Here is a 56,297-nt window from a genome sequence, read left to right as displayed (position 1 = left end):
CGCGCGCGCCCCGTTATAGCGTTCGAGCACGGTCTTCGCGATCACGTCGTCGTCGAGAAAGGCGGGCTTGCGGTAGGTGATCTCGTGCTTGAGAGCGACCCAGGCCTTGCTCGCGACATCCTCTGCCGGGGCGAGCTTGTTCCAGTGCGCAAGCACCGCATCCTGCACCCAGTTGAGATAGCGGGCATTGTTGACATGCCCCATGAAATCGATGTCCTCGGGCTCGACCGTAATGGGATGGGAATGGGGCCGTGCTGACATGATTGTCAATTAACCCATCATGCTTTGCAATTCCATGACTAATTGCCAGGCGATCAACCTCCGTCTTGCACGCCTCGCCGCTTCGCCGCTAATCGCGAGGCACCGCAATCAGGAACATGACCATGGACGATACCGCCCGCGCGACGCCGCGCACGCTCTACGACAAGATCTGGGACGCGCATCTCGTCGAAAGCCGCGAGGACGGGACCGACATTCTCTACATCGACCGCCACCTGGTCCACGAGGTGACGAGCCCGCAGGCCTTCGAGGCCCTGCGCAAGGCGGGCCGCCCGGTTCGGCGCCCGGAACTGACGCTGGCGGTGCCCGATCACAACCTGCCGACCACCGCACGGCGCGATGCGAAGGGCGCGCGCGTACCGATCGCCGACCCGCAGAGCGCGGCGCAACTGGAAGCGCTGGAACGCAACGCGCCCGAATTCGGCATCCGCTATATTGGCGATGCCGATGCCGAACAGGGGATCGTCCATGTCGTCGGGCCGGAACAGGGCTTCTCGCTGCCGGGCGCGACGATCGTGTGCGGCGATTCGCACACTTCCAGCCATGGCGGCCTCGGCGCGCTCGCCTTCGGAATCGGGACGAGCGAGGTCGAACACGTTCTCGCGACCCAGACCCTCCAGCTCAAGCGGTCGAAATCGATGGAGGTGCGCGTCGATGGCGACCTTACCCCCGGCGTGACGGCAAAGGACGTGGTGCTGCACATCATCGGCCAAATCGGCGCTGCGGGCGGAACGGGCCACGTGATCGAATATCGCGGCGCGGTGTTCGAGGCGATGAGCGTCGAGCAGCGCCTCACCGTGTGCAACATGAGCATCGAGGCGGGCGCGCGTGCCGGCCTGATCGCGCCGGATGAAACCGTGTTCCGCTATCTCAAGGGCCGCCCCATGGCGCCCAAGGGCGCGGACTGGTACGCGGCGCTTGCTTACTGGCGCACGCTCAAGAGCGACGAGGGCGCGGTATTCGACAAGTCGGTCACCATCGATGCGGCCGACATCGCGCCGTCGGTGACCTGGGGCACCAGCCCCGAAGACGTCATCGCGATCACCGGCAGCGTCCCCTCGCCCGACAGTTTCGCCGATGCCGGAAAGCGCGAGGCGGCGAAGCGCAGCCTTGCCTATATGGGCATCGAACCGGGCACGCCGATGACGCAGATCCCGATCGAGAACGTCTTCATCGGCAGCTGCACCAACAGCCGGATCGAGGACCTGCGCGCCGCGGCGAAGGTGCTGGAAGGCCGCAAGAAGGCCGAAAATGTGCGCTGGGCGATCGTCGTGCCGGGATCGGGCCTCGTCAAGAAACAGGCCGAGGAGGAAGGGCTCGACCGGATCTTCACCGAAGCCGGTTTCGAATGGCGCGAGCCGGGCTGTTCGGCCTGCCTCGGCATGAACCCCGACAAGGTGCCCGCGGGCGAACGCTGCGCCTCGACCAGCAACCGCAATTTCGTCGGTCGGCAGGGACCGGGCGCGCGCACGCACCTGCTCTCCCCCGCCATGGCGGCGGCGGCGGCGGTCGCCGGACACCTTGCCGACGTGCGCGAATACACCTGACCGCAAAGCCGCGCCGCAGCGGTCGCAAGACCCTTGCAAGCGGGCTGTGCGGGGAGCATGAGACAAGCCATGACCAAGACACCGAAAGACGAGAAAAAGGACTCGAAGAAGTCCGGTGCGGGAGCGGCAACGATAGGCGCGGCCGCCATCGGCTCCGCCGCCATCGCGGCGGCCCTGCTCTATGCCGGGCGACGCTTTGCGAAGAAGTCGGGCGGCGAACCGACCGCCTCGGGCCAGAAGGACACCGTGCCTTCCGGCGAAAAGCCCGAAACCGACTGAGTCCCCCCCGCCCGCTGGAAAGGGCTGAAAAAGCGCGAGGAACGCCATGGAGAAACTTGTCCGGATCGAAGGCCGCGCGATCCCCTTCGGCGCGAAGAACGTCGACACCGACGTCATCATCCCGGCCAAATGGCTCAAGACGATCACCCGCGACGGGCTTGGCGAAGGGGCGTTCGAATCGATCCGGGCGGAACCCAGCAACATCTTCGACGATCCCGATTACGCGGGCGCGCCGATCCTGATTGCGGGCGACAATTTCGGCTGCGGGTCGAGCCGCGAACACGCCGCATGGGCGCTGCTGGACATGGGCGTCCGCGTCGTGATCGCGCCGAGTTATTCCGACATCTTTTCCGGCAATGCGGTCAAGAACGGTATCCTTCCCGTTGTCCTGCCGCAGGAAGCGGTCGACCGGCTGATGGACGTCGCGCGCGAAGGCGAGACGATCCATGTCGACCTCGAAAGCCAGACCGTCACCACGCCGTTCCAGGACCGCTTCACCTTCGAGATCGACCCTTTCCGCAAGCATTGCCTGATGGGCGGGCTCGACGAGGTGGCGCTCACGCTCGAATCGAGCGATGCCATCGCCGCCTATGAGAATGCGCGCGCTGGCCAGCAGGGCTGGCTCGCGCGCGGAACCGACACCTGAACCGAACAGACGGGAGAGAGACCCCATGAAAGCCATCCGCACCCACCAGGTCGGCGGACCCGAGACCCTCACGCTCGACGAGATCGACGCGCCCAGCCCCGGCAAGGGCGAGGTGCTGGTCGCGGTGAAGGCCTGCGCGATCAATTATCCCGACACGCTGATGATCCGCGACCTCTACCAGTTCAAGCCGGAGCGCCCCTATTCGCCCGGCGGCGAGATCGCCGGCACGATCCTGACGATCGGCGAAGGGGTCGAGGGTTTCAAGGTCGGCGACATGGTGATGGCCGGCATCGGCAATGGCGGCCTGGCTGAAAAGGTCGTGGTCCCGGCGAACCGGATGTTCCCCGTCCCCGATGGGGTCGCGCCCGAAAAGGCGGCGAGCCTGTTGATGACCTACGGCACGACGATCCACGGGCTGAAGGATCGCGGGCACATCAAGGAAGGCGACACGGTGCTTATCCTCGGCGCGGCGGGCGGCGTCGGCCTGTCGGCGGTCGAGCTTGCCAAGGCTTTCGGCGCGCGCGTGGTCGCTGCCGTTTCCTCGGAGGAGAAGGGCGAGGTCGCCCGGAAAGCGGGCGCTGATGCCGTCGTGATCTATCCCAAGGACGATATGGACAAGGCCGCCTCCAAGGAGCTCAGCCAGAAATTCAAGGAGGCCTGCGGCCCCGAAGGCGCGAACATGGTCTATGACATCGTCGGCGGGCAATATTCCGAACCGGCCCTGCGCGCCATAGCGTGGGAAGGTCGATTTCTCGTCGTCGGCTTCCCGGCGGGGATCGCGAAGATGCCGCTCAATCTCACCCTGCTCAAAAGCTGCGACATCTGCGGGGTGTTCTGGGGCGCCTTCACCGCGCGCGAACCGGTGAAATTCCGCCAGCAGGTGGAGGAATTGTTCGACATGCTCAAAGCCGGGAAGATCGACCCGCTGGTGTCGGAAACCTTCCCGCTCGAACGCGCAGGCGAGGCAATCGCCAAGCTGGAAAACCGCGAGGCGGTGGGCAAGCTCGTCGTCACCGTGTGATCGGGTGAAGATCGCCGGGATTGCCCGCTTGTCCCCGGCGGCAGCGGGCCTTATCTCTCACCGGCGACATCTTACGGGAAGGGACCCACAATGACCGATTTCAAGGACCGCCAGCGCGGCGAGGAAGCCAAGTTCGCGTTCGACCAGGAAACCGCCTTCAAGGTCGCGGCGCGGCGCAACCGGCTGCTCGGCGAATGGGCGGCGGGCCTCATGAACCTCACCGAAGAGGAAACCGACGCCTACAAGAAGGCCGTCGTGCAGGCCGATTTCGAAGAAGCAGGCGACGAGGACGTGATCCGCAAGCTGCTGGGCGATCTCACCGCCGCCGATGCCAACGTGACCGAAGCGGAAATCCGGGCCAAGCTGGACGAAATGGCGATCGAGGCGCGCCGCCAGATCGCCGGACAGTAAGACCAGAAAAGGGAGCGCTGCTCATGCCCATGCGAGGCGAGGACATAAAGGCCGCGATCGAACAGGAACTGCCCGGAGCGACGGTCGAACTGACCGACCTCGCCGGCGACGACAACCATTGGGCCGCGCGCGTCATCGCGCCGCAATTCGCCGGGAAAAGCCGGGTGCAGCAGCACAAGATGGTCTATGCCGCGTTCGGCGAGAAGATGGGCGGCGAACTGCACGCCTTGCAAGTGACGACCGTCGTTCCCAGTTAATTCGCCGGGACGTATCGACCAACCACTGCCAAATCGAGGGACAGCTTCACGCCATGGCTGACATCAATTCGCGCATCTCCACCATCGTCGGCGACAATGACGTCGTCCTCTTCATGAAGGGCACCCCGCTCTTCCCGCAATGCGGTTTCTCGAACCTCGCGGTGAACATTCTCGACCATTGCGGCGTCGCCTATGAAAGCGTCGACGTGCTGCAGGACATGGAAATCCGCCAGGGGATCAAGGCCTATTCCGACTGGCCGACCATCCCCCAGCTTTACGTCAAGGGCGAATTCGTCGGCGGTTCGGACATCATGAAGGAGATGTTCGAGGCGGGCGAACTCCAGACCATGCTCGCCGAGAACGGGGTCGCCAAGGCGTCTTGATCCTTCGCGCGTCATCCGGCGCGCGTTCTCGTCGGCCCGGACGGGGCCTGCGGGCGGCCAGTCGGCCTTTCGGCGCCTTCGGCATCGGTGAGCGCCGATGGTCCTGCAGACGCGATCATTGGAAATTGCAGGCCTGACGCGTCGCAAGCGCGCGCACGCACTGCCGTTCAAGTCGCAAACCAAGCGGGCCGGACCGCCCCCCACCCGGCATCCTCGGGCAGCCACAAAAAAACCGCCCCGCTAAGCACTGCGGGGCGGTTTCTTTATAACGGGGAGGCGAGACCCAGAGACCAGAAAAGGTCTCGCCTCATCGAAGACCACTCGGGCTGCCCTCCTCGATGCAGACAGCGTGCCAAAAATGGATTTCCACTTAATTACAGTGGTTTGTGGAGTTTCATCGGATTAACCAATGCGCAATCTGTAAACTCTCCCGACACTAGGCGCCGTGCCCTGGCCCTCCCCCTTGGCAAAGGCGCGCCTGCGGTCCAAGACTTGGCCCATGAGCAGTCCCGATACGTCCGGTGCCCCGCGCGAAGGCATCCCCGCCGCCACCATCATCATCTTCCGCAATTCCCCCTCTGGCGGCCCGCCGGAGGTGCTGATGACCGTCCGTTCGCGAAACATGACCTTCGCCGGCGGCATGGCGGTGTTTCCGGGCGGGCGGGTGGACCCTGCGGACTACGAACTTGGCGAAAAGGTCAGCCGCGCAGCACACGGTGCGATTGCCCCGGACGAGGCCGCGCACCAGATCGCAGCCGTGCGCGAAACGCTGGAGGAAACCGGCCTGGCGCTAGGCCTTGCGGGCGACATCACCGCGCAATCCGCAGCCGAGGCGCGCGCCATGCTGATGCGCGAGGGCGCCCTCGCCCCGGTGCTGGATGCCTTCGGCTGGAGCCTCGACCTCGACCAGATCACCCCTTTCGCGCGGTGGTTTCCGAAGAACGAGAAGATCGTGCGCGCTTACGACACGCGCTTCTACCTCGCCGATCTCGGCACCGGCGCTGTCGATGTTTCGATCGACCAGGCCGAAAACACGCACCTGTTCTGGACTTCGGCGCAGGGCGCGCTCGAAGCGGCGGAAGCTGGCGAGATCAAGATCATCTTCCCCACGAGGCGCAATCTCGAACGGCTGGCCCTGTTCGCCAGCTTTGCCGAAGCGCGCGCGCAGGCCGAGGCGATTCCCGTGCGCACGATCATGCCCAGGATCGAGCAGCGCGGCGGCCGGACGATGCTCACCATCCTCGAAGATGCGGGCTACCCGGTGACGGCCGAGGTTCTGGACGACGTCGCGCGGGGGTGACATCGCGCGCGGATGGCCCGAGCGAATGGCCCGAGGGAACGGCCTGAGCGAACGGGCCGAGCGAACCGAGCGCCGACCGCTTCGTCAGTCGAGGCTGTCGATGAACCGCTCGATCTCCTGCATCATGACGGAGAAGGCGGGTTCACCCGGATGCGGCAGGTGGTTGCGGGATGCCAGCGTCCTCAGTTCGGCATTGGGCATGGATGCGGCCAGTTCGGCCCCTACCCCGAACGCTATCCTCTCATCCCCCCGGCTGTGAAGGACGAGGGTCGGAATCTGGATCCCGCCCAGGCGCGCGCGCACGTCGATATTGCCGAAACAGTCGATGAACCGTGCCGCGTTTTCAGCCGACGTGGTCAGGCGCTGGAATTCGTTGAATTGCTCGATCGTCTCGCGGTCGACATCCGAAAAGAAGGTCTGGGAGAAGATCTGCCGGTAGGCTGACGTATTGGCGCCCCATCCATGGCGCACAAGGGTCATCTCGGCCTCGCGGCGGGCCTGGCTTCCGGGGGCCGGGTCGAACCTCCACCCGGCGGGATAGCCCCCGATGAGAACCAGTCCGCTGACCCTTTCGGGATGCCTCGCCGCGTATTCGATGCAGACGGGCGCGCCCTGGCTGATCCCGATCAGGGGAAACCGTTCAAGCGCGATAGTGTCGATCACGCATTCGAGATCGCTGACGAAAGCATCGAAGGAGAGGTCCTCGACGTCCCAGTCGCTCAGGCCGTTTCCGCGCTCATCATAGCGATAGAGGCAATATTTGCGTGCAAGCCGCAGGATCAGCCCTGACCATGCGGGGATATCCAGTTCCGCGTCGAGATGGGTGAGCCAGTTGGCCGCTCTCACCACCGGGCGTCCCTCGCCCATCGCTGCATAGGCGATGCGCGTGCCATCGGGGGCCGTGGCGTAGCGGATGGTCTGGCGCGGGGGGCGTTCTTCCCGATCGGCGTCCATGAGCGGGCCGTCGCCGAAGCCTGACGCGATTTCGCCGCGCAGGGCGACCAGCCAGGCGGCGTATTCGTCGTGATCGCCGGTCTCGGTCGCGATCAGGAGCAGGTCGCCCGCGCTGCGATCGACGGCGATCGCTTCGGCGGGGCAGGCCAGCTGCACGCAGGAGGAATCGGCGATCAGCCAGCCTTCATCCGGGCCGAGCAACCGGCGCAGGCGGGTCAGCGCCCAGCGCAGCCCCCCGCGAGGATCGGCCGCCCGATGCCAGAACATCTCGCTCAACCGGCTGCGATGCACCGCCTTTCGCGACAGCGCGAGGTAGGCGAGCAGCGCACGTGCCTTGCGCGATTTCGGCATCTGCAGACGCCGATCGCCGCGCGTTACCGCGATGTCCTCCCCGATCTCGATCCGCGTCATCAGCTTTTCCGATCCGATAGCGGCACCATGACAATACCATCATTGGCGACATCATTACCACGTTCTCCACCACGCGCGCGCCCACGGTCTTCCTCGATAACGCAGGTCATCGAACCAAGGAGAACAAGACAATGCCCGATCGCTGTTACGCCCCGCTCTTTGCAGCGTGGGCTTTTCTGATCGTGTTGTTCGCGGGGTCGCTTTTCGAAGCTCCCGCGAACCTCGCTGCAATCGCCTGATAGGCAGGAAAGGAAATTCCCATGTGCCTTGCTCATAGCCCCGTCATCGAAGCCTATGCCCGCGAAACCGGCCTGCCGCCCTTCGCGGCGGCGCTCATCGATACTCTCAACAAGGCGGCGAGCGCGATGTCGCTGTCGATCGGCCACCGGCTCGGCCTGTTCGACGCGATGCGCGGCGGCGCCGCGGAAACGCCGGGGGACCTGGCCGGAAGGCTCGGCCTCGAGGAACGCTACGTCGCCGAATGGCTCGGCGCGGTGACCACCGCCGGCATCACCCATATCGACGCACAAGGCCGTTACAGCCTGCCCGAGGAGCACGCCCTGTTTCTAGGTGAGGACGCGCCGCTCGGCAGCATGTCGGGCATGATGCAGTGGATCGGCGTGCTCGCCCCGGTCGAGGACGACATCATGCGCTGCTTTCGCGAAGGCGGAGGCGTTCCCTATTCCTCCTATCCCCGCTTCCACGAGGTGATGGAGCAGGAAGGCGCGCTCACCTTCGATCCGGACGCGACGCTGGGTCTGGTCGAAGGGCTTGTCCGGCGGCTCGAACGGGGCATCGACGTGCTCGATGTCGGGTGCGGCCGCGGACGCGCACTGCGGATTTTCTCCGAGCGTTTTCCCAACAGCCGTTTCACCGGTTACGACCTCGGTGCCGATGCGATCGCGACCGCGCGCGAGCAGGCGGGCGGGCTCGGCAATTTGCGCTTCGAAGTGCGCGATTGCATGCGGATGAAGGACGAGGCCGCGTTCGATCTCGTCTTCACCTTCGATGCGATCCACGACCAGCCGCATCCCGCCATCCTGCTTGCGAATATCCGCCGCGCGCTGCGCGAGGGCGGGGTCTATATCGCGCAGGACATCTGGGCGCGTACGAAGGTCGCCGACAACCGCGACCATCCGCTCGCCCCTTTCATGTACACGATCAGCCTGATGCACTGCATGACCGTAAGCCTTGCGCAGGGCGGGATCGGGCTCGGCGCGGCGTGGGGCGAGGAGAAGGCTTTCGAACTGTTCGCCGAGGCCGGCTTCGGCGAAGTCGCGATGGAGCGGCTGCCGCACGACATGCAGAACGCCTATTACGTCTGCCGGCCCTGAGCTGGCGTGGGGGCGGTGCTATTCGGCGGGCACCGCCTCTGCCGCGGGGCGGTCCTTCGCCGCCGGTCGGGGCTTGCGCCGATCCGCCACGAGCAACCCTGCAAGGGCAGCGCAGGCGAGCCCGAGCGCGGCCGATATCGGCAGGCCCGCATCCGAAAGAGCCGTCTGGGCGAACCTGAAATGGTATATCGCGAGCCCCGCCGCCAGGCCCGAGAGCGCGGCAGCCTGGCCCAAACGCCTGCCGGCCCGCGCCCCACTGGCCGCACAGGCTGCGCAGAGCCCCGCGAGCCCGAGCCAGAATAACGCCACAAGAACGCCCCCGCCCACGCCCAGCAGCGATGCGGCAAGGGTCACGGCAAGCATGGCCGGCGTTCCCCAGACGACACCCTGCCACGCGCCGGCGAGGCGGGGCGCGGGCCTGCCGTTCGCCTCCTTGCGCGCGAAATAGATCGTCATTCCCGAAGCGACGATGAGGCACAGCGCAAGCCCGAAGACGAGATAGGCGAGCTTTACCGGAAGGCCGCCCCAATTGCCGAAATGCACGTTGTAGACGGACCCCGTGACCTGCTGACCGATGGTGCCGTCGGATATGCCGACATTGCCGCGATAGGCGCCCGAGGCGTCGAATGTATAGTAGTCGCCGAAAATGAGGCGGTCGGGGTGCTCGGCCACGATCTCGCTGTGCTGCCCGGCGCTTGCGGGATCGTGCAGGATGAAGTGGGTCACCGCGAGATCGGGATATTCGCGCGCCATGAAGGCAAGCGGACCGTCGATGTCCGCCACCTCTGCGACGCCCTCGGCAGCTTCGGGCTCGGCACCGAAGACCGGGTCGAAGACCGCGTCCGTGTCGCCGCCGAACCCGGCGGCGGCGATACCCAGCGCAAGCACGCTTGCCAGGCCCAGGATCGCGCCTGTGAGGGCGTTCGAGAAATGGAACGGGATCGTCCACACGCCAAGCCTGTTGTGCAGGTCGATCATGGTCAGCCGGCCCGCCCCCCGGCGGAAACGGAAGGCGTCGCGGAATATCCGCGGATGGGCGAGAAGCCCCGAGATCGACAGCATGACGAGCAGCGCGCCGAGACTACCCACCACCGTGAGGCCGAGCGTCGAGTGCAGGTGGAGGTAATAATGCAGGTCGAGCAGGAACTGGGTCCAGGGAAAGGATTCCGGCCCTGCGACCGTGCCGTCCTGGCGGGCGAAAAAGGCCTGCGTGTCCGTCGTGATGACGGTGCGCGGCAGATCCTCCTGCGGCAGGTTGATGTAGAGATGGGTGCTGGGCATCGCCTCGCTTTCGAACACCGAAAGCGCGGCGCGCTCCGCCGCTTCGGGGGCGATGCGCGTCATCTCGGGCGCGCCGGGCTGTTCCCAGCGCTGCAATTCGTGGTTGAAGACCGACAGCGTGCCGGTGACGGCGAGCACGTAGATCAGCGCGCCGAAAATCACCGCGACGAGGCTGTGGGCGTTGAGCGCCCTCGCCGCCCGGATCGCCGAATTCTTCGCCTGCGGCCGGTTCATCTCAAACGCTTCCCATCGTCGCAGCGACCGCCACGGCCGAACCGAGGCCAAGCCCGGCAAGGCTCATTGCCTTGGTCCGGCCCCCCTCGGCATAGGCGACGAACGTCGTCAGCGCGGCAAGCAGGAGCGGGAAGGCGAACATGGTCATGGTAAGGTTCGCCGTGTGCTCCATGCCCGCAGAGCGGGCCAGCATGAACAGGGCGGTGCACATCCCGGCCGACACGAAGAGGGCAAGCACGATCATCGCCGCGATCCCCGCGCCCGCACGCCACCCTTGGCCGGACAGGGCGGGATCGGGCACCGAGGCGAGGCGCTGCGGCACCTGGCGGCGCGCCTTGACCGGAGCCGAAATCGCGCGCGCGCCAATCAGGCCAAGCGCGAGCAGCACCGCCGCGACCGTTCCCAGCGCGATCCCTCTTTCCGCGCTGCTGACCTGTGCCCAGCTCCACAGCGAGGCCGCGATGAGAGACCAGCCGCCAAGGACGAGCGGCCAGAACCGGGTCTTGCGCTTCCACGCCAGATAGAGCGTCGCAAGACCCGCGCCGGCAAGCACCACACCCCCTGTCTGCCACGCCATCGTCATCGCCAGCGCCTCCTTCAGAACCTGACGCCCGCGCGCACCTGGATGGTCCGCACCTCGCCCGGGAAGCAATCGCCGCGCGCAAGGCAGGTCCCGTAGAACTCGCTGTCGAACAGGTTGCGCGCGTTGAGAGTGATGGAATAGCGATCGAAATCATAGCCGATCAGGCCGTCGAAGACGGTGTAGCCATCGGTTTCCACCACCACCGCGCCGCCCTGGCTTTCATTGCCCCCGGCATAGCGCACGCCGCCGCCGAGGACGAAGCCGGCAAGCGCGCCGGAGGAAGGCCGCCACGATGCCCAGGCCGATCCCTGCACTTCGGGAACGCTGGGGAAGCGCAGGCCCGAGGCATCTTCGGTATCGAGCAGGCTGAAGGCGGCGTCGAGATAGAGATCGCCGATGGCGGTCTGGGCCTCGAGCTCGAACCCGTCGATCTTCGCTACCCCTTCCTGCTGCGAGGGTGCGTTGGGCAGGCCCGCCGGGTTCGGCAGGTTCGACTGCTCGATGTCGAAATAGGCGAGCGTGACATAGGTGCGCGTGCCGGGCGGCTGGAATTTGAGGCCGACCTCGATCTGTTCGCCTTCCTGCGGCAGGAGCGGCTCGTTCGTCACCTGGTCGTTGCCGACCACCGCCTGGAAGCTTTCGGCATAGCTGACATAGGGGTTGAGGCCGATCGGCGTCCTGTAGAGCGCGCCGAAGCTGACGCTGGTCGCGCTGTCGTCCTGGCTGGTCGTGCCATTGCCCGTCTCGAGATCGTCGAAGCGCACGCCCGCATTGAGGACGAGGTCGCCGATCTCCATCTGGTTGTTGATGTAATAGCCGATCGAATCGATTTCGTTCACGCTGCGCCCGCGCGCCGCATCGAAATCGGCCTGAGCGGGGATTTCGGAGCCGTCATAGACCGGCGCCAGAAGGTTGAACGCGGTCGGGCGCGACAGGAATGCCGCCTCCAGCAGCGTGTCGACCGTCTGGTAATTGATCCCGGCAAGGACTTCGTGCCGGATCGGACCGGTTTCGAACCGGGCGCGGAAACGGCCGTCGATCGCGAACTGATCCGAGCTTGCCGGCGCGTCATACCAGCTGCGCGCGATCGCCGTCCCGTCGGGGAGCACGCGCGGATTGCCCGCGCCCAGGAACGACACCCAGGTCTGGCGATAGTCGGCGCTGTTGTCGCGGTGACGCGCGGTCCCCTCGAAGCCGAGCACGTCGTTGAACCGGTGCTCGAGGAAACCGGTGAGCGAGAAGCTTTCGGTGTCGTAGCGATTGAACCCGGGCTCGCCGACGTAAAGCGACGGATCGACTTCCTGCGCGATGTTGCCCGCGCAAACGGCGGATTCGGAAATGGCGACCTCGTCGCTTGCGCAGCCGGTCACTGCGAGCGGCAGGAACTGGTGCGCGGTGTCGCTGTCGCGGTCGGTGTAATTGGCGAGCAGCGTCATCACCGTGCGGCCATCGTCATAGGTGATCGAGGGCGCGACGATGAAGGCGTCGTCATTGACGAAATCGACCTGCGTGCCCGCATCGCGGTAAAGCGTGACGAGACGCCCGGTGAGCGTTCCGTCGCCGGACAGATCGACCCCGATATCGGCGGAAACCTGCGCGCGGTCGAACGTGCCGTATTCGACATAGACCTCGCTGTCGGTCTTGTCGGGGCGGGCGCGCTTGCTGACCGTGTTGATGAGGCCGCCGGGCGAACCCTGGCCGTAAAGCACCGATGCCGGACCCTTGAGCACTTCGACCTGTTCGAGGGTGAAGATGTCGGAACGGGCGTTGTTGTAGAACCCAAAAAGGACCTGGATATTGTCGAGATATTCCGGGACATTGACGCCGCGCACGCGGGCGAAATCGCCGCGCGTGGAAAATCCGAACGTGTCGCCCACGACGCCCGCGGTGTAATTGAGCGTGTCGTCGAGCGTGAGAGCGCCGCGTTCGCGCCATTCGTCATTGGTGATGACCGACACCGACCGCGAGGTCTCGAGAATGGGTGTCTCCGACTTGGTCGCGCCAAAGGTGGAGACCTTGCCGGTGACGATGATGGGCGCATCGTCTTTTTCATCGACCCTGTCTTCGGCGTCCTGGGCATGGGCGGCGCAGGCCATGCAGCTGCTTGCGAGCATGGCGATCCTGAGCGTGGCGAAACGTGAATTGAACAAGGCAAACCTCTGGCTTGGGATGAAGCCCGCGCAGTGCCGATAATGATTATGCAAGTCAATCGCAAAAACCGCCGACCGAGGAAACCGCCCGCAACGATTCGCCCCCTTGGGCACCCGCCAGCCACCCGGCCCCTCAAGGGCCGGGCGTTTGGCGCGCCCGGCAGGACTCGAACCTGCTGCCTCAAGATTAGAAGTCTCGCGCTCTATCCAGATGAGCTACGGGCGCGCACCCGCTCTTGCGGGCAGGGTTCCAATAGCGCGCTTTGCGTGGACGGCAAACATGGCTAGGCTTCGCAACCGATGGAAAAGCCTTTCTCCGGCGCCCCGCTCGATCGCGCATCCGATCCCGGCGCAGCCTTCGACACCGATCCCGATGACGGCATCCGCGCGACCAGCCATGCGCCCGTGGCCTTTCGCTATTACGATCTCGTCATGGCGGGTTTCGTCACGATCCTGCTGCTGTCGAACCTCATCGGCGCCTCGAAACCCTCCTACATCACCCTGCCCGGCGGCGATCCGTGGATCTTCGGGGCGGGCGTTTTGTTCTTTCCGATCAGTTACATCATCGGCGACGTTCTGACCGAGGTTTACGGCTATGCCCGCGCACGCCGCGTGATCTGGACGGGTTTTGCCGCGCTCGCCTTCATGGCCTTCATGGCGTGGGTCGTCGTCAGCCTGCCGCCTGCCGACGGCTGGCCGTTCCAGTCCGATTACGAAAACGTCTTCGGCAATTCCTGGCGTATCGTCATCGCATCGATGGTAGCATTCTGGGCAGGCGAATTCGCCAATTCGATCGTCATGGCCAAGATGAAGGTCTGGACCGGGGGCAAGGCGCTGTGGACCCGCACGATCGGATCGACCGTGGTGGGACAGGGGCTCGATTCGCTAATCTTCTATCCGCTCGCCTTCTGGGGGCTCGCCGGATGGCCGCCCGAGACATTGTTCCAGGTCGTCATCTCGCAATGGCTCATCAAGGTAACGTGGGAAGCGCTGCTGACGCCGGTGACCTATCTGGTGGTCGGCAAGCTGAAAAAGGCCGAAGGCGTCGACCTGTTCGACACGGACACCGATTTCAACCCGTTCAGGGGCGAAAAGCGGGCCTAGCTCTCACCCGTCGTTCCTGAGCGCATCGTCCGCGACGATATCGACCCGCCAGTCGAGCCCCTTGGCATTGGCGAGCAGCTTCATGTCCTTCTCGTTCGGCACGCCGAACAGGTCCGCATGGCTTTCCGCAAGACGCAGGACCAGCACATCCTTGTCGACAAGCAGGCGGCTGACCTGGAGCGAACGCCGTGAGCGCGCGCCCAGCCGCCGGGCGAGACGGATCGCAAAGCCCCATACCTGCGCCTCGACGATCGCCTCATCGCTCACGAGATCGTGGACCTCCTGCGGCAGGTCGGTGCGGTTGCCATTGGCCGCGATCGCCGCCGCCATCATCGCCCTGCCCTTGCCGTCAATCGCGATCCAGCGCTTGTGCAGCGCCCAGTCGACCGCCTGCGGCAGGCGGATATTGGGCTCGATCTGCATCGAGGCAAGCGCCAGCATCGTCGCCGCCAGCCGCAGCCTTTCGCTGCCATGATTGCGCGCAGGCGCGGCATCGACCGTCCACGCCGCGACCCGCGCGGCGAGCGGCGGAGGCGCGCCGCGCTGGGTGGCGAAAACCGAGATCCCCGCAAGCAGCGGATCCTGCGCCTTGCCGTGGGGTTCGAGCCGGTCATAGAGCAGCCCTTCGCGCAGGCCCCAGGAGGAAAACACCAGCCGTTCGGGCGCGAGCCGGCCGATCAGCGCGAGCAGCAGGACCGCCGCATCGGGCAGTTTCTCGGCGCGCATCGAGGAGATCCGCTCGCGCGGCCTCAGGTCCTCCGGCCCGAGCGCGGCGAGCGATCCGGCCAGCGCCTCGGCCTGGTCCCGCTCAAGCTCGAAACCGTGCGGGTCGGACAGCGGATGGCCCTGTTCCTGCATCGCGAAGACCGCCATGGCGCGCCATGTTCCCCCGACGAGATAGAGCGTGCGCTCGGCCCCTTCGCTGCGGGCGAAACTGTCTTCTCCCCAGCCCGATTTCCTGAGCGCCTTTTCGAGCGCCTTGCGCATGTCGGACCGCACGTCCTTGGAGCCGCCGCCGACCGCGTCGTCACTGCGGAAATCGGGAAGCCGCAGTGTCCCTAGCGCAAGCGATGCGGCATCGTGCGTCTCATCGCCTTCGAGCTTGACCAGTTCGAGGCTGCCCCCGCCAAGATCGGCAACGATGCCCGAAGCGCCCGGAAACGCACCCGCCACGCCCATGGCCGAAAGCCGCCCCTCCTCCTCGCCCGAAATGACGCGCGGGGCGAGACCGAGCGCTTGCAGCGCCTCGACGAATTCGCCGCCATTTTCCGCCTCGCGCACCGCGGCAGTGGCGACGCATTCGACATCGGCGATTTCGAGATCGTCGAGCAGCAGGACGAAACGCTTGAGAGCGCGCATCGCGAGGTCGATCGAATCGTCGGCCAGCCGCCCGGTATCGGCCATCGCGCTGCCGAGCCGCGCGGTGACCTTTTCATTGAGGAGCACGGTCGGCGCACGCATCGAGCCGCCATAGATGACGAGCCGCACCGTGTTGGAGCCGATATCGATGATCGCGCGGCTCGCCGTGTTGCCTGCAAATATGCCTTCGCGGTCGTGCCGCTGCTTGCGCGAACTCATTGTCGATAAGTCCTAGCCTGCGCGACCCTTGCGCAGTGAGAGTTTGGGTACCCCGCCCGCCTCGAGCGAGCCTCCGCGGCCCGAAAGCGAGGGGTTGGTCATGAAATAGCGGTGGCAGTTGAACGGCTTCGCATCCGTGTCCACCCGCGAATAGGTGCCGTCGGCATTGAGCCACCAGCTCTGCTCGGTATCGAGCATGTTGGCGAGCAGGACCTGCTGGAGCACCTGGTCGTGCACCGTCCGGTTGTCGATCGGGATGAGCGATTCGACCCGGCGGTCGAGATTGCGCTCCATCAGGTCGGCGGACGAGATGAACACCGCCGCCTTGGGGCTCGGCATGGCATGGCCGTTGGCGAAGGCGTAGATGCGCGAATGTTCGAGAAACCGCCCGATGATCGATTTCACGCGGATGTTCTCGCTCATCCCCTCGATGCAGGGGCGCAGGCAGCAGATGCCGCGAATGAGCAGTTCGACGCTCACCCCCGCATCGCTCGCCGCATATAGCCGGTCGATCATGCCCTGATCGGTGATCTGGTTGCATTTCATCCAGATCGCCGCCGGCTTGCCCTTGGCGGCATTGGCGATTTCATTGTCGATCCGGCGATAGATCTCCTCGCGCAGGTCGATCGGCGCGATGTGGATCTTCTCGAGGCTGTGCGGCTCGACATAGCCGGTGACGAAATTGAACATCTTCGCCGCATCGCGCCCCAGTTTCGGGTCGGCGGTGAAGAAGGAGAGGTCGGTGTAGATCTTGGCCGTGACCGGGTGGTAATTGCCGGTCCCGAAATGGCAGTAGGTGCGAAAGCCCTCTTCCTCGCGGCGCACGACCATCGCGGTCTTGGCGTGGGTCTTCCAGTCGGTGAAGCCGTAGATCACCTGCACCCCTGCCCGTTCGAGCTTGGTCGCCCACTTGAGGTTCTGTTCCTCGTCGAAGCGGGCCTTCAGTTCCACCACGGCGGTGACCGACTTGCCGTTCTCCGCCGCCTCGATCAGCGCGTTGATGACCGCCGACTGGCTGCCGGCGCGGTAGAGCGTCTGCTTGATCGCCACCACATCGGGATCGATCGCGGCCTGGCGGATGAAATCGACCACCACCTCGAAGCTTTCGTAAGGGTGGTGGATGACGATGTCCTTTTCGCGGATCGCGGAAAAGGCATCGCCGTCGTGTTCGCGGATGCGTTCGGGATAGCGCGGGGAATAGGCGTCGAATTTGAGGTCCGGGCGGTCCTCGCCGACGATTTCGGCGAGACCGTCGAGCCCGATCATGCCGTCGGTCTTGATCACCGCGGCTTCGTGGACACCCAGCTGTTCGAGCAGCACCGCTTCGGCCTTGGGATGGAAATCCTCTTCCAGTTCGAGCTGGATCACCTGGCCGCGCCTGCGCCGCTGGATCGCGCTGCGGAAGGTGCGCACGAGGTCCTCGGCCTCTTCCTCGATCTCGATATCGCTGTCGCGCAGGACCCGGAACAGGCCGTCGCCCTCAATGGTGAAACCGGGAAAGAGCTTTGCGGCATAGCGCTGCACGAGGCTCGCGATGGAGATGTAGATCGCCTCGCCCGGGACACCGCCCGATCCTTCCTGCTGCCCCGGCACGCGTACGAAACGCGGCAGGGCGCTGGGGATCAGGATCATTTCGATGATCTGTTCGGCATCGATATCGCGGGTCAGCGTGAAGAGCAGGCCGATGCCTTCGTTGTGGACGAAGGGGAAAGGGTGCGCCGGGTCCAGGGCCTGCGGGGTGATGATCGGCAGGATTTCCTCGAGGAAATATTGTTCGAGCCATTCATGCGCGCTCGGGTCGACCCGGTGTTCGTCGGCGACATGGATCCCCGCCTCTGCCAGCAGCGCGCGCAGGTCGCGCCAGATTTCCTGCTGCCGCTCGGAAATCATCGCCAGCTGTTCGCGGATCGCGGCGAGCTGCTGGGTGGGCGTGCGCCCGTCGATCGCGACCTTGTCGATCCCGCGCTGCGCCTGGCCGACCAGCCCGGCGACGCGGATCATCATGAATTCGTCGAGATTGCTGCCCGAGATCGAAAGGAAGCGCAGTCGCTCGAGCAGCGGATAGGCCTCGTTCGCGGCTTCGGCGAGCACGCGTTCGTTGAAGGAAAGCCACGACAGCTCGCGGTTGAAATAGGGCGATTCCTCGCCCGCCCCGCCCGGCTGCGGTGCGGGCGGGGGCGCGGGGTTCCTGGTGGTGGCGATCTCGATGCTGCTCATTCCTGTCCGGCGTGCCTCGGGCCCGTCTGTCGGCCGCGCCCGCATGTGTTCGCATGAAGGCCGTGTGTAAATCACGAAAGGCCCGGTGTCACAAGAATGTCAGATAGGGACTAATCCGTCGGCCTCGCGCGAACGCGAACGCGAGATCAAACCAGGCTCTTGCTGTCCGCGATCTGGACGATGCCGCGCTTGCCGTTCGCATCGCGGCCCAATTGCACCAGCACGTCGATCACGCTTGCGGCATAGGCGATCGTGTCGGTCCGCGTGAGGCCGATGCCGGTCTGCATCACCATCAGCGACAATTGTTCGAGCGCACCCTTCAGCGAATTGGCGTGAATGGTCGAAAAGCTGCCCGGATGGCCGGTGTTGATCGCACGCAGGAAGGAGACGCTCTCGCTCCCCCGCAATTCGCCGAGCACGATGCGGTCAGGCCTGAGGCGGAGCGCTGCCTGGAGCAGTTCGTTCGCAGTCACCTTGGCCTCGCCCAGCTCACCCTTGACCGCGACGAGGCCGACCGAATTCTCGCCCGGGAATTTGAGTTCGGGCGTGTCCTCGACCAGCACGACGCGTTCGTGGCGCGGGATCTCGCCGAGCATGGCGTTGAGAAAGGTGGTCTTGCCGGTGCTGGTCCCGCCGGAAATCAGGATGGTGCGGCGCTGCCGGATCGCCTCGCGCAGATAGGCGATCGGCTCACCTTGCGCATCTGGCATTGCAGGCGCGTTCTCGCCGATCAGCGGGCCGGTGTCATAGGCGTCGAGCGGCAGGTCCAACCGGCGGTGGCGGCGGATCGCCATGACCCAGTGGCGACGGCTCGCGGGCGGTCCGCAGAACTGGATGCGCGCGCCGTCGGGCAACGTCGCGCCAAGGAGCGGGTGTTCGCGGTTGATGCCCTGGTGCGATACGCGCGCGACCTGTTCGGCAAGGCGCTGGACCAGCCGGTCGTCGATCTCGGGCGTGTCGATGCGCTGCATTCCGGGGTTCGAGGCGTCCTCGATCCAGACTTCGCCCGGACGGTTGACCATGATCTCGGTCACCGTGTCTTTGTGCAGCCAGCGGCGAAACGGGGCGAGATAGGCGTCGAGATAGACGCTGCGTTCCGACAGGTCGGCGAGGCTGTCGCGCGGCACCTCTCCATCGACGGGATCGCTGCCCGCCGCGCTGGAAAGTGGATGGATTTCCGCGCTCATGCCCTCGCCCGCCCCGCGCTCAGTTCGAAACGGTGCTGAAATCGAGATCGCGCGCGGTGAAGACGCGGATCGGCTCGCCCATGCGCACGCGGATCGTCGGGCTGATCTCGCCATTCGCCTGCACCGCAGAACTGGCCGCACCCTGCGAACCGCCCGCGACGATGACGCCGCCCACTCCGCCCGTCGCCAGCGCGCCGAGCCCGCCCACGACCGAAAGCAGCATGGCCGAACCGAAGCGCTTGAAGAAATGCGAATCGACATCGCCCGCAAGGCCCGTCGTCCCGTCGAAGGCGACCGCGGGGCTGGCGATGTTGACCGAGGCGCCGTCGGGCCGGATCAGGCGGGTCCAGATTACATAGGCGCGCTTCTGACCCTGCTGGACGCCAGACTGGTACTGGCCGATCAGGCGCGAGGAGCGCGGGATCAGAACCTTCTTGCCGTCGAAGCTGCGCACGTCCTGGCTCACCACGGCGCGGACATAGCCGGGCACGTCGGTGTTGATCGCGGTCTCGAGCACGGCGGGGATCATCGTGCCCTGCGTCACCGTGGTCGTCGGATTGACCATCGCGCGGGCCTGGGCCGGAGCGCCGCCGACACCGCCGATGCGGCTGGCGAACGCGGCGGCCGAACCGCCGGCGGCGATATCGCCCGCATTGGCCATGACCTCGCCCGACGGGGCCGCGCCCGCAGGCTCGGCAAGGCGTGCGGCATCGCTCGCGGTGCTCGCGTCATAGACCATGGTCGGGCTGGCATAGGGATTTATCGCGCTCGCGGCATCGGCGCCCGGATCGCGGGCGAGGATCGGCGCGGGCGCGGGGTCGGGCTGCGGGCGTGCGGGTTCCGGCTGCGGCGCTTCGACCGGGGCGGGCGCGGCCGCCTGCGGTGGGGCCACTGCGGGATTGCCGATCGGCCCGGGAGCGGGCGCTTCGGGCATGTTCATCGCCCAGAAGGTCGCCGCGCCCAGCGCCAGCACCAGCACGCTGCCGAAGGCGAGGCCGAGCCCGTCGGTCTTCGCCTTGCGATCGGCAATGCCTGGAAAGGCGCTGCGGCTGGCGAGATCAATGACCTCGGCGCTTTCCTGTTCGCGCGGATCGCCGTCCGCGCCTGAGGTGGTGTCGCCCTTTTTCGGCGGCAGTCGCATGGCAAGACGCATCAGATCATCTCCCCTTCAAAAGCATTTCGGATCAGTCTCACGAACCCCTCCGGGCGCCCGGGCCGGCATCCGCGCTGCGCGGACGATCCGGGCCGACATTGGTGAGCGTGGCGGCATCGTCGCCCGAGCGCAGCACGATCTGGCCCGGCACTTCGTCGAGCACGACGGTGTCGCCGCGCACGGTGAAATTGACCGCGCCCAGTTCGCCACGCTCATTGGTCACGAGGATAGCGGGGATCGGCTGGTCCGCAGGCCAGGTCAGGAACACCGCCTCGCCGTCGTCATAGGCGCGCGCGGGCAGCAATTCCCGGTCACCTTGCGCAGCCCATTCGAAATTGAGCATCGAGGGGTCGATCACCGCGTAAGGATCGGTCGCAGCAGCCATTTCGAGCGCATTCGCCTCTTCGCGGGCCTCTTCCTCAGCGGCGGCGGCAAGACGCGCTTCCTCCTCGGCCTTTTCGGCCTCGGGATAGGCGAATTGCAGCACGTATAGCGGTTCGTTGCGCGGCGACGCAACGAGGTCGAAGAGATAGGTCCGCCTACTCGTCACCACGGTCATGTTGGTCGCCGCGCTCGACTCCAGGGGCTTCACGAACAGGATCGACTGCGCCTTGTTCGGCTGGACCTGCCACGCCTTGCTGTCGCCGAGCGCGACGTTTTCGATCCGCTCGTCCTCGCGGAACTTGATCGTCGTCTGGACCCGCACGCGCCCGCGGATCGTGAAGACCTGCGCCTCGTCGAAAGTGAGCGTCTGGATCCGCGCATCGCCCCCGTCCTGCGCCATGACGGGCGCGGTCAGGGTGACACTCATGAGAGCGAGCGCAAAGGGAATGGCGCGCTTCATCGGGAAGTCTCCGTTTTCGGGGCCGCCGCGCTTTTCGGCACCTGCGGCGATGCATTCTTGGTGGCAGTGTTGGAAGCAGGGCGGAAGCGGTTGCCGATCCCGCGCGTGCGCGAGGCGGCAGGACTGCCCTCGCCCGCCTGACCGACGCCTGAAGAGGTCGCGTAGACGCGCGTCTCTCGTACCGAAGTCATGCCTGCCGTGCTGCCGTAATCATTGGCCGGCGGCGCCGTGCGCATTCCGGCGACATCGACCCGGCGCGGGGCGGTGCCCGCTGCGGGAGCGGGCGCCGTGCGCGCCGCGCCCGGCGCACTGGCCGCGGCGGAGGCGGGCGCCATTCGGGCCGTGTCGATCCCGCGAACGCTGTCCGCGGTCCCGGCGAGGCCGAAGACCTGCCAGCCCGAAACCATCGTCGTCGTCACCTTCAGCGCCATGAACATCAGCGCCATGTGCACCGCTCCGACAAGGAAGAAGGCCATCGCCGCCTGCTGGTCGATCTGCCCCGGCACCGCGAGCAGCGCGGCGAGGATCGGCACCGCGATCTCGAGCATGATCGTGCCGCCCAGAACCGCGAAAAGCGGCGCGAGCGCCAGCATCGTCATCCCCTTGAGCCAGCCGGTGAACAGCCCGCGCGTGCCATTGAACAGCGCCAGCACCACGAAGATCGGCCCGACCGCCAGCAGCAGCGCAAGGCCGATCCGCGCCGTCACCAGCAGGCCCACCGTCCCCAGCAGCAGCAGCATCGCGCCGAGCCACATCATGCCCGGCGGCGAGAAGGCGTTGATGTCGCTCTGCCCGGTGGAAGCCTCCTGCACCGCGAGGAAGACGATATCGAGCTTCTGCGCGAAGGTCGCCGTTGCGGAACCTTCTGTCCCCGTCAGGACCCCCGCGACCCAGTCCGGGCCGAGCACGAAGATATTGTAGAAAACCGTTGAAAACGCGACGAAACTGGTCGCGAAGGTCAGCACCAGCCCGACGGTCATGATGCGCGGGACAAGATGCCGCACCGACACGTTCGAACGGCCCAGCATCAGCGAAATGCCAAAGAAGACGGCGTAGAAAACGAGCAGCGAGACGAGCACGAGGCGCATCTGGCCGTCGTCGCCGAACAGCCGCCCGAAAGCCTGTTCGCTGACCTGCGCGGCGATGCAGTCGACCGCGGTCAGCGCCGCAGCGACGCCCGCGCCCATGTCCTGCGCGACGAGATCGCAGGAGGTCGTCATTCCGCCGCCTGCCAGACAGGATGGCCGTTCGCGCCGACTTCGCCCGAGCCGTCGGGCCCGCCGCCATCAGGCCACGCGCGATTGGTGAGCGCGGGATACCACTGCGCCGGATCATCGCCGACCGCCTCGCGCAGCAGGTCGAGCCGCCGCACCGCCGCCTCGCGGCCCGACAGGATCGTCAGAACTTCGGGCGCGCCCGAAAGGTCGAGGCGCACGACCACGCTCGCATCGGGCTGCCGCACGAGGAAGCAGCGGCTGTGTGCGGGCAAGCTGCGGATCAGCGCGAGTTCGTGATCGGTCAGGCCGAAACCCTCACAGTAATCTTCGCCCCGCGCGCGGCTGTTGGGCATGAAGACCATGGTCGCGGTCTGCTCGACCAATGCGGTCGAAATGCGGCTTTCGAGCGCGTCGCGCGCCGATTGCGTCGCGAAACCGACCAGCGCGTTGCGCTTTCTCAGCGTCTTGAGCCAGTCGCGGATGCGCGCGGCGAAAACCTCGTCGTCGAGCGCCTTCCAGCCCTCGTCGATCAGGATCATCGTCGGCTGCCCGTCGAGCCGTTCGTCGATGCGGTGGAAGAGATACATCATGACCGGCGTGCGCAGGCGCGGGTTTTCGAGCAGCGCGGTCATGTCGAAACCGAGCACGCGGGTGTCGAGGTCGAGCGCGTCGCGTTCGTTGTCGAACAGCCAGGCGTGTTCGCCTCCCTCCCCGCTCGCATCGCCGATCCACGCGGCCAGCCTGTCGGCAAGGTCGCCCGGTTCGGGCCGCCGCGCACCGGCGAGCAATTCGCGGAAATGGCGGAGGCGCCGCAGCCGCGAATCGTTGGCATAGGCCGCATCGACCGCGGCGCTGATGGTCGCGTATTCCTCCGGCCCCTCGGCCTTCAAGAGCACGCCCAGCCAGTCGCGCAGGAAGGCGCGGTTGGCGGCATTGTCGGGCAGCGCGAGCGGGTTGAACCCGGTCGGCTCGCCCGGATTTATCCGGTCGTAGCGCCCGCCGATGCCGCGGATGAACAGTTCCGCCCCGCGATCCTTGTCGAATAGGATGGTGCGCGGTTTGAACTTCTGCGCCTGGGCTGCGAGGAAGTTCATCACCACGGTCTTGCCCGACCCGCTCGGGCCGATCACGGAGAAATTGCCGAGATCGCCGTGGTGGAAATTGAAGAAGAACGGGGTCGCGCTGGTCGTCTCCAGCAGGGTGACCGCATCGCCCCAGTGATTGTTGGCGGCCTGCCCCAGCGCAAAGCCGTGGAAGCTGCCGAAACCCGCCATGTTCGCGCTAGAGATGAGCGAGCGGCGCACGATGTAGTCCTCGTTCCCCGGGAACTGCGCCCAGAAGGACGGTTCGAGATTGACGTCTTCGCGCACCGCGATCGCGCCCGTATCGGCCAGAGCCGCGCTGCACGCCGCCGCCGCATCGTCAAGCCGCGCAAGATCGCGCTCGCGCACCAGCACGGTGAGGTGATGATCGCCGAAGCCGACCGATCCCGCACCCAGCGCATCGCGCGCGTTCATCATGTCGGTGCGTTCGGCCGCGGCTTCCTCGTCGACCGAACGCAGGCGGCGCAGCGCGAGGTCGATCCGCTCGCGCGCGGTGGTGCGTTCGTTGGGCGCGTAGCTTTCGGTGACGACCATTTCGTAAGGCAGCCGCAAAAGCTGGTCGAGCAGGCCCGGCGAGGTCGCCTCGGGATAGTCCTTCAAGCCCAGAATGGCAGCGAAATCGGGCGCGCCCGAGCCGCGCAGTTCCATCGCGTCGAGGCCGAAGCTCGCCCGGCGATAGGGCAGCATATGGCCGATATCGACATCGTCGTTGGGGCGGCGCACGGGCCGCATCTCGCCATTGTAGAGCGCGCTCAGAAGCTCGAGCATCTCCGAATTGATGCCGCCGGTGGGCGAGGTGTAGTCAGCCAGCACGCTCGCCCCATAGGACGACAGCGAGGCGACGAGTCCGGTGACCGCGGCCTTGAGCGTGCGCACGTCCTTGGGATCCGCTTCGAGTTCCTGCTGCCCCCGCCGGAAAAAGAATCTCGCGGCGCGTTCGGGCAGGCCCGTCTTGCCGCGCGCGGGACGGCGGATGAGGGTGACGAACTGGTCGTTGATGAACAGCGAACCGCCCGCGAGCCGTTCCTTCCAGCGCGCGTCGATATGGCGCGAGAGGGGATCGTCGAATTCGGCGTCGAGCTCGACCTCGACCCGGCGGCGGATGACGTGGTGATAGAGTACGAAACGCGCATCGAGCGTCGAACGCAGCATGACCTCGCGCGTCGCGGCATGGGCGTTCAATGCGTCCGAATCCTCGGTCTCGAACAGCAGGCCCGGGACCTGGATCGCGCTCATCACGCTGCCATCGCGCAAGAGCACGGTGCTCTCGTCGATCAGCCGGGCATAGGGCAGCCTTTCGCCGACACGCGCTTCCTTGGCGCTCCAGGCGGCAGGTCCGATCCATTTCACCATGTGCGGGCCTCCTTCGGGTGGCCGGGTTTCGCGTGGGGCATCGTCACGGCGTGTAGCTGTTGCAGCCCCAGCGCTTGTAATTGGGCACGCGCGGGCATTTCGAGACCTTGGTGATCCACAGGTCGAAGATACGCGGTTCGCGCAGGGACGCAAAATAGCCGACGGCGTGCATAATGAACGGCACGGGGATGATCCACCAGCTGTCGAGCACCAGGAACGCGATCGTCGTCACCATCATGTTGATGATGAAGAAATTGAGCGTGACGCCCGCGAACATCTGCGGCCGCGTCAAGGTCCGGTGGACGGGATGGCGGACGAGTTGGCTCACGGCGTCAGAACGCCCCTATCGAATTGACGAGCCGCGGCGCGCCGAAGATGATGAAGACGCCGATGATGACCGTGCCGCCATAGCGCCAGTTCATGCGTCCGGTGAGCATCATGAAGCCGACGCCCGCCACCGCCATCACGGCAAGGCTGGTCGCGATCGGGCCCAGAAGCAGCCCCTGCATCCACAAGAGCGCATCGGTGATCGGGCTGTCCGAGCGCGCCGCCTCGTTCTGCGCCGAGGCCGCCACCGGCATCATGGCAAGCACGAGCAAGGCCAGGGTCCGGGCCGGGAAGCTAAGCAGGGCGTTCATTCGGTGTTCCATCATCCTTGAAATTCGTTCTGGCCCGCGCGTTCATTCGGCGGCGGGGCGGGAATGGCTGGCGAGGCGGCCCATGATCGCGGCGACATAGCCCTTCGTCTCGCGGATGTTCGGGATGCCGCCGGCACGGATCACGCGGCCCGGCCCGGCATTGTAGGCGGCGAGCGCCTTTTCTAGATCGCCGTCGAACCGGTCGAGCTGTTCGCGCAGGTACCGCGCCCCGCCCTCGAGATTGGCGTGCGGGTCCTCCGGGTCGACCCCGAGATAGCGGGCGGTGCCCGGCATCAGCTGCGCGAGCCCGCGCGCGCCGGCGGGCGAGACCGCATCGGCGCGCCAGCGGCTTTCCTGCCACACCACCGCTTCGAGCAGAGCGGGCGAGAGGTCGAATCGGCGCGCGAGTTCATGCACCTTTTCGGCATAGGCGGCCGGGATCGCGGCGGAATGGGCGGCGGGATCGGCGATGACGGAGTGCGGGATGGAATCGGGCTTGGCGCCGTCGGGCAGGACGACCGCTTCGTCCGCGCCCGGGAGCGCTGCGTATTCCGCGGACAGGTCTTCACCGGCAACCGGCACGTCACCGGACGCGGAAAAACCCCCGGCGACCCAGCGGGCGCCGTCTCCGTCCACTTCCATAACGTCGGCCTCGGCCGCCACCCCTGAAAGGACGAAGGCGGCAGCGAGGCTCCATCTGCTCGCACGGGCGACAATCATGGCGACAATCATCACGACCCTCCAATCCCGCCCCAATGTCGATCATTGATGACAGGCCGGTGACATCGGCATGAACTCTCTCACAGAGTTCTAGCCGAGCCGTGCGCGAATTTCCCGCGAAAAAGCGAAACCTCGCGCGTGAGACCTCTCGCGCGCGTGTGCCTGCGCGCCGCAACCAGGCAGCATAAACCGAAGCAGGCTCGCACCTGCCCCGGTCTACGAACTAGCGCGCGATGGCTTGCTGCGCAAATGGATTTCCCGTCACTTGTTGAGCGAAAGCGTCTCGCTGGACGCCGGGCGGAATTCGCCCGCGCGCAGCATCTGCAGCGCCTTGCGCGCAAGGCGCTGCGAATCGGTCTCGTCCCCGGAGGCGGTGCGCAGCAGGACCACGTCCTCGCTGACCAGCGCGGCCTCGAACATGTCGCGGGCGCGCGCCTCGTCGCCGACATGGGCATAGGCGATGCCGAGATTGATGAGCAGCGCGGCATCGTCCGGCGCGGCGGCCAGTTCACGCTCCAGCGCGCGGATCGCATCGTCCTGCCGCCCCTCGGCCAGAGCCTCGGCGGCGAACGCGTCGGATGCGCCCGCAGCGCGCGCATCCTGGGCCTGTGCGGGCATTCCCAGCACGAGCGAGAAAGCTGCTGCGGCGAGCGTCGTTTTCAGAAGGGCCATATCCTGTCTCCTTGTATCTTGGAGAGCATGATGACGCGGGAGTCCCTGAAATGCAATAGAACTGTAACATTGTCGCAAAATCGCAATCTCAGAGGCTAGATTCACGCGTTTTCAATGGGATAAATATTACAATCGACCCGGCCGCCCGCCATCAGCGACGCCCAACGATTGTCATATTTGTCTTTCTTCGGTCATGTGACACGATTTTCACGCTCGCTGTCATCATGAAAGAATAGTGTCATGCGCCGCCCCTAGCGCCCCTCTCGCGCACTCAAACGACGCGCTTTGTTCGATTCTCGGTTTTTGAGGGGACCGCTCGCTGTGAAAAACATTCAACGCACTCTCGTCCTGGGTTGCAGCCTGGTCGCTCTGGCCGGCTGCGGCGCGGACGAAATCGTCTCGCCCGGCACCAGCGGCGACATCATCATCAACAACCCGTCGCCGACGCCGACGCCGACGCCCACGCCGGGTCAGCCCGGTGGCGGTACCGTCACCCCGGCATCGGGCTGCCCGACGATCAACTCGACCGGCGGTCTCACCGATGCCGGCACGATCGACGGCCCGACCGGCGAATATCGCGTCTGCCAACTGCCTGCCGTGTTCGATGCCGACGACACGCTGAGCTATGTCCCCGGCCTGCTTTACGCGATGAACGGCCGGGTCGATGTCGGCAGCGACCAGGGCTTCTCCAGCACCGGCACCGACGTCACTCTGGGCGTCGAGCCGGGCGTCATCATCTACGCCGCGACCGGTCGTTCGTTCATCGTCGTCAATCGCGGCAATGCGATCGAGGCCGACGGCACCGCCGACGCACCGATCATCTGGACCAGCCGCGACAACGTGCTGGGCCTTTCGGATGACGATTCGGACCAGCAGTGGGGCGGCGTCGTCCTGCTCGGCCGTGCGCCGACCTCGGATTGCTCGACCGGCGTGTTCAACACCGATGCCAACCCCAACGCCAACCCACAGTGCGAACAGCTCGTCGAAGGCACCACGATCTCGACCATCTTCGGCGGCGCCGACGACAGCGACAGCTCGGGTTCGATGACATTCAATCAGATCCGCTTTTCGGGCTTCGCGCTCGCCCCCGGCGACGAGCTGCAGGCGCTTACCACCGGCGCGATCGGGAGCGGCACGACGCTCGACAACATCATGTCGTTCAACAGCTCGGATGACGGCATCGAATTCTTCGGCGGCACGGTGAACATGCGCAATGTCGCGGTCGTCGGCGCGTCGGACGATTCGATCGACGCCGACACCGGCACCCAGGGCGCGCTGCAGAACGTCGTGGTCGCGCAGCGTCCCGGCAATGGCGACAGCATCATCGAGCTCGACAGCCCGCCGGACGATTTCTCGACCGACGCGCGTCCGCAGACGGTCCTGGCGGTGGTGAACTTCACCTTCATCCAGAATTCGGGCGACGACCAGGTCGTGCGCGCCCGCGGCGGTTCGCGCATCCGGCTCGCCAACGGCGTGATCCAGGCCGAAGGCACGCCCTGCGTGCGCATCGACCAGCCCGAAACGCTGGCGGCTGCTCCGACCTTCAATTCGGTCATCGGCGACTGCTCGGCCTCGACCCCGCTGCGTGCGACCGACGGTGCGGTGCTCGCCGATCTCGAAGCGATCTACAACGCCGCATCGGCCAACAACACGGTCGACACGGACGTCACCTTCACCGATCCGTTCTTCTTCGATGCGGGCGCCGCCCCGACCTTCGACGTGCCCGGCCTGTCGAGCTTCTTCGTCGCCGCCGACTATATCGGCGCGCTCGAAAGCGCCGCGGACGATCGTTTCGTAGGCTGGACCTGCGATTCGAGCATCCTCGACTTCGGTTCGGGCTCGGCTTGCACGTCGCTCCCGATCCGCACCGGTGAGAGCTGACAGCAGTCGGCACGCATTGGCGGAGGCGCTGCGCGGATCGGCGCGGCGCCTCCCCATGTCGCACAACAAGGCCCCGCGGGGCCGCGCGAGTTCAGGACCGAATATGAGGGGGTCTAGCATTATGTCGACCGGCAAGCGCCTGGCAGGGCTGCTGCTTCTCACCAGTTCACTCACCTTCCCGACCTTTGCCCATGCACAGGACCAGGGAACCGCACAGGGCACCGAAGACGCAGAAGATCCCCTGCTCGAGGCCGTCGACGCCGCGCAGGAAGAAGACTACGACGAACCCGAAGTCTCGGTCCCAGGCGGCGGGATCATCGTCACCGGGCGGCGCAATCGCGACCCGGTGCGCGGTTCGACCCAGGTGCTCAACGTGCTGACGAGCGAGGACATCGCGCGCACCGGCGAAGGCGACATCGCCGGCGCGCTGTCGCGCGTCACCGGCCTGTCGGTCGTCGGCGACGGGCGCGTCTTCGTGCGCGGCCTGGGCGATCGCTACTCGCTCGCGCTCCTCAACGGCCTACCCCTGCCGAGCCCGGAGCCATTGAGCCGCGTCGTCCCGCTCGACATCTTCCCCACCAACGTCATCGCCTCCAGCCTCGTCCAGAAGACCTATTCGGCAAACTATCCGGGCGAATTCGGCGGCGGCGTGATCAACCTCACCACCCGCGCCATTCCGGTCGAGGACTTCCTCACTGTGTCGCTGAGCGGGGAATATGACAGCGAGACCACGTTCGAGAACGGCCTGACCTATTTCGGCTCGGACTGGGATTCGCTCGGTTTCGACAACGGCAATCGCGACATTCCCTCGTTCCTGAGGCAGGCGATCGACAGCGGGATCCCGCTCGACCAGCTGCCGCTCGATGCGACGGTGGCGGACCCCAACGCGCTCACCCGCGAGGCGATTGCCGGGCAACTTCTGCCGACCAATCTCGTCACGCTCCAGCGCCAGGACAACCTGCCGGCGAACGTCTCCGCCAACATCACGGGCGGTGCCTCGTTCGAGATCGGCGACGGCACCTATCTCGGCATCATCGCCACTGCCGGCTACCAGAACCAGCGCCAGAACCGATCGGTCCGCAACCAGCGCGCAAGCATCGACGACTTCTCGTTCATCACCGAGGATTCGACGAATTTCATCACCGATGAAAATGTCCTCGTGAACGGCCTTTTGAGCTTCGGGCTTGATTTCGGCGAGAACACGATCCGCTGGACGAACCTCTACATCCGCGACACGCTCAAGACCGCGCGCCTTGCCGAAGGTTTCGACGTAACGCTGGGTTCGGCCGACGGCGCGGACCTGCTGCGCCAGCGCACGGCCTGGTTCGAACGCCAGCTGATCGACACGCAGCTCGTCGGCGAATTCGAATTCGGCGACGGAGAGTTCCAGCTCGATACCCGCGCGGGCTATGCCCGGACCGACCGCGAGGCGCCGTTCAACGCGCAGATCCTCTACGCGCGCTCGAACGACACCACGCCCGACGAACCGGCGGATTCGCTGCGCAACGTGCTCGGATCGAACTTCATCGCCTATTTCGAAGGCGACAACGAGTTCTACAACCAGACGGTCAGCTTCGATGACCTCAAGGAAGAGAACTATGCCGCCGGGGCCGACCTCACCTGGTCGGGGATCGACGGGTTCGACCTCACCGTGGGCTATGCCTGGTCGGACACCGATCGCCGCTCGGAAAGCCGCATCTATTCGCCGCTGATCCGTCCGGACGTTCGCACCGATGTCAATTTCGACCCGGCGCTGCTCGGCCTGCGCCGGCCGGGCGACATCATCAACGGGGCGACCCTTGCCGCCTTCAATGTCGACGTGCTCGATTTCGTCGATTTCCCGGTGTTCGACGCCCTGCTCGAAGTGCATGCGGCCTATGGCCAGGTGCGCTGGGTTGCGACCGACACCGTCACCGTAGATGTCGGCGTGCGCTATGAGGACGCGGTCCAGCGCGTCACCCTGCCCGAAGGCCAGACGACGACGCTGCCGGTCGAGACCAATCTCGAAAACGACTATTTCCTGCCCGGCGGCACGATCACCTGGGAATTCATCCCCGATCTCCAGCTGCGCGTGTCGGCATCCAAGACGATCGCCCGTCCCCAGTTCCGCGAACTGGTCGACCAGATCTATTTCGATCCCATCTCGAACCGCGATTTCCGCGGCAACGCCCAGCTCATCGACAGCGAGTTCACGAACCTCGAAGGGCGCGCCGAATATTACATGGGCGGGCGCAACCGGGTGAGCCTTGCGGGCTTCTACAAGGACATCTCGAACCCGATCGAACCGATCATCCTGGGCGGTTCGGGCACCGGTGACCTGACGACGACCTATGCCAACGCGCCCGAGGCGACCCTGTTCGGGGCCGAGGTCGAGTTCGTCTACGGCTTCGACCTGTCGAGCTGGGGCGGGTTCTTCGAGACCAAGGAATTGCTGGTCATCGCGAACTACACCTTCACCGATTCCGAGCTCGGCATTCCCGATCCCGACGCGATCGTTCCGACCGTGGTCGGCGACGTGCCGGTCTCGATCGTGTTCGAGGAAGGCAACCCGCTGGTCGGCCAGTCCGATCATGTGGCGAACTTCCAGATCGGGTTCGAGGATTTCGAGAAGACCCAGCAGGCCTTCTTCCTGTTCAACTATGCGAGCGAGCGTGTCACCACCCGCGGCTTCGCCACGCCAGACGTGGTCGAAAATCCAGGCCTGACGGTGGATTTCGTGACCCGCAGCGATCTCGATGCCTGGGGCCTCCCGCTCCAGCTCAGCCTCGAGGTGCGCAACATCTTCGGCCGCAACAATTTCGAGTTCCTCGAAAACGAGACGGGCCGGATCGAGGTGAACAGCTTCGATATCGGCACCCGCGTCCAGATCGGGGTGCAGGCGAAGTTCTGATCGCTATCGAACGGACAAAGCCGCGGCGCGCGAGGCGTGCCGCGGCTTTATCGTTCGTGGAGCAGATCGACGGCGAACACCGCGCCTGTCGCGGCTGACGGTCGATGTCTGCTTTTCCGACATATCCGGCGCGGCGGGGAATGTCCGATTATGGGTGGGAAGGCGAATGGCAGCTCTGCGGCGACATACGCAGGCTCTGGCGCTTGCGGGGCCGAAAAGAGGCACGCCAGGCCACCTACAGCCAGTCCGCAGATCCTGCCTCATCGCTCGTCAAGTCGTCGATATTTGCGCAAGGCTTCCTGCAATCGGCCATGCGGGAGGGCATGGACCCTGTTGCCGTTGATTCCAGTCATGGTTCGCGCGGCGATCATGGCATTGATCACGGCCTCTTCGGTTGCCTCGATGGTCGCTAGAAACAGCGGGCTCATCGAGTCGTTCGGCAGGCTTGCCACATTTGCTGTCCCCTCGCGGCTCCATGCTCCGGGATTGGCGGTTGAAAAGGCAATGAAGATATCGCCGGAGCCGTTCCCAGCGAAGGAGCCGTTCCTTGCGATGCCCATGCTCGCGCGGCGTGCGAGGCGCTTTAATTGATGCGGCAGTAAGGGGGCATCCGTGGCGATCACAATGATGATCGATCCGGTGTCTTCGCTGCGAACTGCATATTCGATTCCGAGATCGGCGATCTCGCGGCCGACCGGGACACCGGCAACCGTGAATGTCTCGCGAACGCCGTAGTTGGACTGGACCAGCACGCCTATGGAGTAGCGGCCCTCTTGCAATGTGACGATGCGCGACGATGTGCCGATGCCGCCCTTGAAGCCGTGGGTGATCATGCCGGTCCCGCCGCCGACGTTCCCCTCGGTCACCGGACCCGACCTTGCCTGATCAAGTGCGGCAAATACGTGTTCCCTAGTCACATGGAACCCGTTGATGTCGTTGAGGTCGCCATCATAGGTTTCCGCCACGACCGGCAGCATCCAGAACACGTCAGGCTCTCCGGTCAGTGCGCGATAGTAACCGTTCCTGCGCGCCCAATCGATCGTCGCATCGCGCACGGTGCCGACACTATGGGTGTTAGTGAGCATCACCGGCCCTTCGAGCCAACCGGACTCCTCGATCCAAGTCGTGCCGGTCATCTCGCCATTGCCATTGAGCGAGAACCACCCGGCGTAGACCGGATCGAAGGTCTTCCCCCGCGGAAGAACCGCCGTCACGCCCGTGCGCACCGGACCCTTGCCAATGAGCAGCTCGCCCTCGCCCGATATAAGCGTCGTGTGCCCGACCTCCACGCCAGCGACATCGGTGATGGCGTTGAGTGGCCCCGGAGTGCCACCAAAAGGAACTCCGAGGTCTCGTGCCCGGACCGAATGAACGGGTGGCGAGTCCGTTTCCGCCATGAGCCCGAAAGCCGGGACAATCATCCCGAGCAGTAGCAATGCGCCAAACGCCGACCTGCCTTTGATCACCCCGTCACTCCCTCTTCAAACCATGCAGGCCTACCTGTATAGGTGGTGTCGCGCAATTTCCGCAAAGGGGTCGCTACCCGACCGTCCGCTTCCGGCTTCGCCCGCCCCTTCCTCGCCTGTCCGCGCCGGCGTCCCGCCGCGCCCCGGTCAGTTCAGATCGAAGACATAGCCCATCGAACGCACGGTGCGCAGCGGATTGCCGCCGCGCGCGCCCTTGATCGCGCGGCGCAGGCGGCCGACCCATACGTCGACCGTGCGCTCGTCGATCGGGGGCTCCCGCTTGCCGAGGCCGTTGATGAGGTCCTCGCGCGAAAGCACCCGGTTCGGGTTCTCGGCAAAGAAGCGCAGCAGGCGGAATTCGTTGGGGCGAAGCTGGATCGGCTCGCCGTCCCAGCGCGCCTGCAGCGCGGCCATGTCGATCGAAAGCGGGCCGATCTCGTAGCGGCGCGCCGAATGGCGTTCGGGAGAGCGGGTCTGCAGCGCGAGCACCCGGTCGAGCACGGCGGTCCGGTCGAGCGGCCCGACCATGTAATCGTCCGCTCCGGCCCGCAGCGCGCGGCGGCGATCCTCGGCGTCGTCCTCTTCCAGCACCATGGTCACATGCGCTTCGGCGGTGCGCGGATCGGCGCGCAGGCGGCGGCACATCTCGAGCCCCGCAAGATCGTTCATCACCCAGTCGACGAAGGCCCACATCGGCCCTTCGACCAGGCGTTCAGGCCCCGCCGGGCCGAGCCGGTCGAAGGTGAAGCGGCGCTGGTCATGGACGAAATCCTCGAGGCGGTCCGCGAGGTCGCTGGTGAGGAAGATGTTGACGACGTCCATGGAGCGCCCCGCCCTGTTGCGAGGCAGGCTTGGCCGAGCCTTGTGACGCGTTCGTGACGGGCGTGCGATGGGCGCGAAAGGCCTGTCACATTCGAGGCGCGGCTTCGCGCAGCCTCGTCCCGGAAGTCACGAATCCAGCACGCTCACCTGGTCCATCGCGGGCATCGGCATGCCCATGCCGGTGGGCCATTTGGGGCGATAGGGCGCCTCGAGCGCGGCGATCTCGTCCTGCGACAGCTCGATCTCGAGCGCGCGCGCGGCGTCCTCGACATGATGCGGCTTCGTCGCGCCGATGATGGGGGCCGCGACCGCCTCCTTGGTGAAATGCCAGGCGAGTGCGAGGCTCGCCATCGCCTCGCCGCGTTCCTCCGCAAGCCTGGCGAGCGCGTCGATCACCGCGCCGTCGGCCTCGTCCTCGCCATAGAGCTGCTTTCCCACCCCGTCGGTCTTGCTGCGCACCGTCTCCTCGCCCCGCGGCCGGGCCAGCCGCCCCCGCGCGAGCGGCGACCAAGGGATGATACCGACGCCCTCGTCCTCGCACAGGGGGAGCATCTCGCGCTCCTCCTCGCGGTAGAGCAGATTGAGCTGGTTCTGCATCGAAATGAACGGGGTCCAGCCGTTGGCGCGCGCGGTCTCCTGTGCCTTGGCGAACTGCCAGGCATACATCGAGGACGCGCCCACATAGCGCACCTTGCCCGCCTGCCTGATGTCGTGGAGCGCCTCCATCGTCTCCTCGATCGGCGTGTCGGGGTCCCAGCGGTGGATCTGGTAGAGGTCGATGTAATCCATGCCGAGCCGCGTCAGGCTGTCATCGACCGCCTGCATCAGGCTCTTGCGCGAGAGGCCGCCAGTGTTGGGAGCATTGCGCCACGGGATGAAGGCCTTGGTCGCGACCACGATCTCGTCGCGGCTGGCCATTTCGCGAAGGAGTTTGCCGGTGATTTCCTCCGACGTGCCGCCCGAATAGCCGTTGGCGGTGTCGAAGAAATTGATGCCCGCTTCCAGTGCCGCGCGGAAGAAGGGGCGCGATTCCTCCTCGCCCAGCAGCCAGTCGCCGTGCCAGCCTTTCGTCGTGTCGCCATAGCTCATGCAGCCGAGGCACAGGCGGGAAACGGTGAGGCCGGAGGGGCCGAGGCGGGTGTATTGCATGGGGCTTTCTCCTTCGCTGCGTTTCCTACACGGGCGCGCGCGAGGGTGTAGGAAAAGTTGGAAAAATGGGCGCGAACAAGCCCCCCGGCGTATGATCGGCGCGAACTATGACCCCTTCACGAGAGGGTCAGCCCCCCATCGACGACCAGCGTCTGCCCGGTCATGTAGGCCGACAGGGGCGAGGCGAGGAACAGCGCGACGCCGGCCATGTCCTCGGGCGTGCCCATGCGATTGAGGGGTATGGCGCGCAGGCTCGCCTCGCGCCGTTCGGGATGGTCGGTGGTGACCGAGGTAAGCTTGGTCGGCACGAGCCCCGGCGCGATGCCGTTGACCCGCACGCCGTCCCTCGCCCACGCCTCGCCCAGCGTCTTGACGAGGCTCGCCGCACCCGCCTTGGAGGCGGCATAGGCGGGCGTGCCGATGGTCGCCTTGAACGCCGCGACCGAGGAGACGACGATCATCGTGCCGCCCCTCTCGGCAAGGCCCGGATGAAAGGCGCGGGCGACATCCATCACCGAATTGAGGTTGACGTCGACCACCGCGTTCCAGCCCTCGCGGGTGAACTCAGCCCGCTTGTAGCGGACCACGCCCTGCGACTGGACGAGGACATCGACTGCCCCGACCTTCTGCGCCAAGGCATCCGCAGCGGAGCGGTCGGTCACATCGAGACGTTCGTATTCAAGGCCGGTGAAGTCCGAATCCTCGGCCTCGAGATAGTCTCCGGAATCGGGTCGCGTGCCGGTGACGATCACCTCCGCCCCGGCGGCGCGAAAGCCTTGCGCTATGCCGTTGCCGATCCCGCTCGACCCGCCGATGACGAGGACCTTGCGGCCCTCGAAATCGAGCGGATTGCTGGAGTTGCCTGCCACCTCAGATCGACCGCGAGATCACTTCCTTCATGATCTCGTTCGTGCCGCCGAAAATCCGGGTGACGCGCGCGTCGCGCCACAGCCTCGCGATGGCGTATTCGTTCATGTAACCCGCCCCGCCATGCAGCTGCAGCGCGGTGTCGACCGCTTCCCACTGCAGGTCGGTGTGCCACAGCTTGGCCGCCGAAGCCTCGTCGGTGGTGAGCTCGCCTGCGAGGTGTTTCCTGATCGCCCAGTCGAGATGCGCCCATCCGACCTGGATCTTCGCCTTGAGGTCGGCGAGGGTAAACTTGGTGTTCTGGAATTCGAACACGGTCTTGCCGAAGGCCTTGCGGTCCTTGGTGAACTTGACCGCCTCGTCGAAGGCGCGCTGCGCGGCGGCCTGCGCGCCGACCGCGATGCCGAGGCGTTCCTGCGGCAATTCCTCCATCAAGTGGACGAAGCCCATGTTTTCCGCGCCGAGGATATTGGTCATCGGCACGCGGCAATCGTTGAAGAACAGCTCGGACGTGTCGGCGGAATGCTGCCCGATCTTGTCGAGATTGCGCCCTCGCTCGAAGCCCGGCGTGTTGGCATCGACCAGCACCAGCGACGTGCCCTTGGCGCCCTTTTCGGGATCGGTCTTGGCGACCACGATAACAACGTCGGCGTTCTGGCCGTTGGTGATGTACGTCTTGGACCCGTTGATGACGAGGTGGTTGCCGTCCTTCTTCGCGGTGGTGCGGATACCCTGAAGGTCGCTGCCCGCGCCCGGTTCGGTCATCGCGATCGCCGTGATGACATCGCCCGAGACCATGCCGGGCAGGTATTTCTCGCGCTGTTCCGGCGTGCCGAGCCGCTCGAAATAATTGGCGGTGATGTCGTTCTGGAGGGTGAAGCCCGCCGAGGAGCCGAGATAGCTGATTTCCTCGGTCAGCACGCAATTGAACCCGAAATCGAGGCCGAGCCCGCCATTCTCCTCCTTGACCGTGGGGCACAGGAGGCCCGCTTCGCCCACCGCCTTCCACACGTCGCGCCCGACGATGCCTTCTTCCTCGTGTTTATCGAGGTGGGGGGTGAGGTGCTGGGCAAAAACCTTGCGCACGGTGTCGCGGAAGGCTTCGTGGTCCTCGTTATAGGCGGTGCGGTTGGCAGTCTCGAGCATTGCGGTTTCTCTCTCCGGTTTCGCGTTGCAGGGCGCAACTGAACCGGAGGCAAGCCGCTTTGTAAAGCGCGAAGGTGAGAGCGGCGCGCGCTCCGGCCGGGAACGTGCCTAGCGGCTGCAGATCACCAGAACGTGCAGCGCGGATCCGTCCTCGCTGAGCACTGGGGTCGCCTCGCCATTCGGCACGTCCCGCATGATCGGGCGCAGCTGGGGAGGCAGCTCGGACGGGTGCACGAACCGCTTGCGCTCCGCCTGCCAGCCGTTCGCCTTGGCGATTTTCATTGCCTCGCTGCAGGACCGTATAGTCTTGGTCGTGGAGCTGAAGTCACTGGGTGCAACCTGCGCGGACAAGACCGAAAGCTGCACGAGACTGTAGCTGGGAAGGGTCGATGCGCGCTCCTGCTGGGCTGAGGCGCCAGCAGGGACGATCGCGGCGGTCGCAGCGGCCAGAACCGGGAAAAGGCGGCGGGGCATGGTCTTCTCCTTCGCCTGCAGGCTGCGCGGGCGAAGCTGAATATCGGATGAAGGCGGTCGAAGTCGCCGCCCTACCGATCACCCCACGAACGCGCGCTCGATCACGAACTGGCCGGGCTGGGCGTTGCTGCCTTCGGTGAAGCCGCGGCGTTCGAGGTCGGCGGCGTGGTCCTTGATCATCGCCATCGAGCCGCACAACATCACCCGATCGTCGTCGGGTATGAAACGCTGCGGCCCCTTCGACTGTTCGAACAGGCGGCCATCGTCGATAAGTGCCTGGATGCGGCCCTGGGTGCGGAACGGTTCGCGCGTGACCGTGGGGACGTAGATCATCCGCTCGCGGTCCTCGTCCTCGAGCAGGGGGTCGCCCTCGAGCTTCGATTCGAGCAGCTCGCGATAGGCGAGATCGGCGACCTGGCGGACCGAATGGACGACGATTATCTCGTCGTACATGCCGTAGACTTCGGGGTCCCGCACGAGGCTCATGAACGGGGCAAGGCCGGTGCCGGTGGACAGCATGAAAAGGCGCTTGCCCGGCAGCAGCGCGTCGGTGACGAGCGTGCCTGTCGGCTTCTTGCCGAGATAGATCGGGTCGCCTTCCTTGATATGCTGGAGGCGCGAGGTCAGCGGGCCGTCCTGCACCTTGATCGACAGGAATTCGAGCTCGTCGGCATAGGACGGGCTCGCCATCGAATAGGCGCGCAGCAGCGGCTTGCCGTTTTCCTGCGGCAGGCCGATCATGATGAATTCGCCCGACCGGAAACGGAAGCTCGCCGGGCGGGTCATCTTGAGGCTGAACAGGCTTTCGTTCCAGTGGTGGACATGCGTGATCGTCTCGATGGTGAGCGCCGAGCTTTCGGTGAACTGGTCACGGTCGATGAGGGGCTGGTTCACTGTGGGCTGCCTCGCGGAAATGCGTTGGTTGATGGCGGGCGGCGCAGGCGCGGCGCCGGTTATCTCGGGCGGCGACATGGCCTGTTAGGCCGCGCGCCGCAAGGTAGTTTTGCGCGCATGGCCGATAGCGCGCCTTGATCGTGAACAACAGGGCGCCTCATCCCAAGAGCCTCAGTTCCACCCGGCGCGGTCGAAGATTTCCACCGCTGCGCGCTGGCCCCGCCCGATCTCGGCGACATCGAGTTCGTCCGCGCGGAAATCGCCCAGCCGCTCAACCGCCGAGGCCGCATCGAGCCCGGAGACCGCCGGATATTCGTTGTTGCCATCGGCGAAATAGCGCTGGGCGCTTTGCGAGGTCAGATATTCGAGGAAACGGATCGCGTTTTCCCGGTTGGGCGCGCCCTTCACCACCCCTGCGCCGCTGACATTGACATGGGTGCCGGTGGTGTCCTGATTGGGAAAGATCACGCCCACCTTGTCGAAGATGGCGCGTTCATTGTCGTCTCCGCTGGCATAGCGCGCGAGGTAATAGGTGTTGACGATCGAGAGGCGGCATTCGCCTGCCGCGACCGCCTCGATCTGGGTGGTGTCGTTGCCCTGCGGATCGCGGGCAAAGTTGGCGACGACGCCCTGCGCCCAGTTCTCCGCCGCCTCTTCGCCCTCATGCGCGATGATGCTCGAAAGGAGCGAGATGTTGTAGATGTTCGTCGACGAGCGCACGCAGATATCTCCGCGGAATTTCGGATCGGCGAGATCGGCATAGGTGTCGAGGCCCTCGGGCTTTCCCTGCGACTTGTCGTAGATAATTATCCGCGCGCGGGTGGAGAGGCCGAACCACTGTCCGTCGGGGTGACGCAGGTTCGCGGGCAGGCGCTCGGCAAGGACGTCGGATTGCACGGAATCGAGAATGCCCGCTTCCTCCGCCCGCCACAGCCGCCCGGCATCGACCGTGATGAGAAGGTCGGCGGGCGAGAATTCGCCCTCGCTCACGATCTTCTCGATCAGCGCGTCGGCCCCGGCCTCGATCCGGTTGACCTTGATCCCGGTCTCCTCGGTAAAATCCTCGTAGAGGCGCAGGTCGGTGTCGTAATGGCGCGAGGAATAGATGTTGACCTCACCATTGTCGCCCGGCGCAGGACCTTCGGGGTTTTCGGAGCAGGCGGCGAGCGTGACGGCGAGAGCGCCGGCAAGAAGGGTGCGCAGCATGGGAAACGTCCTTTCGCTTGCGGCGCGCCCGACAAGGCACGCGCCGCTATTTGCGAATGCGTTGCAATATGAAAGGCGCGCTTGCAAGCGAATTGTCGCTCACGCGGCGAAGCTATTCCGCCGCGAAGGCGCGGACGCTTCCCGTATGGGGAACGACGCCGAAGCGCTCGCCTGGTGCGGGAGCCTGCGGCGTCTCGATCGCGAGGTCGCGCCCTCCCCCCTCGCGCAGCAGCACCCGCACCGTCCCGTCGCCCAGCCCGTGTACGTCGCGCACCGGCAGCCCCTCGGGATCGGGCACGAGATCGATCGCGCGCGCATGCACCAGAAGGTCTAGCCGCACTACATCGGGCATCACGCCGGGCACGCAGTCGGCAGGCCAATCGCCGAACGGGGTCGCGAGCAATTCGCCGCGCCGCTCGGCCGGAACCACCTGCGCGCCTGAAAACATCGCCCCGATAGAGGCGGCGCGCGGGGCCTCGTGCAATTCCTCCGGGCTTCCGAACTGGACGATCCGGCCCGCTTCCATGACCGCGATCCGGTCCCCGATATCGAGCGCTTCGGCAGGGTCGTGCGTGACGAGGATGGTGGTCGCCCCGCGCTCCTTAAGCAGCATCCGGCAATCGCGCCTCAGGCGGCGGCGCAGCACTATGTCGACGCTGGCGAAAGGCTCGTCCATCAGCAGCACGGCCGGGCCCGGCGCCATCGCCCGGGCAAGCGCCGCGCGCTGCTGCTGCCCGCCGGAAAGTTCGTGCGGATAGCGCGAGCCGAGGCCGGCAAGCCCGACCTGTTCCAGCCAGCCCTCGATCTCGCCATGCCGTACCTTGGGCAGGCCGAAGGCGATGTTGCGGCGCATATCCATGTGCGGGAACAGCGCGCCTTCCTGAAACACCAGCCCCACCGGGCGTTTTTCGGGCGGCGGCGCGTTCGTCTCGTCGGCCAGAACATCGCCGTCGAGCAGGATCGCGCCGCGCTGCACGGGGAGCAGCCCGGCGGCGAGGCCGAGCAAGGTTGACTTGCCGCATCCCGAAGAGCCAAGCAGGCAGGTGATTTCACCGGCAGGCGCGACGAGACTGATATCGCGCAGCGCCTGCACCTCACCATATGCATGGGCGATATGTCGAAATTCGAGGCTCAATACGCTGTTCCCATGGCCGCAGTCCCGACCGGTCGTGAATGGCTGTGCAAGTGAGCCGCATTAGGCGGACAGGCGGTCCGCAGGCAAGCGCGGCGGAACGCCCGACGGTCGCGCGGCGTGCGCTTGCCCGCCCGCGCGGCTGGGACTGGCCCGCACTTGCTCTTGCCGCGCTCGCCGCTTTGCCGATCCTCGCGATCCTTCTGGCCGCGCCATCGGGCGGGATGGATGCGATCGTGCACATGGCAGGCTCGGTGCTGCCGCGCTACGTCGTCAACACGGCGGCGCTGATGGCGCTGACGGGGATGCTGGCGGGCTTCATCGGCGTGGGCTGCGCGTGGCTTGTCACCGCGGCGGAATTTCCCGGGCGGCGCGTGCTCGGCTGGGCGCTGGTCCTGCCGCTCGCCGTTCCGGCCTATATCGCGGCCTATATCTATGCCGACCTTCTCGATTATGCTGGCCCGGTGCAGGGCGCCCTGCGCGGCGCGTTCGGCGAAGGGACGGGCGCGCTTGTCCCGCCGATCCGTTCGCTGCCGGGCGGGGCCTTCATCCTCGCCATCGTGCTCTATCCTTACGTCTACCTCCTCGCGCGCGCCGCCTTCGCCGCACAGAGCCTCGCGCAGTTCCGCGCCGCCAGGAGCCTCGGGGCAGCGCCTTCGCGGGCCTTCTGGCGGATCGCCCTGCCCGCCGCCCGACCCGCGATCGCAGGCGGACTCGCGCTCGTGCTGATGGAGACGCTCGCCGATTTCGGGGTCGCCGAATATTTCGCGATCCCGACCTTTTCGACCGGCATCTTCAGGAGCTGGCTAGCGATGGGGGACAAGCAGGCAGCGCTCAAGCTGGCCGCGATCATGCTCCTTTTCGTCATCGCACTCGTCGCGCTCGAGGCATCGACCCGCTCCGGGCGGAGCGAAAGCCGCGATGGCCGCGCGCGGGGCGCAGCGCCGCTGATCGAGCTGTCACCCGGCCGGCGCATCCTGGCGAGCCTTGCCTGCGCCCTGCCGGTCCTGCTCGGCTTCGTTCTTCCCGCGCTTCACCTCGCCAGGCTGGCGACGAGCGAGGCGGCGCTGGGGGCGACCCGCGATCTTGCAGCCTATGCCTCGGACAGCCTGTGGCTCGGCCTTGCGACAGCGTTTGCCTGTCTTGCCGCCGCGCTTCTGCTTGCGTTTGCGCGGAGCCGTTCGGCGAGCCCGCTGGTCGGCGGCGCGATCCGGCTTGCGACATTGGGCTACGCGCTGCCTGGCGCCTTGCTCGCGGTCGGCCTGCTCGCCCCGCTCGGGGCGTTCGATGTCGAGCTTACCCGGTTCGCCCGCGACACGCTCGGCTATGCGCCCGGCGGCCTGCTGCTGACGGGGACGAGCCTTTTCCTGATCTACGCGCTTTCGGTGCGGTTCCTGACGGTCGCCTACAACAGCGTCGAAAGCGGCATGGCGACGATCCCGGCCAATCTCGATGCCGCCGCGCGATCCCTGGGCGCGGGGCCGGCGCGGGTGCTGGCGCGCATCCACGCCCCGCTGCTCGCCCCCAGCCTCGGCGCGGCGGCGGCGCTGGTGTTCATCGACACCCTGCGCGAACTTCCCGCAACGCTGATCCTGCGTCCGTTCAATCTCGAAACGCTCGCCACGCGCACCTACCGCCTCGCCAGCGACGAGCGGCTCGCGGAGGCCTCGATCCCCGCCCTTATCCTGCTGGCTGCGGGCATCCTGCCAGTGATCCTGCTGCATCGCACCGCGCGCCGTTGAGCGCTCGCGATTGGCGCCGTTTTGTAAGGGGATATTGTCGCCGCGAAGCGTCCATCGGGCCTTGCGGGGACGCGCCCTTAGGCTAAAAGTGGCGGCCTATGGCACGCTTTCCCTTCTCCGCGATCGTCGGTCAGGACGAGATGAAACAGGCCCTGCTGATCGCAGCGGTCGATCCCAGCGTAGGCGGGGTCATGGTCTTCGGCGACCGCGGCACCGGCAAGTCCACTGCGGCGCGCGCCCTGGCGGCGCTGCTCCCGCCGATCACCGCGATCGAGAATTGCCCCTATGGCTGCTCCAAGGAGGAATCCGAACGGTATCCCGATGTCTGCGGCAGCGGCCCGTTAAGAAAGCGCGCGGTGCCCTTCGTCGACCTGCCGCTGGGCGCGACGGAGGACCGGGTGGTCGGGAGCCTCGACCTCGAACGCGCGCTTCGCTCGGGCGAAAAGGGGTTCGAACCGGGCCTGCTCGCAAGGGCGCATCGCGGCTTTCTGTATATCGACGAGATCAATCTGCTCGAAGATCATCTCGTCGACCTTTTGCTCGATGTCGCGGCCTCGGGCGAAAACGTGGTCGAACGCGAGGGTCTTTCGGTCCGCCATCCGGCGAAATTCGTGTTGATCGGTTCGGGCAACCCGGAAGAAGGCGAACTGCGCCCGCAGCTGCTTGACCGCTTCGGCCTGTCGGTCGAGGTGCGAACGCCAAGCGAAATCGAGACCCGGATCCAGATCATGCGCCTCGTCGCCGAGCGCGAGAGCGATCCCCAGGCCTTTTCGGACAAGTGGGCGGGCGAAGACGAGAAGATCCTCAGGCAGATCGCGCGCGGCAAGGCCAGACTGCCCAAGCTGGTCCCGGGCGAGAACCTGCTGCGCGATGCGGCGGAGCTGTGCCTCGCGGTAGGCGCTGACGGGCTGCGCGGCGAACTCACCCTGATGCGCGCCGCCCGTGCGCTCGCCGCGCTCAAGGGCGCGAAGGAGGTGAAGCGCGAGCATCTCGTCGAAATCGCGCCCTCGGCCCTGCGCCACCGGTTGCGGCGCGACGTGCTCGACGAAACCGGCTCCGGCGCGCGGATCACCCGCGCGATCGACGAATTGTTCGGATGAACGACGCCGATCCGCGAGGTCTTGCGGGCGCCGTTCCCGAACCGCCCGACCCGATGGAGGACGCGCTGATCGCCGCGCGGCTGTTCCTTGCGGCGCCGTCGCGCTTCGGCGGCATGGTGCTGCGCGGCAGCGGCCCGGCGCGCGATGCGCTTGTCGCGGCACTGGGAGAGCGGATGGCGGCGGAGGGGCGGCCATGGCGGCGTATGCCCGGCCATGTCGACGATGAACGCCTGCTCGGCGGGATCGATATCGCGGCAAGCCTCGCCGCAGGCCGGCCGGTGGCGCAATCGGGGCTTGTCGAAGAAGCGGCGGGCGGCGCGCTGGTTGCGCCCATGGCCGAACGGATCGAAGACGGGGTCGCAGGGCGCCTTGCGCAGGCCCTCGACGAAGGCGCGGGGCAAACCGGCGCCGCGCCTGCGCTGGTCCTGCTCGACGACAGCACCGATCCAGACGAAAGCCCGCCGGTCAGCCTGATCGAACGCCTCGCCTTTTCCTGCGATCTCGCGGCTTCGCGCATGTGGCAGGATCTCGCTCTGCCCGGCGAAGACACGCTCGATCCTGGCGGGGTCACCCCACTAACGGACAAGGCGCTGGGAGCGCTCGCCGCCACGGCCGAGGCGCTCGGGGTCTATTCCGTTCGGCCGCTCCTCTTCGCAAGCGAGACGGCGCGCGCTCATGCCGCGCTTGCCGGGCGGAGCGAGGCGACCGAAGCGGATCTGAGCGCCGCCGTGCGCCTCGTCCTCGCACCGCGGGCGACGCGCCTGCCGCCCGTCGAACAGCAGGAACAGGATCAGCCCGAACCCGACCAGCCCCCGCCCGAGCAGCCGCAGGACGATTCCAGCGACCCTCCCGAAGGCGGCGAGGATGAACGCAGCGAGGATGAACGGCAGAAACAGCAGGACGAACTCGAGGAAATGCTGGTCGAGGCAGCCGAGGCCGCGATCCCGAAGGACCTGCTCGAACAGCTCGCCAAGGGCAATGCCCCGCGCCGCACCGGTGGCGCGAGCGGTACCGGGCAGAAGAAGAAGGCGGGCACGCGCGGCAAGCCGCTCGGCGCGCGGCCGGGAATGCCGCGCGGGGGCAACCGGCTCGCGCTGATCGACACGCTGCGCGCCGCGGTGCCGTGGCAGCAGGTGCGCCGCCGCGAGCGTGCTCTCGAAGGCCGGACCGACGAGGCCCCGATCCTCATGCGCAAGGAGGACCTGCGCATCCGCCGCTACGAGGAAAAGGCGCCGCGCGTCACGATCTTCGCCGTCGACGCCTCCGGCTCCGCTGCCGCCGCGCGCCTCGCCGAAGCCAAGGGCGCGGTCGAACTGATGCTGGCTCAGGCCTATGTTACCCGCAGCGAGGTCGCGCTGGTCGCGTTTCGCGGGGACAATGCCGAATTGCTGCTTCCCCCGACCCGTTCGCTCACCCGCGCCAAGCGCGCGCTTTCGGGCCTGCCGGGCGGCGGGGGAACCCCGCTTGCGCTGGGCCTCAACGCGGCGCGCGAATGCGCCGAAAGCGTGATCGGGAAAGGACGCACGGCCAGCCTCGTGATCCTGACCGACGGTCGCGCCAATATCGACGCCAACGGACAGCCTGGGCGCAAGCAGGCGGGCGAGGATGCCGAGGCCGCGGCCAGGGCGATCGCCGCGCGCGGTATCGAGGCGCTGGTGGTCGACATCTCGCCCCGCCCGGCGCGCGAGGGACAGGCGCTGGCCGATGCGATGCGAGGGCGCTTCCTCGCACTTCCCCGCGCCGATGCGAAGACGCTCCAGAGCGCCATCAACGCCGCCCAGCCCGGCGGCGGCAGGAGGGCAGCATGAGCAGTGCGCTAGACTGGAACCGCGAGGGCCGGATCTGGCCACACCGCGAGGCGAGTTCTTTCGTGCCCTCGGGCGGGGCGACATGGCATGTCCAGCGCATGGGGCCTTCCGGCGCGCCGCAGGTGTTGCTGCTGCACGGCACCGGCGCTTCGGTCCATTCCTGGCGCGATGTCATGCCGCTGCTGGCCGCCGACCACGACTGCATTGCGATCGACCTGCCGCGCCATGCCTTCACCAGTGGCCATTCGGTCGAGCACACTGCCCTTCCCCGCATGGCCGAAAAGGTCGCAGGTCTCATCGCCGATCTCGGGCTTGATCCGGCGATCGTCGTCGGCCATTCGGCGGGCACGGCGCTGGCGATCCAGCTTGCGCTCGATCATGGCTATTCCGGGCCGATCGTCGGGCTCAATTCGGCGCTGCGCCCCTTCCCCGGCCCCGCCGCGCAGGTCTTTCCCGCGCTCGCCAAGGCGCTGTTCGTCAACCCGCTGGTGCCGCGCATCTTTTCGGCGACGACGAGGCTGCCGGGCGAGGCGAAGCGTTTCCTCAACCGCTCGACGGGCTCGCGGATCGATGAGACGGGGCTCGCCTGCTATTCGGCGCTGCTCCGCAATCCGCGCCATGCGAAGGGGGCGCTCGCGATGATGGCCAATTGGGACCTGCCGCGCCTCAAGGCCCGGCTCGGCGAGGTGGCGAATCCGGTGCTGCTGGTCCATTCGGACAAGGATACCGCGATCCCGCTCGACTGGACCCGCGAGGCGAGCTCGTGGCTGCCCGATGCGAAGCTCGAGGTGATGCAAGGGCTCGGCCATCTTGCCCATGAGGAAGATCCGGAACGCGCCGCCGAGCTGATCCGCGATTTCGCCCGCATCCGACAGGAGCAGACGCAATGAATTTCGGCTGGATCGAGCTGGTGTTCTTCTACGGCGTCGCGATCGGTTTCGGCGTTTGGCAGGTCATGAGGACCGACCGCGAGCTCAAGCGCACCCGCGCCGAACGCGAAGCGCGCGAGGCGGCGGAACGGGAGAAGGACGCCGGCTAGGAAGGTCTCCTAAGCCCGCTTGCGCGGCATCCGGTAGGGCAGCATGAACTGGACGATGGGCGAAGCGAAGCGCCGCATGTCGAGGCTTTCCTGCACCGCCACGACTTCCTCCCCGTCAAGATGCGAGGACAGTTCGCTGCGCGCGTAAAAGGGCGTGTCCTCCCAGGTCCGCCGTACCCGCGCGACCGAGATTTCCGAGCGCGCCCGGCGTTCCACCCGCCACTTGCTGTGCGGCAGCCGGGCAATCGGGGGAAGTTCGGCATCCTCGGCCACGCCGTTACGGTCGAACCGGATCGCGCTGGCGAAAAGCGAGCCGTCGCGACGTTCGCCTTCATAGCAGACCAGAGCTCCGTGCTTCGTATGGGCCCGCGACCAGTGCCAGATGCGGAAGCCGTCTTCGAGCGATTCGGACCCTCGATTGTGGTCAAAATAGCCCTTGCCCTTCCACGAAAGCCCGGGGTTTTCCATGTCGACCTCGATCCGCGCGCGCGGGGCAAGGCAGTGCCAGATGTGCTTCTCGCCGTGGTCGAGTGCGAAGCTCGTGGGATTGAGTGCCTCGGGATGGACCTTTACGACGCCGCGCACCCGGCGGTGCACCGGGTTGAAGAGGCGCGTGTCGCGCTCCTCGATATGGATGTGGAGCGCATCGCCCTTCCATTCGACCCTGCTTGGCCCGATCGCGAGCGTGGTGGGCTCGCGCGTGACGGACCCGCTCGGGCGCTCGGTCATGACCCAGCGCGCCTCGGGTCCGTAGAGCGCGACGTTGAGCGAACAATGGTCGAGCGGGTCGTGACGGCCGCTGCGCTTGTAATAGGGTGAAAAGACGCTGCCGACGAAGGCTATGATCGTCAGGGCGTGCTGCCCGTCGTCACTGATCGCATCGACGTACCACCAGGTGTAGCCACCGGGTGGAACCTCCGCGTCGAAGCGAGGTCCGATGCGATCGTCCTTGCCGCCAGCAGTCCGGACAAGGCTGCCATGGGGACGCCGGCTGCCGGATGCGTCGCCCCGCCCGCGCAGTACAGCCCCTTCATCCGGGTCCTCGGACCCTGCCTCTGGAAGGAGGCCGCCCAGCCGTGCGACGCCCTGCCATAAAGGGCTCCACCGGTTTGCGGGAACAGTTTCTCCCATGTCGCCGGGCTGGCGAGTTCGTGGGGCATAGGGTCCTCGAGTTCGAGGCCGCACCGCTCGAGCGTCGCCCTCATCTGCCGTGTGCATTGCTCGGTCTCCTCGGGTGAATAGGCATGGGTGTCCCCGTTGGCGGGGGCGTTGACGATGATCTGGATGCGCTCGCGGGCGCCGTCGTGGTTTTCGCCCTTGTCGTTGGCTCCGCGATCCTGGGCGCACAGATAGACGGTCGGCTCGCTGGGCGGACGACCGGAGCGGATCTGCTCGAACTCGCGAGCGTAATCGCGTGAGAAGAAGACATTGTGATGGGTAAGGTCGAAACCGCTCGTCTTCGCGTGGGCGAACCATACGAGCGCCGAAAGCGAGCGCTTGGTGGTCGGCATGGAACGCACGGCGCGCGCGGCTTCGTGGCCGAATCGCCCTTCGGCAAGGGCGGCGGGATCGCCATTGCAGATCACGATCTCAGCGTGGAGCATTTCCCCGCTCGCGAGGCGGACCCCGTTCACCCGGCCATTCTGCGCCAATATGTGCGAGACCCCCTCGCCGGTGCGGATCTTCGCCCCCTTGCGCTCGGCCAGCATGCCGATTCCCTGAGCGAGCGCCGCAATGCCGCCATCGATCAGCCAGACGCCGCGCGCCTCTGTATGGGCGATCAGCATGAGGGTCGCGGGCGCCCGGAACGGGTCGGAGCCGCAATAGGTCGCATAACGGCCATAGAGCTGCTGCAGGCGGGGATCGGCGAAATGTTCGCCCAGCGCCTTCCACAGATTGTCGAAGGGGCGCATCGCGAGCATATCGCCCATGTTGAGCAGGCCGATGCGCCACATCATCGGCAGCGGCGTCGAAGCGCTTTCACCGCGCAGGAAAGGCTCGTCTAGCACTTCGTAGATGCGCCGCGCCTCCTGCCGGAAAGAGCGGAAACCCGCTGCCGCCTCGGCTCCGGCGAAATCGCCGATCGCCTCCTCGCTGCGCAAGGGATCGGCGAAAAGGTCGAGATGGCCGCCATCCTCCCAGGCATGGCGGGCGATGATCCCGGCCTGGCGTGCGGTGATGAAATCCTCGAGCCGCGCGTCGCAGGCATGAAAGAGACCTTCGAACACGTCGCGCATCGTGAAAACGGTCGGTCCTGCGGCAACCGGCTGGCCGTCGACCTCGACATGGCGCGCCTTGCCGCCGATCCAGCGTTCCTTTTCGACGAGAGTCACATCATGGCCGCGTGCGGCAAGCATGGCGGCGCTGGTCAGCCCGCCAATGCCTGCCCCGATAATGACGATGCGCGCGCTCACCCGTTCTCCCCGGATTTCCCCGGCCATCCAATCCCGGGACAATATTATTGACCTTGTCACACCATCTGTCCAATTGTTTGGACATATGACACATGAAATCGCGATTTCCTGATGGCGGGCACGCCGCTCAAGGTCCGCTGGACCGCCCGGCGCAACGCCGTCTTCGCGAATCCCAAGTTCCAGTACTGGGCAGCGAAACTGCCCCTGATCCGGCGAATCGCGCGAAGCCGCGCAGGCACCATGTTCGATCTCGTGGTCGGCTTTTCCTACTCGCAGATATTGCGTGCGGTCGTCGATAGCGGCCTGCTCGACGTGCTGAAGCATGGCCCACTCGGCGCCAGCGAGATAGCCGGGCGCATCGACTTGTCCGACGACGCCACGCTGTGCCTACTGCGTGCGGCGCGCGCTCTCGATCTGGCCGAGGAAGTGCTCGAGGACGGCTGGATGCTCGGCCAGCAGGGGGCGGTGCTGCAGGCGGACGAGGGGACGCAGGCGATGATCCGCCACCACCGGCTTCTCTATCGCGATCTCGAAGCTCCGCTCGAACTCCTGCGCAAGGACCGCAGCGAGGCGACCGAGCTGTCGCGCTTCTGGTCTTATGCCGGTGCGCTGCATGGCGCTGCCGAGGCCGGCCGCGAGACGACCGAATATTCGCGCCTCATGGCGACGTCGCAGCAATTCGTGGCCGACCAGGTGCTCGCCGCGTTCCGATTCCCCGCGCGCGCAAGGCTGCTCGACGTGGGCGGCGGGCACGGCGCCTTTCTCGGCCATGTGGGCCGGGCCTATCCCGGAATCGAACTCGGCCTGTTCGACCTCCCCGAAGTTGTGGAAAACGCGCGCGAACCGCTGGCGAGCGAATTCGGAACGGAGCGGCTGTCCTTCCATCCCGGCAACTTCTTCCGCGATTCGATTCCGGCGGGCTTCGACCTCGTCTCGCTGGTCCGCATCCTGCACGATCACGACGACGGCCCGGCGCTCGATCTGCTGCGCAATATCCGCCGCGCGCTCGATCCCGGCAAACGCCTTATGATCGCCGAGCCCATGGCCCGCGTGCCCGGCGCGGAGGCGATGGGTGAGGCGTTTTTCGGACTCTATCTGTGGGCGATGGGATCGGGCCGCGCGCGCTCGGCCGAAGAGATCCGGGCAATGCTGGCCGAGGCCGGATTTTCCGCCTCGAAAACCGTCCCAACACCCCAGCCCGTGATCGCGAGCATTGTCGTCGCGACCGCCTGATCCGGCGTTGTCCAAAAAATTTGACAGTCGTCTACGTAAGGCTTAACAGACAGTACGGAGTAGGTGGTCCTCGACCCAATCGAGTCGGCACCCATGCCGCTCTCGATACGAGGCAAGCAGGAGCGAGCCGAATGGACACATTGGCAGTCATACTCGAAGGGCCCGAGCGTCTGGCGCTCCGCTCGCTCGAACTGACGCCGATGCAGCCCGGCGACGTTCTCGTTGAAATCGCCTGGAGCGGGGTCAGCACCGGAACCGAAAAGCTTCTTTGGACCGGCAGCATGCCGCCCTTCCCCGGAATGGGTTATCCGCTCGTTCCCGGTTACGAATCGGTCGGCCGGATCATCGATGCGGGCGCAGAGGCGAAGGGCCGGATCGGCGACTGGGTCTTCGTGCCCGGCGCAAATTGCTATTCCGACGCGCGCGGCCTGTTCGGCGGCACTGCGAGCCAGGTCATCGTGCCTTCTGCGCGGGTCCTGCCGGTTCCCGAACATCTCGGCGAAGCGGGTGTGCTCTGCGCGCTCACCGCGACCGCGCTGCACGCCATCAATGGCGGCGGCCTACCCGATCTCATCATCGGCCACGGCGTGCTCGGCCGGCTGCTCGCGCGGCTCACGCTGGCGCTGGGCGGCGACGCGCCGACCGTGTGGGAAACCAATCCCGATCGCTGCCACGGCGCTGCAGGCTACGACGCGATCCATCCCGAAGCGGACGAGCGCAAGGATTACCGCGCAATCTACGACGCGAGCGGGGATTCCAACATCGTCGACACCTTGGTCGGCCGGATGGCGAAGGGCGGCGAAATCGTGCTCGCCGGCTTCTATTCCGACCGCGTCAGCTTCGCCTTCCCCGCCGCCTTCATGAAGGAGGCGCGGCTGCGCATCGCAGCCGAATGGCAGGCGGACGACATCACCCAAACGCACGACCTCATCGAAACGGGTCGTCTCGATCTTGCCGGACTGGTCACCAATCGCCGTCCGGCGCGGGATGCGACAGAGGCCTATCCGCAGGCCTTCAGCGATCCCGCTTGCCTGAAAATGGTTCTGGACTGGAGGGATTGCAGATGACCATGCTTGAAAGCCAAGACGCAGCACTTCGCGAGGAGGCCGCGCAGGAACCCGACCCGGTGCACACCGGCGAGGTGACCAAGGAAACGCAGATCATCGCGATCTACGGCAAGGGTGGCTCGGGCAAGAGCTTCGCCCTCGCCAATCTCAGCTATATGATGGCCCAGCAGGGCAAGCGCGTCCTGCTGATCGGCTGCGATCCCAAGTCCGACACCACCAGCCTGCTGTTCGGCGGCAAGGCCACGCCTTCGATCATCGAGACGTCTTCCAAGAAGAAGCTCGCCGGTGAGGAAGTGCGCATCGAGGATGTCTGCTTCCAGCGTGACGGCGTGTTCGCGATGGAACTGGGCGGTCCCGAAGTCGGCCGCGGCTGCGGCGGGCGCGGCATCATCCACGGCTTCGAAACCCTGGAAAAGCTGGGCTTCCACGACTGGGGCTTCGACTATGTCCTCCTGGACTTCCTCGGCGACGTGGTATGCGGCGGGTTCGGCCTGCCGATCGCGCGCGACATGTGCCAGAAGGTGATCGTGGTCGGATCGAACGACCTGCAATCGCTCTATGTTGCGAACAATGTCTGCCAAGCGGTCGAATATTTCCGCAAGATGGGCGGCAATGTCGGCGTCGCCGGCATGATCGTGAACAAGGACGACGGCACCGGCGAAGCCCATGCCTTCGCCGAGGCGGTCGGCATCCCCGTCCTCACCGCGATCCCCGCGCACGAGGACATCCGTCGCAAAAGCGCGAATTACCAGATCATCGGCTTTCCCGGCGGCGAATGGGGCAGCCTGTTCGAGGATCTTGCGGAAAATGTCGCAGTCGCGCCGCCGGTGCGCCCCAAGCCGCTCGATCAGGACGGCCTGCTCGGCCTGTTCAGCGCCGATGAAACGGGCGGAAATGTCGAACTGGTCCCCGCGACGCAGGCCGACATGCGCGGCGGCGTCTTCGAAACCCGCGAAAGCCTTGAAGTGATCTACGACGAGGTATGAAACCATGAGCGATTTCAACCCCACCCCCGAAACCCGCGGTGACGCGACCGACGAGGTGCGCGCTCCCGACCGGATCGACCTCGCACCCGCGACCGAAGCGTCGCCTGAAGCGCCGCCCGCCGCCGAGGGAAGCGGCTGCCACGGCGGCAAGGACCGCATGCTCGAAGCCGCCAAGGCCGCGGGCAAGAGCGACATCCTCGAACAATATGCCAAGGACTATCCGGTCGACCCCAATGCCGGGCCGCACGATCAGCCCCAGAGCATGTGCCCTGCCTTCGGATCCCTGCGCGTCGGTCTTCGCATGCGCCGCACGGCAACGGTCCTCTCGGGCTCGGCCTGCTGCGTCTATGGCCTGACCTTCACCTCGCACTTCTACGGCGCGCGCCGGACCGTGGGCTACGTGCCCTTCAACTCGGAAACGCTCGTCACCGGCAAGCTGTTCGAGGACATCAAGGAAGCGGTCGAGGATCTCGCCGACCCTGAGAAATACGACGCGATCGTGGTGACGAACCTGTGCGTTCCCACCGCGAGCGGCGTGCCGCTGCGCCTGCTGAAAAAGCAGATCAACGGCGTTCGCATCATCGGGATCGACGTGCCGGGCTTCGGCGTGCCGACCCATGCCGAGGCGAAGGACATCCTTGCCGGCGCGATGCTCAAATATGCCCGCGAAGAGGCCGAACAGGGCCCCGTCGCCGCCCCGCGCGAACGCACCGACAAGCCGACCGTCACGCTCCTGGGCGAGATGTTCCCGGCCGATCCGGTGGTGATCGGGCAGATGCTCGAACCGCTTGGCCTTGCCGCAGGGCCAGTCGTCCCGACCCGCGAATGGCGTGAGCTTTATTCCGCGCTCGACGGTTCGGTCGTCGCCGCGATCCACCCTTTCTACACCGCCGCAATCCGCGAATTCGAAGCGGCGGGGCGCCCGATCATCGGCTCCGCCCCGGTCGGCGCGGACGGCACCGCCGCCTGGCTCGAAGCGATCGGCGAGACCATGGGTCTCCCCCGCGAAAAGGTCGACGGAGTGAAGAACGCCATGATCGGCGCGATCAAGGGCGCGCTTGCGGGCTCCCAGATCAAGGGCCGGATCACCGTCTCGGGCTATGAGGGTTCGGAACTGCTGGTCGCCCGCCTGCTGATCGAAAGCGGCGCGGAAGTGCCCTATGTCGGCAGCGCCTGCCCGAGGACGAAGTGGTCGGATCCCGACCGCGAATGGCTCGAGGCGCGCGGGTGCCGGGTCAATTACCGTGCGAGCCTCGAACAGGACATCGCCGCGATCGAGGAATTCCGCCCCGATCTCGCGATCGGCACCACCCCGGTCGTGCAGCACGCCAAGACCAAGGCGATCCCCTCGCTCTATTTCACCAATCTCATCTCGGCCCGTCCGCTGATGGGACCGGCGGGCGCAGGCAGCCTTGCGACGGTGATCAACGGCGCGCTCGGCAACAAGGAACGCTTCGACACGATGCGCGACTTCTTCGAGGGCGTCGGGACCGAGCACGCCGCGGGCGTCTGGGAAGACACGCCCGTAGACCGGCCCAAATTCCGGAAGAAATACGCAGCCCTCAACGAAGCGGCGCGCAAGGCATCGGAGGCGATCGGCACATGACACTCGTACTCGACCACGATCGTGCTGGCGGATATTGGGGTGCGACCTATGTCTTCACCGCCGTGAAGGGCCTGCAGGTCATCATCGACGGTCCCGTAGGCTGCGAAAACCTGCCGGTGACCTCGGTGCTGCATTACACCGACGCCCTGCCCCCGCATGAACTGCCGATCGTCGTGACCGGCCTCGCCGAGGAAGAGCTCGGCAAGACCGGGACCGAAGGCGCGATGAAGCGCGCCTGGCAGACGCTTGACCCCGAATTGCCCGCCGTCGTCGTGACCGGCTCCATCGCCGAGATGATCGGCGGCGGCGTCACGCCGCAGGGCACGAACATCAAGCGCTTCCTGCCTCGCACCATCGACGAGGACCAGTGGCAGAGCGCCGACCGCGCGCTGACCTGGCTGTGGACCGAATTCGGGCCGAAGAAGGTCCCGGCGAAGAAGCCGCGCAAGGAAGGCCAAAAGCCGGTCGTAAATATCATCGGCCCCAGCTACGGCATGTTCAATATGCCATCCGACCTCGCCGAGATCCGGCGGCTGGTCGAAGGCATCGGCTGCGAAGTCGGCATGGTCTTCCCATTGGGCAGCCACCTTGCCGATATCCGCCAGCTCGGCACGGCCGATGCGAACATCTGCATGTACCGCGAGTTCGGGCGCAACCTGTGCGAAACGCTCGAGATCCCGTACTTCCAGGCACCGGTCGGGCTGTCCTCGACCACCAAGTTCCTGCGCGCGCTTGGCGAGGAGCTCGGGCTAGATCCGGAACCTTTCATCGAGCGTGAGAAGCACACCACGATCAAGCCGCTCTGGGACCTGTGGCGTTCGGTCACGCAGGATTTCTTCGGCACGGCGAGCTTCGGCATCGTCGCCAACGAAACCTATGCCCGCGGCATCCGCCATTTCCTCGAGGATGACATGGGCCTGCCCTGCACCATGGCGGTGTCGCGCTGTGCCGGGGTCAAGCCCAAGAACGAGGACGTGCGCGAGCAGATCGCCACGAACCCGCCGCTGGTGATGTTCGGCAGCTACAACGAGCGCATGTACATGGCCGAATGCGGAGCGCGCGGGATGTTCATTCCGGCGAGCTTCCCGGGCGCCGCGATCCGCCGCCATACCGGCACCCCCTTCATGGGCTATGCCGGGGCGACCTATCTCGTCCAGGAAGTCTGCAACGCGCTGTTCGACGCCTTGTTCTACATCCTCCCGCTCGGGACGGATCTCGACAAGGTCGATGCAACGCCGGCGAAGAACGAAACCGAATTGACCTGGGACAAGGACGCCAAGGCGGAACTCGATAGGCTGGTCGAAGAACAGCCGGTCCTGATCCGCATTTCCGCCGCCAAGCGCCTGCGCGATGCGGCCGAACGGACCGCCCGCCGCAATGGTGAGCGGATCGTGACCATCGATTGCCTCGCCGAAGCGCGCCTGCAGGGGGAGAGTGCGTGATGCACGCATCCGCCTTCTGCCCTGCCCGAGAGGCGCCGGCGATGGCTCAACCGAATGCCCGCTTGCGGGCGAACCAATCCACGTGGGGGATCACGCGGGGATGCCGACGGGGGCCTTCGGGCTCCCACTCAAACCCAACTGAACGGAGACATACCAATGACAGATCCGAACCCCGGCGGTGAGCGGGTGGGAACCTACCTCACGCCCGAAGAAGCCCAGGAAATCCACAAGGGCTTCATGTCGACCTTCACCCTCTATGTCGTGATTGCGCTCGTCGCGCATGCGCTGATGTGGGCCTACAAGCCCTGGATCGGCGGCGGCTTCGGCCTCTGATCGCATGCCTGACCGGCTCAATGGCCGGACAGACAGCAATCACGAAGTCCTATTGAAAGGAAATTCTCATGTGGAGAATCTGGTTCTACTTTGACATCCGTCGGGCTCTGGTGGGCCTGCACGTCGTTCTCGCCGTGCTCGCTTTCACCATCCACTTCATCCTGCTCAGCACGGATCGCTACAACTGGCTTGAAAACGCCCCCGGCACCACGGCGCCGGCTCAGGCTGCCATCGAGCTGTCGGAAGCCCCGACCGCTAGCTGACGCAAGCCGAAATGTGAGGGGGCAGGTTCGCCTGCCTGCCTCCTGACACTTCTTACGAAACCTTCAAAACCCGCCGTCAGGCGGGAAGGATGGACCTATGGCGCTCCTTAGTTTCGAGCGGAAATACCGCGTGCGCGGCGGCACCTTGATCGGCGGCGACCTTTTCGACTTCTGGGTCGGGCCGTTTTATGTCGGCTTCTTTGGGGTAACGACGGCAATCAGCGCGCTGCTTGGCACCGCGCTCATCTTCGCCGCTGCCATCGAAGGGCCTACCCTCAATCCCTGGCTGATCGACATTCAACCGCCGCCGATCGAAGCCGGGCTTGCTCTCGCCCCTCTGAGCGAGGGCGGATACTGGCAGATCATCACGGCCTGCGCAGTCGTCGCCTTCTATTCATGGGTGTTCCGCCAGGCAGAGATCTCGCGCAAGCTGGGCATGGGCTACCACGTTCCGGTCGCCTTCAGCTTCGCCGTCTTCGCC

General features: G+C 66.0%; 52 protein-coding genes and 1 tRNA gene (2 of these 53 cut by a window edge). 25 read left to right on the top strand and 28 right to left on the bottom strand.

The genetic code is table 11. The features are described from left to right. On the bottom strand, positions 1-261 hold the 5' portion of the coding sequence (locus tag Ga0102493_RS04645; protein ID WP_174544532.1) for an acyl-CoA thioesterase. The gene continues 189 nt to the left of window position 1, outside the view; the window shows 261 of its 450 coding nt (coding positions 1-261); the start codon lies at positions 259-261; the stop codon falls past the left edge of the window. Positions 262-383: 122 nt separating this feature from the next. On the opposite strand from Ga0102493_RS04645, the gene leuC reads away from it, so the two are divergent. The 8 genes from leuC to Ga0102493_RS04605 all read left to right on the top strand — a co-directional run bounded on the left by leuC (position 384) and on the right by Ga0102493_RS04605 (position 6,123). After that, on the top strand, positions 384-1,826 hold the full coding sequence (gene leuC / locus Ga0102493_RS04640) for a 3-isopropylmalate dehydratase large subunit (RefSeq protein ID WP_034904547.1): 1,443 nt from the start codon (positions 384-386) through the stop codon (positions 1,824-1,826). Positions 1,827-1,895: 69 nt separating this feature from the next. Beyond that, positions 1,896-2,105 (top strand): hypothetical protein, encoded by a 210-nt coding sequence (locus Ga0102493_RS04635; RefSeq protein ID WP_034904314.1) that lies wholly within the window; start codon positions 1,896-1,898, stop codon positions 2,103-2,105. 46 nt (positions 2,106-2,151) lie between these two features. Beyond that, the gene (gene leuD / locus Ga0102493_RS04630; RefSeq protein WP_034904317.1) at positions 2,152-2,751 is read left to right on the top strand and encodes a 3-isopropylmalate dehydratase small subunit; all 600 of its coding nucleotides are present in this window, start codon (positions 2,152-2,154) and stop codon (positions 2,749-2,751) included. Positions 2,752-2,776: 25 nt separating this feature from the next. Then, positions 2,777-3,772 (top strand): NADPH:quinone oxidoreductase family protein, encoded by a 996-nt coding sequence (locus tag Ga0102493_RS04625; RefSeq protein ID WP_034904319.1) that lies wholly within the window; start codon positions 2,777-2,779, stop codon positions 3,770-3,772. 90 nt (positions 3,773-3,862) lie between these two features. Then, on the top strand, positions 3,863-4,183 hold the full coding sequence (locus tag Ga0102493_RS04620; RefSeq protein WP_034904320.1) for a DUF1476 domain-containing protein: 321 nt from the start codon (positions 3,863-3,865) through the stop codon (positions 4,181-4,183). A 23-nt stretch (positions 4,184-4,206) separates the two neighbouring features. Next, complete coding sequence (locus Ga0102493_RS04615) at positions 4,207-4,440, top strand: BolA/IbaG family iron-sulfur metabolism protein (RefSeq protein ID WP_034904323.1); 234 nt, start codon at positions 4,207-4,209, stop codon at positions 4,438-4,440. A 53-nt stretch (positions 4,441-4,493) separates the two neighbouring features. Continuing rightward, the gene (gene grxD / locus Ga0102493_RS04610) at positions 4,494-4,823 is read left to right on the top strand and encodes a Grx4 family monothiol glutaredoxin (RefSeq protein WP_034904326.1); all 330 of its coding nucleotides are present in this window, start codon (positions 4,494-4,496) and stop codon (positions 4,821-4,823) included. A 499-nt stretch (positions 4,824-5,322) separates the two neighbouring features. Then, on the top strand, positions 5,323-6,123 hold the full coding sequence (locus Ga0102493_RS04605; protein ID WP_034904328.1) for an NUDIX hydrolase: 801 nt from the start codon (positions 5,323-5,325) through the stop codon (positions 6,121-6,123). Between the two features lie 84 nt (positions 6,124-6,207). Here the strand turns inward: Ga0102493_RS04605 and Ga0102493_RS04600 are convergent, their stop codons facing one another. Next, positions 6,208-7,488 carry an alpha/beta hydrolase gene (locus Ga0102493_RS04600; RefSeq protein WP_051698032.1) on the bottom strand — a complete coding sequence of 427 codons (1,281 nt, stop codon included), beginning with the start codon at positions 7,486-7,488 and terminating at the stop codon, positions 6,208-6,210. 260 nt (positions 7,489-7,748) lie between these two features. Between Ga0102493_RS04600 and Ga0102493_RS04595 the strand changes: the two genes are divergently transcribed. Then, positions 7,749-8,822, top strand: coding sequence for a class I SAM-dependent methyltransferase (locus Ga0102493_RS04595; RefSeq protein WP_051698035.1), 1,074 nt, complete (start codon positions 7,749-7,751; stop codon positions 8,820-8,822). A gap of 18 nt (positions 8,823-8,840) precedes the next feature. On the opposite strand, the gene Ga0102493_RS04590 is transcribed toward Ga0102493_RS04595, so the two are convergent. The 4 genes from Ga0102493_RS04590 to Ga0102493_RS04575 all read right to left on the bottom strand — a co-directional run bounded on the left by Ga0102493_RS04590 (position 8,841) and on the right by Ga0102493_RS04575 (position 13,296). After that, entirely contained in the window at positions 8,841-10,337 is a 1,497-nt protein-coding gene (locus Ga0102493_RS04590) for a PepSY-associated TM helix domain-containing protein (protein WP_069297460.1), read from the bottom strand. Between the two features lies 1 nt (position 10,338). After that, positions 10,339-10,920: a hypothetical protein gene (locus Ga0102493_RS04585; protein WP_069297459.1), complete on the bottom strand. Its 582-nt coding sequence runs from the start codon at positions 10,918-10,920 to the stop codon at positions 10,339-10,341. 14 nt (positions 10,921-10,934) lie between these two features. Further along, positions 10,935-13,070, bottom strand: coding sequence for a TonB-dependent siderophore receptor (locus Ga0102493_RS04580; protein ID WP_236922297.1), 2,136 nt, complete (start codon positions 13,068-13,070; stop codon positions 10,935-10,937). Positions 13,071-13,219: 149 nt separating this feature from the next. Continuing rightward, positions 13,220-13,296, bottom strand: a tRNA-Arg gene (locus tag Ga0102493_RS04575). Between the two features lie 74 nt (positions 13,297-13,370). Between Ga0102493_RS04575 and Ga0102493_RS04570 the strand changes: the two genes are divergently transcribed. Then, positions 13,371-14,174 carry a queuosine precursor transporter gene (locus Ga0102493_RS04570; protein ID WP_051698039.1) on the top strand — a complete coding sequence of 268 codons (804 nt, stop codon included), beginning with the start codon at positions 13,371-13,373 and terminating at the stop codon, positions 14,172-14,174. A gap of 3 nt (positions 14,175-14,177) precedes the next feature. On the opposite strand, the gene Ga0102493_RS04565 is transcribed toward Ga0102493_RS04570, so the two are convergent. The 11 genes from Ga0102493_RS04565 to Ga0102493_RS04515 form a co-directional block, all read right to left on the bottom strand. After that, positions 14,178-15,752, bottom strand: coding sequence for a Ppx/GppA family phosphatase (locus Ga0102493_RS04565; protein WP_051698042.1), 1,575 nt, complete (start codon positions 15,750-15,752; stop codon positions 14,178-14,180). Positions 15,753-15,764: 12 nt separating this feature from the next. Then, positions 15,765-17,969 carry an RNA degradosome polyphosphate kinase gene (locus Ga0102493_RS04560; protein WP_034904558.1) on the bottom strand — a complete coding sequence of 735 codons (2,205 nt, stop codon included), beginning with the start codon at positions 17,967-17,969 and terminating at the stop codon, positions 15,765-15,767. A gap of 146 nt (positions 17,970-18,115) precedes the next feature. Beyond that, on the bottom strand, positions 18,116-19,156 hold the full coding sequence (gene virB11, locus Ga0102493_RS04555) for a P-type DNA transfer ATPase VirB11 (RefSeq protein ID WP_034904335.1): 1,041 nt from the start codon (positions 19,154-19,156) through the stop codon (positions 18,116-18,118). 19 nt (positions 19,157-19,175) lie between these two features. After that, positions 19,176-20,309, bottom strand: coding sequence for a TrbI/VirB10 family protein (locus tag Ga0102493_RS04550; protein ID WP_236922296.1), 1,134 nt, complete (start codon positions 20,307-20,309; stop codon positions 19,176-19,178). Between the two features lie 37 nt (positions 20,310-20,346). Next, positions 20,347-21,153, bottom strand: a complete 807-nt coding sequence (locus Ga0102493_RS04545; protein WP_034904336.1) for a TrbG/VirB9 family P-type conjugative transfer protein — start codon at positions 21,151-21,153, stop codon at positions 20,347-20,349. After that, the gene (locus Ga0102493_RS04540) at positions 21,150-22,373 is read right to left on the bottom strand and encodes a TrbL/VirB6 family protein (RefSeq protein WP_051698047.1); all 1,224 of its coding nucleotides are present in this window, start codon (positions 22,371-22,373) and stop codon (positions 21,150-21,152) included. Before Ga0102493_RS04540 ends, Ga0102493_RS04545 begins: the two co-directional genes overlap by 4 nt. Then, positions 22,370-24,826, bottom strand: coding sequence for a VirB4 family type IV secretion/conjugal transfer ATPase (locus Ga0102493_RS04535; RefSeq protein ID WP_034904339.1), 2,457 nt, complete (start codon positions 24,824-24,826; stop codon positions 22,370-22,372). The genes Ga0102493_RS04540 and Ga0102493_RS04535 overlap by 4 nt, the downstream gene beginning before the upstream one ends. A gap of 43 nt (positions 24,827-24,869) precedes the next feature. Continuing rightward, complete coding sequence (locus Ga0102493_RS04530; RefSeq protein ID WP_034904342.1) at positions 24,870-25,154, bottom strand: VirB3 family type IV secretion system protein; 285 nt, start codon at positions 25,152-25,154, stop codon at positions 24,870-24,872. A 4-nt stretch (positions 25,155-25,158) separates the two neighbouring features. Next, positions 25,159-25,464: a TrbC/VirB2 family type IV secretion system protein gene (locus Ga0102493_RS04525; protein WP_051698050.1), complete on the bottom strand. Its 306-nt coding sequence runs from the start codon at positions 25,462-25,464 to the stop codon at positions 25,159-25,161. 42 nt (positions 25,465-25,506) lie between these two features. Next, positions 25,507-26,196, bottom strand: a complete 690-nt coding sequence (locus tag Ga0102493_RS04520) for a lytic transglycosylase domain-containing protein (RefSeq protein ID WP_034904345.1) — start codon at positions 26,194-26,196, stop codon at positions 25,507-25,509. Positions 26,197-26,445: 249 nt separating this feature from the next. Continuing rightward, entirely contained in the window at positions 26,446-26,856 is a 411-nt protein-coding gene (locus tag Ga0102493_RS04515) for a hypothetical protein (protein WP_051698053.1), read from the bottom strand. Between the two features lie 321 nt (positions 26,857-27,177). Between Ga0102493_RS04515 and Ga0102493_RS04510 the strand changes: the two genes are divergently transcribed. Together Ga0102493_RS04510 and Ga0102493_RS04505 are read left to right on the top strand one after the other, a co-directional pair. Then, positions 27,178-28,737 carry a hypothetical protein gene (locus Ga0102493_RS04510; protein ID WP_034904348.1) on the top strand — a complete coding sequence of 520 codons (1,560 nt, stop codon included), beginning with the start codon at positions 27,178-27,180 and terminating at the stop codon, positions 28,735-28,737. A 121-nt stretch (positions 28,738-28,858) separates the two neighbouring features. Next, positions 28,859-31,627, top strand: coding sequence for a TonB-dependent receptor domain-containing protein (locus tag Ga0102493_RS04505; protein ID WP_034904350.1), 2,769 nt, complete (start codon positions 28,859-28,861; stop codon positions 31,625-31,627). Positions 31,628-31,887: 260 nt separating this feature from the next. Here the strand turns inward: Ga0102493_RS04505 and Ga0102493_RS04500 are convergent, their stop codons facing one another. The 9 genes from Ga0102493_RS04500 to Ga0102493_RS04460 form a co-directional block, all read right to left on the bottom strand. After that, positions 31,888-33,093 carry a DmpA family aminopeptidase gene (locus Ga0102493_RS04500; protein WP_236922295.1) on the bottom strand — a complete coding sequence of 402 codons (1,206 nt, stop codon included), beginning with the start codon at positions 33,091-33,093 and terminating at the stop codon, positions 31,888-31,890. 147 nt (positions 33,094-33,240) lie between these two features. Beyond that, positions 33,241-33,915, bottom strand: coding sequence for a response regulator transcription factor (locus Ga0102493_RS04495; RefSeq protein ID WP_034904355.1), 675 nt, complete (start codon positions 33,913-33,915; stop codon positions 33,241-33,243). A gap of 126 nt (positions 33,916-34,041) precedes the next feature. Beyond that, complete coding sequence (locus tag Ga0102493_RS04490; RefSeq protein ID WP_034904357.1) at positions 34,042-35,064, bottom strand: aldo/keto reductase; 1,023 nt, start codon at positions 35,062-35,064, stop codon at positions 34,042-34,044. Between the two features lie 116 nt (positions 35,065-35,180). Then, positions 35,181-35,933, bottom strand: coding sequence for an SDR family NAD(P)-dependent oxidoreductase (locus tag Ga0102493_RS04485; protein ID WP_034904359.1), 753 nt, complete (start codon positions 35,931-35,933; stop codon positions 35,181-35,183). 1 nt (position 35,934) lies between these two features. After that, complete coding sequence (locus tag Ga0102493_RS04480; protein ID WP_034904362.1) at positions 35,935-37,077, bottom strand: acyl-CoA dehydrogenase family protein; 1,143 nt, start codon at positions 37,075-37,077, stop codon at positions 35,935-35,937. 108 nt (positions 37,078-37,185) lie between these two features. Continuing rightward, positions 37,186-37,551, bottom strand: coding sequence for a hypothetical protein (locus tag Ga0102493_RS04475; RefSeq protein WP_034904363.1), 366 nt, complete (start codon positions 37,549-37,551; stop codon positions 37,186-37,188). A gap of 78 nt (positions 37,552-37,629) precedes the next feature. Beyond that, on the bottom strand, positions 37,630-38,445 hold the full coding sequence (locus Ga0102493_RS04470; protein ID WP_051698101.1) for a ferredoxin--NADP reductase: 816 nt from the start codon (positions 38,443-38,445) through the stop codon (positions 37,630-37,632). 171 nt (positions 38,446-38,616) lie between these two features. Continuing rightward, positions 38,617-39,651, bottom strand: a complete 1,035-nt coding sequence (locus tag Ga0102493_RS04465; RefSeq protein WP_034904366.1) for a Fe(3+) ABC transporter substrate-binding protein — start codon at positions 39,649-39,651, stop codon at positions 38,617-38,619. A 112-nt stretch (positions 39,652-39,763) separates the two neighbouring features. Further along, on the bottom strand, positions 39,764-40,786 hold the full coding sequence (locus Ga0102493_RS04460) for an ABC transporter ATP-binding protein (RefSeq protein ID WP_034904368.1): 1,023 nt from the start codon (positions 40,784-40,786) through the stop codon (positions 39,764-39,766). Positions 40,787-40,836: 50 nt separating this feature from the next. Between Ga0102493_RS04460 and Ga0102493_RS04455 the strand changes: the two genes are divergently transcribed. From Ga0102493_RS04455 to Ga0102493_RS16115, 5 genes are all read left to right on the top strand, one after another. After that, positions 40,837-42,525: an ABC transporter permease gene (locus Ga0102493_RS04455; protein WP_236922294.1), complete on the top strand. Its 1,689-nt coding sequence runs from the start codon at positions 40,837-40,839 to the stop codon at positions 42,523-42,525. 98 nt (positions 42,526-42,623) lie between these two features. Next, the gene (bchI, locus tag Ga0102493_RS04450; protein WP_034904370.1) at positions 42,624-43,625 is read left to right on the top strand and encodes a magnesium chelatase ATPase subunit I; all 1,002 of its coding nucleotides are present in this window, start codon (positions 42,624-42,626) and stop codon (positions 43,623-43,625) included. Then, positions 43,622-45,433: a magnesium chelatase subunit D gene (locus Ga0102493_RS04445; protein ID WP_236922293.1), complete on the top strand. Its 1,812-nt coding sequence runs from the start codon at positions 43,622-43,624 to the stop codon at positions 45,431-45,433. Before bchI ends, Ga0102493_RS04445 begins: the two co-directional genes overlap by 4 nt. After that, positions 45,430-46,323, top strand: a complete 894-nt coding sequence (gene bchO / locus Ga0102493_RS04440; protein ID WP_034904373.1) for an alpha/beta fold hydrolase BchO — start codon at positions 45,430-45,432, stop codon at positions 46,321-46,323. The genes Ga0102493_RS04445 and bchO overlap by 4 nt, the downstream gene beginning before the upstream one ends. Next, complete coding sequence (locus Ga0102493_RS16115; protein ID WP_161490041.1) at positions 46,320-46,472, top strand: hypothetical protein; 153 nt, start codon at positions 46,320-46,322, stop codon at positions 46,470-46,472. The genes bchO and Ga0102493_RS16115 overlap by 4 nt, the downstream gene beginning before the upstream one ends. A gap of 9 nt (positions 46,473-46,481) precedes the next feature. Here Ga0102493_RS16115 and Ga0102493_RS04435 read toward each other — a convergent pair whose 3' ends face one another. Both Ga0102493_RS04435 and crtD read right to left on the bottom strand, forming a co-directional pair. Next, positions 46,482-47,201 (bottom strand): hydroxyneurosporene dehydrogenase, encoded by a 720-nt coding sequence (locus tag Ga0102493_RS04435; protein ID WP_069297458.1) that lies wholly within the window; start codon positions 47,199-47,201, stop codon positions 46,482-46,484. 119 nt (positions 47,202-47,320) lie between these two features. Continuing rightward, complete coding sequence (gene crtD, locus Ga0102493_RS04430; protein WP_051698056.1) at positions 47,321-48,913, bottom strand: 1-hydroxycarotenoid 3,4-desaturase CrtD; 1,593 nt, start codon at positions 48,911-48,913, stop codon at positions 47,321-47,323. 84 nt (positions 48,914-48,997) lie between these two features. On the opposite strand from crtD, the gene Ga0102493_RS04425 reads away from it, so the two are divergent. The 8 genes from Ga0102493_RS04425 to pufL all read left to right on the top strand — a co-directional run. Continuing rightward, a complete protein-coding gene (locus Ga0102493_RS04425) occupies positions 48,998-50,119 on the top strand; it encodes a methyltransferase (protein WP_034904379.1) in 1,122 nt (373 codons plus the stop codon). Between the two features lie 131 nt (positions 50,120-50,250). Next, complete coding sequence (gene bchC / locus Ga0102493_RS04420; protein WP_034904380.1) at positions 50,251-51,186, top strand: chlorophyll synthesis pathway protein BchC; 936 nt, start codon at positions 50,251-50,253, stop codon at positions 51,184-51,186. Next, positions 51,183-52,172, top strand: coding sequence for a chlorophyllide a reductase iron protein subunit X (locus Ga0102493_RS04415; protein WP_034904383.1), 990 nt, complete (start codon positions 51,183-51,185; stop codon positions 52,170-52,172). The genes bchC and Ga0102493_RS04415 overlap by 4 nt, the downstream gene beginning before the upstream one ends. Positions 52,173-52,176: 4 nt before the next feature. Continuing rightward, positions 52,177-53,778 carry a chlorophyllide a reductase subunit Y gene (gene bchY / locus Ga0102493_RS04410; protein ID WP_081845663.1) on the top strand — a complete coding sequence of 534 codons (1,602 nt, stop codon included), beginning with the start codon at positions 52,177-52,179 and terminating at the stop codon, positions 53,776-53,778. Next, a complete protein-coding gene (bchZ, locus tag Ga0102493_RS04405) occupies positions 53,775-55,220 on the top strand; it encodes a chlorophyllide a reductase subunit Z (RefSeq protein ID WP_034904385.1) in 1,446 nt (481 codons plus the stop codon). Before bchY ends, bchZ begins: the two co-directional genes overlap by 4 nt. A 156-nt stretch (positions 55,221-55,376) precedes the next feature. Then, a complete protein-coding gene (gene pufB / locus Ga0102493_RS15675; RefSeq protein WP_081845664.1) occupies positions 55,377-55,553 on the top strand; it encodes a light-harvesting antenna LH1, beta subunit in 177 nt (58 codons plus the stop codon). 68 nt (positions 55,554-55,621) lie between these two features. Continuing rightward, on the top strand, positions 55,622-55,816 hold the full coding sequence (gene pufA, locus Ga0102493_RS04400) for a light-harvesting antenna LH1, alpha subunit (RefSeq protein ID WP_034904388.1): 195 nt from the start codon (positions 55,622-55,624) through the stop codon (positions 55,814-55,816). Between the two features lie 97 nt (positions 55,817-55,913). Further along, positions 55,914-56,297: the beginning of a photosynthetic reaction center subunit L gene (gene pufL / locus Ga0102493_RS04395; protein ID WP_034904389.1), read on the top strand. Its footprint extends 441 nt past the window's final position; 384 of the gene's 825 nt are visible here — the first part of the coding sequence; it begins with the start codon at positions 55,914-55,916; its stop codon lies off the right edge, out of view.

This window comes from Erythrobacter litoralis, from assembly GCF_001719165.1.
Taxonomy (GTDB): Bacteria; Pseudomonadota; Alphaproteobacteria; order Sphingomonadales; family Sphingomonadaceae; genus Erythrobacter; species Erythrobacter litoralis.
This window is presented reverse-complemented; position numbering and strand designations above follow the sequence as displayed.

Bases quoted from the DNA above. Each gene is read 5' to 3' on its own strand.
- Ga0102493_RS04565 (WP_051698042.1), bottom strand. From the start codon at position 15,752: ATGAGTTCGCGCAAGCAGCGGCACGACCGCGAAGGCATATTTGCAGGC.
- crtD (WP_051698056.1), bottom strand. From the start codon at position 48,913: ATGGCCGGGGAAATCCGGGGAGAACGGGTGAGCGCGCGCATCGTCATT.
- bchY (WP_081845663.1), top strand. From the start codon at position 52,177: ATGAGCGATTTCAACCCCACCCCCGAAACCCGCGGTGACGCGACCGAC.
- Ga0102493_RS04505 (WP_034904350.1), top strand. From the start codon at position 28,859: ATGTCGACCGGCAAGCGCCTGGCAGGGCTGCTGCTTCTCACCAGTTCA.
- leuD (WP_034904317.1), top strand. From the start codon at position 2,152: ATGGAGAAACTTGTCCGGATCGAAGGCCGCGCGATCCCCTTCGGCGCG.
- bchO (WP_034904373.1), top strand. From the start codon at position 45,430: ATGAGCAGTGCGCTAGACTGGAACCGCGAGGGCCGGATCTGGCCACAC.
- Ga0102493_RS04620 (WP_034904320.1), top strand. From the start codon at position 3,863: ATGACCGATTTCAAGGACCGCCAGCGCGGCGAGGAAGCCAAGTTCGCG.
- pufA (WP_034904388.1), top strand. From the start codon at position 55,622: ATGTGGAGAATCTGGTTCTACTTTGACATCCGTCGGGCTCTGGTGGGC.
- Ga0102493_RS04615 (WP_034904323.1), top strand. From the start codon at position 4,207: ATGCCCATGCGAGGCGAGGACATAAAGGCCGCGATCGAACAGGAACTG.
- Ga0102493_RS04490 (WP_034904357.1), bottom strand. From the start codon at position 35,064: ATGCAATACACCCGCCTCGGCCCCTCCGGCCTCACCGTTTCCCGCCTG.
- Ga0102493_RS04445 (WP_236922293.1), top strand. From the start codon at position 43,622: ATGAACGACGCCGATCCGCGAGGTCTTGCGGGCGCCGTTCCCGAACCG.
- Ga0102493_RS04415 (WP_034904383.1), top strand. From the start codon at position 51,183: ATGACCATGCTTGAAAGCCAAGACGCAGCACTTCGCGAGGAGGCCGCG.
- Ga0102493_RS04435 (WP_069297458.1), bottom strand. From the start codon at position 47,201: ATGACCGAGCGCCCGAGCGGGTCCGTCACGCGCGAGCCCACCACGCTC.
- bchZ (WP_034904385.1), top strand. From the start codon at position 53,775: ATGACACTCGTACTCGACCACGATCGTGCTGGCGGATATTGGGGTGCG.
- Ga0102493_RS04570 (WP_051698039.1), top strand. From the start codon at position 13,371: ATGGAAAAGCCTTTCTCCGGCGCCCCGCTCGATCGCGCATCCGATCCC.
- Ga0102493_RS04525 (WP_051698050.1), bottom strand. From the start codon at position 25,464: ATGAACGCCCTGCTTAGCTTCCCGGCCCGGACCCTGGCCTTGCTCGTG.
- Ga0102493_RS04545 (WP_034904336.1), bottom strand. From the start codon at position 21,153: ATGAAGCGCGCCATTCCCTTTGCGCTCGCTCTCATGAGTGTCACCCTG.
- Ga0102493_RS04475 (WP_034904363.1), bottom strand. From the start codon at position 37,551: ATGCCCCGCCGCCTTTTCCCGGTTCTGGCCGCTGCGACCGCCGCGATC.
- Ga0102493_RS04635 (WP_034904314.1), top strand. From the start codon at position 1,896: ATGACCAAGACACCGAAAGACGAGAAAAAGGACTCGAAGAAGTCCGGT.
- Ga0102493_RS04480 (WP_034904362.1), bottom strand. From the start codon at position 37,077: ATGCTCGAGACTGCCAACCGCACCGCCTATAACGAGGACCACGAAGCC.
- Ga0102493_RS04595 (WP_051698035.1), top strand. From the start codon at position 7,749: ATGTGCCTTGCTCATAGCCCCGTCATCGAAGCCTATGCCCGCGAAACC.
- bchC (WP_034904380.1), top strand. From the start codon at position 50,251: ATGGACACATTGGCAGTCATACTCGAAGGGCCCGAGCGTCTGGCGCTC.
- bchI (WP_034904370.1), top strand. From the start codon at position 42,624: ATGGCACGCTTTCCCTTCTCCGCGATCGTCGGTCAGGACGAGATGAAA.
- Ga0102493_RS04600 (WP_051698032.1), bottom strand. From the start codon at position 7,488: ATGACGCGGATCGAGATCGGGGAGGACATCGCGGTAACGCGCGGCGAT.
- pufB (WP_081845664.1), top strand. From the start codon at position 55,377: ATGACAGATCCGAACCCCGGCGGTGAGCGGGTGGGAACCTACCTCACG.
- Ga0102493_RS04520 (WP_034904345.1), bottom strand. From the start codon at position 26,196: ATGATTGTCGCCATGATTGTCGCCCGTGCGAGCAGATGGAGCCTCGCT.
- Ga0102493_RS04560 (WP_034904558.1), bottom strand. From the start codon at position 17,969: ATGAGCAGCATCGAGATCGCCACCACCAGGAACCCCGCGCCCCCGCCC.
- Ga0102493_RS04585 (WP_069297459.1), bottom strand. From the start codon at position 10,920: ATGACGATGGCGTGGCAGACAGGGGGTGTGGTGCTTGCCGGCGCGGGT.
- Ga0102493_RS16115 (WP_161490041.1), top strand. From the start codon at position 46,320: ATGAATTTCGGCTGGATCGAGCTGGTGTTCTTCTACGGCGTCGCGATC.
- Ga0102493_RS04515 (WP_051698053.1), bottom strand. From the start codon at position 26,856: ATGGCCCTTCTGAAAACGACGCTCGCCGCAGCAGCTTTCTCGCTCGTG.
- Ga0102493_RS04550 (WP_236922296.1), bottom strand. From the start codon at position 20,309: ATGCGTCTTGCCATGCGACTGCCGCCGAAAAAGGGCGACACCACCTCA.
- virB11 (WP_034904335.1), bottom strand. From the start codon at position 19,156: ATGAGCGCGGAAATCCATCCACTTTCCAGCGCGGCGGGCAGCGATCCC.
- leuC (WP_034904547.1), top strand. From the start codon at position 384: ATGGACGATACCGCCCGCGCGACGCCGCGCACGCTCTACGACAAGATC.
- Ga0102493_RS04425 (WP_034904379.1), top strand. From the start codon at position 48,998: ATGGCGGGCACGCCGCTCAAGGTCCGCTGGACCGCCCGGCGCAACGCC.
- Ga0102493_RS04590 (WP_069297460.1), bottom strand. From the start codon at position 10,337: ATGAACCGGCCGCAGGCGAAGAATTCGGCGATCCGGGCGGCGAGGGCG.
- Ga0102493_RS04540 (WP_051698047.1), bottom strand. From the start codon at position 22,373: ATGACGACCTCCTGCGATCTCGTCGCGCAGGACATGGGCGCGGGCGTC.
- Ga0102493_RS04535 (WP_034904339.1), bottom strand. From the start codon at position 24,826: ATGGTGAAATGGATCGGACCTGCCGCCTGGAGCGCCAAGGAAGCGCGT.
- Ga0102493_RS04465 (WP_034904366.1), bottom strand. From the start codon at position 39,651: ATGCTGCGCACCCTTCTTGCCGGCGCTCTCGCCGTCACGCTCGCCGCC.
- Ga0102493_RS04625 (WP_034904319.1), top strand. From the start codon at position 2,777: ATGAAAGCCATCCGCACCCACCAGGTCGGCGGACCCGAGACCCTCACG.
- Ga0102493_RS04605 (WP_034904328.1), top strand. From the start codon at position 5,323: ATGAGCAGTCCCGATACGTCCGGTGCCCCGCGCGAAGGCATCCCCGCC.
- grxD (WP_034904326.1), top strand. From the start codon at position 4,494: ATGGCTGACATCAATTCGCGCATCTCCACCATCGTCGGCGACAATGAC.
- Ga0102493_RS04495 (WP_034904355.1), bottom strand. From the start codon at position 33,915: ATGGACGTCGTCAACATCTTCCTCACCAGCGACCTCGCGGACCGCCTC.